The sequence below is a fragment of the Mesorhizobium sp. CA14 genome (genome assembly GCF_020165195.1).
Taxonomy (GTDB): domain Bacteria; phylum Pseudomonadota; class Alphaproteobacteria; order Rhizobiales; family Rhizobiaceae; genus Mesorhizobium.
Genome location: NZ_JAIUHR010000003.1, coordinates 339,575 through 394,548 on the forward strand (window position 1 = coordinate 339,575; position 54,974 = coordinate 394,548).

56 protein-coding genes, 1 tRNA gene and 1 pseudogene (1 of these 58 cut by a window edge) are annotated in these 54,974 nt (G+C 62.6%); 29 read left to right on the top strand and 29 right to left on the bottom strand.

Annotated elements, in window-relative coordinates; all coding sequences use genetic code 11:
- Together LB565_RS05955 and LB565_RS05960 are read left to right on the top strand one after the other, a co-directional pair.
- Window positions 1-1,196, top strand: the 3' portion of a protein-coding gene (locus LB565_RS05955; protein WP_224582224.1) for an O-acetylhomoserine aminocarboxypropyltransferase. It extends 85 nt beyond the left edge of the window; only the last 1,196 of its 1,281 coding nucleotides appear in the window; the start codon falls outside the window, past its left edge; its stop codon occupies window positions 1,194-1,196.
- Between the two features lies 1 nt (window position 1,197).
- The gene (locus tag LB565_RS05960; RefSeq protein WP_224582225.1) at window positions 1,198-1,542 is read left to right on the top strand and encodes a cupin domain-containing protein; all 345 of its coding nucleotides are present in this window, start codon (window positions 1,198-1,200) and stop codon (window positions 1,540-1,542) included.
- A gap of 221 nt (window positions 1,543-1,763) precedes the next feature.
- On the opposite strand, the gene LB565_RS05965 is transcribed toward LB565_RS05960, so the two are convergent.
- Both LB565_RS05965 and LB565_RS05970 read right to left on the bottom strand, forming a co-directional pair.
- The gene (locus LB565_RS05965) at window positions 1,764-3,011 is read right to left on the bottom strand and encodes a cytochrome P450 (RefSeq protein WP_224582226.1); all 1,248 of its coding nucleotides are present in this window, start codon (window positions 3,009-3,011) and stop codon (window positions 1,764-1,766) included.
- A gap of 145 nt (window positions 3,012-3,156) precedes the next feature.
- Window positions 3,157-3,885, bottom strand: a complete 729-nt coding sequence (locus LB565_RS05970) for a hypothetical protein (RefSeq protein ID WP_224582227.1) — start codon at window positions 3,883-3,885, stop codon at window positions 3,157-3,159.
- 122 nt (window positions 3,886-4,007) lie between these two features.
- Between LB565_RS05970 and LB565_RS05975 the strand changes: the two genes are divergently transcribed.
- The gene (locus LB565_RS05975) at window positions 4,008-4,340 is read left to right on the top strand and encodes a DUF6949 family protein (protein WP_411970609.1); all 333 of its coding nucleotides are present in this window, start codon (window positions 4,008-4,010) and stop codon (window positions 4,338-4,340) included.
- Between the two features lie 19 nt (window positions 4,341-4,359).
- On the top strand, window positions 4,360-4,887 hold the full coding sequence (locus LB565_RS05980; RefSeq protein ID WP_224582229.1) for a gamma carbonic anhydrase family protein: 528 nt from the start codon (window positions 4,360-4,362) through the stop codon (window positions 4,885-4,887).
- Window positions 4,888-4,912: 25 nt separating this feature from the next.
- Here the strand turns inward: LB565_RS05980 and LB565_RS05985 are convergent, their stop codons facing one another.
- From LB565_RS05985 to LB565_RS06000, 4 genes are all read right to left on the bottom strand, one after another.
- Window positions 4,913-5,464 carry an ankyrin repeat domain-containing protein gene (locus LB565_RS05985; protein ID WP_224582230.1) on the bottom strand — a complete coding sequence of 184 codons (552 nt, stop codon included), beginning with the start codon at window positions 5,462-5,464 and terminating at the stop codon, window positions 4,913-4,915.
- A 261-nt stretch (window positions 5,465-5,725) separates the two neighbouring features.
- The gene (locus tag LB565_RS05990) at window positions 5,726-6,331 is read right to left on the bottom strand and encodes a transglutaminase-like cysteine peptidase (RefSeq protein WP_224582231.1); all 606 of its coding nucleotides are present in this window, start codon (window positions 6,329-6,331) and stop codon (window positions 5,726-5,728) included.
- Window positions 6,332-6,581: 250 nt separating this feature from the next.
- Entirely contained in the window at window positions 6,582-7,199 is a 618-nt protein-coding gene (locus tag LB565_RS05995; RefSeq protein WP_224582232.1) for a PilZ domain-containing protein, read from the bottom strand.
- Between the two features lie 173 nt (window positions 7,200-7,372).
- Window positions 7,373-8,011, bottom strand: a complete 639-nt coding sequence (locus LB565_RS06000; RefSeq protein WP_041008630.1) for a PAS domain-containing protein — start codon at window positions 8,009-8,011, stop codon at window positions 7,373-7,375.
- Between the two features lie 425 nt (window positions 8,012-8,436).
- Between LB565_RS06000 and LB565_RS06005 the strand changes: the two genes are divergently transcribed.
- Both LB565_RS06005 and LB565_RS06010 read left to right on the top strand, forming a co-directional pair.
- Entirely contained in the window at window positions 8,437-9,174 is a 738-nt protein-coding gene (locus LB565_RS06005) for a rhomboid family intramembrane serine protease (protein ID WP_224582283.1), read from the top strand.
- Window positions 9,175-9,408: 234 nt separating this feature from the next.
- Window positions 9,409-9,840, top strand: coding sequence for a CBS domain-containing protein (locus LB565_RS06010; RefSeq protein ID WP_095767888.1), 432 nt, complete (start codon window positions 9,409-9,411; stop codon window positions 9,838-9,840).
- 56 nt (window positions 9,841-9,896) lie between these two features.
- Here LB565_RS06010 and LB565_RS06015 read toward each other — a convergent pair.
- Window positions 9,897-10,151: pseudogene (locus tag LB565_RS06015) on the bottom strand (YjhX family toxin); the annotation flags it as partial.
- A gap of 280 nt (window positions 10,152-10,431) precedes the next feature.
- Here LB565_RS06015 and gatB point away from each other — a divergent pair.
- From gatB to LB565_RS06030, 3 genes are all read left to right on the top strand, one after another.
- Window positions 10,432-11,934 carry an Asp-tRNA(Asn)/Glu-tRNA(Gln) amidotransferase subunit GatB gene (gene gatB / locus LB565_RS06020; RefSeq protein ID WP_224582233.1) on the top strand — a complete coding sequence of 501 codons (1,503 nt, stop codon included), beginning with the start codon at window positions 10,432-10,434 and terminating at the stop codon, window positions 11,932-11,934.
- Between the two features lie 2 nt (window positions 11,935-11,936).
- On the top strand, window positions 11,937-12,425 hold the full coding sequence (locus LB565_RS06025; RefSeq protein WP_224582234.1) for a GNAT family N-acetyltransferase: 489 nt from the start codon (window positions 11,937-11,939) through the stop codon (window positions 12,423-12,425).
- Between the two features lie 130 nt (window positions 12,426-12,555).
- Window positions 12,556-13,254 carry an AIM24 family protein gene (locus LB565_RS06030; protein WP_224582235.1) on the top strand — a complete coding sequence of 233 codons (699 nt, stop codon included), beginning with the start codon at window positions 12,556-12,558 and terminating at the stop codon, window positions 13,252-13,254.
- A gap of 29 nt (window positions 13,255-13,283) precedes the next feature.
- Here the strand turns inward: LB565_RS06030 and panC are convergent, their stop codons facing one another.
- The gene (panC, locus tag LB565_RS06035; RefSeq protein ID WP_224582236.1) at window positions 13,284-14,135 is read right to left on the bottom strand and encodes a pantoate--beta-alanine ligase; all 852 of its coding nucleotides are present in this window, start codon (window positions 14,133-14,135) and stop codon (window positions 13,284-13,286) included.
- Window positions 14,132-14,971 carry a 3-methyl-2-oxobutanoate hydroxymethyltransferase gene (gene panB / locus LB565_RS06040; protein WP_224582237.1) on the bottom strand — a complete coding sequence of 280 codons (840 nt, stop codon included), beginning with the start codon at window positions 14,969-14,971 and terminating at the stop codon, window positions 14,132-14,134. Before panB ends, panC begins: the two co-directional genes overlap by 4 nt.
- A gap of 213 nt (window positions 14,972-15,184) precedes the next feature.
- On the opposite strand from panB, the gene LB565_RS06045 reads away from it, so the two are divergent.
- The 3 genes from LB565_RS06045 (at window position 15,185) to LB565_RS06055 (ending at window position 16,795) form a co-directional block, all read left to right on the top strand.
- The gene (locus tag LB565_RS06045; protein WP_140678429.1) at window positions 15,185-15,583 is read left to right on the top strand and encodes an NADH:ubiquinone oxidoreductase subunit NDUFA12; all 399 of its coding nucleotides are present in this window, start codon (window positions 15,185-15,187) and stop codon (window positions 15,581-15,583) included.
- Between the two features lie 179 nt (window positions 15,584-15,762).
- The gene (locus LB565_RS06050; protein WP_411970610.1) at window positions 15,763-16,341 is read left to right on the top strand and encodes a DUF2155 domain-containing protein; all 579 of its coding nucleotides are present in this window, start codon (window positions 15,763-15,765) and stop codon (window positions 16,339-16,341) included.
- Between the two features lie 61 nt (window positions 16,342-16,402).
- Entirely contained in the window at window positions 16,403-16,795 is a 393-nt protein-coding gene (locus tag LB565_RS06055; RefSeq protein ID WP_224582238.1) for a hypothetical protein, read from the top strand.
- On the opposite strand, the gene aat is transcribed toward LB565_RS06055, so the two are convergent.
- The 6 genes from aat to LB565_RS06085 all read right to left on the bottom strand — a co-directional run bounded on the left by aat (window position 16,786) and on the right by LB565_RS06085 (window position 22,132).
- Window positions 16,786-17,403, bottom strand: coding sequence for a leucyl/phenylalanyl-tRNA--protein transferase (gene aat, locus LB565_RS06060; RefSeq protein ID WP_224582239.1), 618 nt, complete (start codon window positions 17,401-17,403; stop codon window positions 16,786-16,788). The two genes, LB565_RS06055 and aat, sit on opposite strands and share 10 nt — an antisense overlap.
- 12 nt (window positions 17,404-17,415) lie before the next feature.
- Complete coding sequence (accC, locus tag LB565_RS06065; protein WP_140755702.1) at window positions 17,416-18,759, bottom strand: acetyl-CoA carboxylase biotin carboxylase subunit; 1,344 nt, start codon at window positions 18,757-18,759, stop codon at window positions 17,416-17,418.
- A gap of 19 nt (window positions 18,760-18,778) precedes the next feature.
- Entirely contained in the window at window positions 18,779-19,240 is a 462-nt protein-coding gene (gene accB / locus LB565_RS06070; protein WP_140755704.1) for an acetyl-CoA carboxylase biotin carboxyl carrier protein, read from the bottom strand.
- Between the two features lie 26 nt (window positions 19,241-19,266).
- Window positions 19,267-19,701, bottom strand: a complete 435-nt coding sequence (gene aroQ, locus LB565_RS06075) for a type II 3-dehydroquinate dehydratase (RefSeq protein WP_224582240.1) — start codon at window positions 19,699-19,701, stop codon at window positions 19,267-19,269.
- A 131-nt stretch (window positions 19,702-19,832) separates the two neighbouring features.
- Window positions 19,833-20,660 carry a DsbA family protein gene (locus tag LB565_RS06080; protein ID WP_224582241.1) on the bottom strand — a complete coding sequence of 276 codons (828 nt, stop codon included), beginning with the start codon at window positions 20,658-20,660 and terminating at the stop codon, window positions 19,833-19,835.
- A gap of 59 nt (window positions 20,661-20,719) precedes the next feature.
- A complete protein-coding gene (locus LB565_RS06085) occupies window positions 20,720-22,132 on the bottom strand; it encodes a M48 family metalloprotease (protein WP_224582242.1) in 1,413 nt (470 codons plus the stop codon).
- 184 nt (window positions 22,133-22,316) lie between these two features.
- On the opposite strand from LB565_RS06085, the gene LB565_RS06090 reads away from it, so the two are divergent.
- Both LB565_RS06090 and LB565_RS06095 read left to right on the top strand, forming a co-directional pair.
- Window positions 22,317-23,465, top strand: a complete 1,149-nt coding sequence (locus LB565_RS06090; protein WP_224582243.1) for a pyridoxal phosphate-dependent aminotransferase — start codon at window positions 22,317-22,319, stop codon at window positions 23,463-23,465.
- A gap of 5 nt (window positions 23,466-23,470) precedes the next feature.
- Complete coding sequence (locus tag LB565_RS06095) at window positions 23,471-24,400, top strand: glutaminase (RefSeq protein ID WP_224582244.1); 930 nt, start codon at window positions 23,471-23,473, stop codon at window positions 24,398-24,400.
- A 102-nt stretch (window positions 24,401-24,502) separates the two neighbouring features.
- Here the strand turns inward: LB565_RS06095 and LB565_RS06100 are convergent, their stop codons facing one another.
- Window positions 24,503-27,469 (bottom strand): ribonuclease E/G, encoded by a 2,967-nt coding sequence (locus LB565_RS06100; RefSeq protein ID WP_224582245.1) that lies wholly within the window; start codon window positions 27,467-27,469, stop codon window positions 24,503-24,505.
- A gap of 645 nt (window positions 27,470-28,114) precedes the next feature.
- Here LB565_RS06100 and LB565_RS06105 point away from each other — a divergent pair.
- The 8 genes from LB565_RS06105 (at window position 28,115) to LB565_RS06140 (ending at window position 36,723) form a co-directional block, all read left to right on the top strand.
- On the top strand, window positions 28,115-29,368 hold the full coding sequence (locus LB565_RS06105; protein ID WP_224582246.1) for an N-acetylmuramoyl-L-alanine amidase: 1,254 nt from the start codon (window positions 28,115-28,117) through the stop codon (window positions 29,366-29,368).
- Between the two features lie 231 nt (window positions 29,369-29,599).
- Window positions 29,600-32,056, top strand: a complete 2,457-nt coding sequence (locus LB565_RS06110; protein ID WP_224582247.1) for a penicillin-binding protein 1A — start codon at window positions 29,600-29,602, stop codon at window positions 32,054-32,056.
- Between the two features lie 128 nt (window positions 32,057-32,184).
- A protein-coding gene (gene prfB / locus LB565_RS06115; RefSeq protein WP_224582285.1) for a peptide chain release factor 2 occupies window positions 32,185-33,316 on the top strand; the annotation gives its coding sequence in 2 pieces (ribosomal slippage) (window positions 32,185-32,250 and window positions 32,252-33,316; 1,131 coding nt in all).
- Window positions 33,317-33,347: 31 nt separating this feature from the next.
- Window positions 33,348-33,752, top strand: coding sequence for a GFA family protein (locus LB565_RS06120; protein ID WP_224582248.1), 405 nt, complete (start codon window positions 33,348-33,350; stop codon window positions 33,750-33,752).
- Window positions 33,753-34,050: 298 nt separating this feature from the next.
- The gene (locus tag LB565_RS06125) at window positions 34,051-34,428 is read left to right on the top strand and encodes a hypothetical protein (RefSeq protein ID WP_224582249.1); all 378 of its coding nucleotides are present in this window, start codon (window positions 34,051-34,053) and stop codon (window positions 34,426-34,428) included.
- A gap of 278 nt (window positions 34,429-34,706) precedes the next feature.
- Entirely contained in the window at window positions 34,707-35,075 is a 369-nt protein-coding gene (locus tag LB565_RS06130; RefSeq protein ID WP_224582250.1) for a GFA family protein, read from the top strand.
- Window positions 35,076-35,211: 136 nt separating this feature from the next.
- Window positions 35,212-35,862 carry an OmpA family protein gene (locus LB565_RS06135; RefSeq protein ID WP_040983098.1) on the top strand — a complete coding sequence of 217 codons (651 nt, stop codon included), beginning with the start codon at window positions 35,212-35,214 and terminating at the stop codon, window positions 35,860-35,862.
- Between the two features lie 252 nt (window positions 35,863-36,114).
- Window positions 36,115-36,723, top strand: coding sequence for a hypothetical protein (locus LB565_RS06140; protein ID WP_224582251.1), 609 nt, complete (start codon window positions 36,115-36,117; stop codon window positions 36,721-36,723).
- 79 nt (window positions 36,724-36,802) lie between these two features.
- Here LB565_RS06140 and LB565_RS06145 read toward each other — a convergent pair whose 3' ends face one another.
- Together LB565_RS06145 and LB565_RS06150 are read right to left on the bottom strand one after the other, a co-directional pair.
- Window positions 36,803-38,344 carry a DEAD/DEAH box helicase gene (locus tag LB565_RS06145; RefSeq protein WP_224582252.1) on the bottom strand — a complete coding sequence of 514 codons (1,542 nt, stop codon included), beginning with the start codon at window positions 38,342-38,344 and terminating at the stop codon, window positions 36,803-36,805.
- A gap of 293 nt (window positions 38,345-38,637) precedes the next feature.
- Entirely contained in the window at window positions 38,638-39,411 is a 774-nt protein-coding gene (locus LB565_RS06150; protein ID WP_224582253.1) for an NAD kinase, read from the bottom strand.
- A gap of 749 nt (window positions 39,412-40,160) precedes the next feature.
- Between LB565_RS06150 and LB565_RS06155 the strand changes: the two genes are divergently transcribed.
- The gene (locus tag LB565_RS06155) at window positions 40,161-41,147 is read left to right on the top strand and encodes an NAD-dependent epimerase/dehydratase family protein (RefSeq protein WP_224582286.1); all 987 of its coding nucleotides are present in this window, start codon (window positions 40,161-40,163) and stop codon (window positions 41,145-41,147) included.
- Window positions 41,148-41,254: 107 nt separating this feature from the next.
- Here LB565_RS06155 and glf read toward each other — a convergent pair whose 3' ends face one another.
- On the bottom strand, window positions 41,255-42,436 hold the full coding sequence (gene glf, locus LB565_RS06160) for a UDP-galactopyranose mutase (protein WP_224582254.1): 1,182 nt from the start codon (window positions 42,434-42,436) through the stop codon (window positions 41,255-41,257).
- Window positions 42,430-43,371 (bottom strand): hypothetical protein, encoded by a 942-nt coding sequence (locus LB565_RS06165; RefSeq protein ID WP_224582255.1) that lies wholly within the window; start codon window positions 43,369-43,371, stop codon window positions 42,430-42,432. The genes glf and LB565_RS06165 overlap by 7 nt, the downstream gene beginning before the upstream one ends.
- A 162-nt stretch (window positions 43,372-43,533) precedes the next feature.
- Between LB565_RS06165 and LB565_RS06170 the strand changes: the two genes are divergently transcribed.
- Window positions 43,534-44,463: a hypothetical protein gene (locus tag LB565_RS06170; RefSeq protein WP_224582256.1), complete on the top strand. Its 930-nt coding sequence runs from the start codon at window positions 43,534-43,536 to the stop codon at window positions 44,461-44,463.
- A 69-nt stretch (window positions 44,464-44,532) separates the two neighbouring features.
- Here LB565_RS06170 and LB565_RS06175 read toward each other — a convergent pair whose 3' ends face one another.
- Genes LB565_RS06175 through LB565_RS06195 form a run of 5 tightly spaced genes read right to left on the bottom strand, consistent with a single transcriptional unit; the run spans window position 44,533 to window position 49,074 of the window.
- Window positions 44,533-45,288: an MBL fold metallo-hydrolase gene (locus LB565_RS06175; RefSeq protein WP_224582257.1), complete on the bottom strand. Its 756-nt coding sequence runs from the start codon at window positions 45,286-45,288 to the stop codon at window positions 44,533-44,535.
- 3 nt (window positions 45,289-45,291) lie between these two features.
- Window positions 45,292-46,356 (bottom strand): ABC transporter ATP-binding protein, encoded by a 1,065-nt coding sequence (locus LB565_RS06180; protein WP_224582258.1) that lies wholly within the window; start codon window positions 46,354-46,356, stop codon window positions 45,292-45,294.
- Window positions 46,353-47,135: an ABC transporter permease gene (locus tag LB565_RS06185; RefSeq protein WP_224582259.1), complete on the bottom strand. Its 783-nt coding sequence runs from the start codon at window positions 47,133-47,135 to the stop codon at window positions 46,353-46,355. Before LB565_RS06185 ends, LB565_RS06180 begins: the two co-directional genes overlap by 4 nt.
- A 2-nt stretch (window positions 47,136-47,137) precedes the next feature.
- Window positions 47,138-47,983: an ABC transporter permease gene (locus LB565_RS06190; protein WP_224582260.1), complete on the bottom strand. Its 846-nt coding sequence runs from the start codon at window positions 47,981-47,983 to the stop codon at window positions 47,138-47,140.
- An 8-nt stretch (window positions 47,984-47,991) separates the two neighbouring features.
- Complete coding sequence (locus LB565_RS06195) at window positions 47,992-49,074, bottom strand: spermidine/putrescine ABC transporter substrate-binding protein (protein ID WP_224582261.1); 1,083 nt, start codon at window positions 49,072-49,074, stop codon at window positions 47,992-47,994.
- A gap of 93 nt (window positions 49,075-49,167) precedes the next feature.
- Between LB565_RS06195 and LB565_RS06200 the strand changes: the two genes are divergently transcribed.
- Window positions 49,168-49,782, top strand: a complete 615-nt coding sequence (locus LB565_RS06200) for a TetR/AcrR family transcriptional regulator (protein ID WP_224582262.1) — start codon at window positions 49,168-49,170, stop codon at window positions 49,780-49,782.
- A gap of 25 nt (window positions 49,783-49,807) precedes the next feature.
- Here LB565_RS06200 and LB565_RS29945 read toward each other — a convergent pair whose 3' ends face one another.
- Both LB565_RS29945 and LB565_RS06210 read right to left on the bottom strand, forming a co-directional pair.
- Entirely contained in the window at window positions 49,808-50,161 is a 354-nt protein-coding gene (locus LB565_RS29945) for a DUF2905 domain-containing protein (protein ID WP_318012123.1), read from the bottom strand.
- A 22-nt stretch (window positions 50,162-50,183) separates the two neighbouring features.
- Window positions 50,184-50,259: transfer RNA gene (locus tag LB565_RS06210), tRNA-Thr, on the bottom strand.
- A 150-nt stretch (window positions 50,260-50,409) separates the two neighbouring features.
- Between LB565_RS06210 and LB565_RS06215 the strand changes: the two genes are divergently transcribed.
- Together LB565_RS06215 and LB565_RS06220 are read left to right on the top strand one after the other, a co-directional pair.
- Window positions 50,410-50,577, top strand: coding sequence for a hypothetical protein (locus LB565_RS06215; RefSeq protein WP_224582263.1), 168 nt, complete (start codon window positions 50,410-50,412; stop codon window positions 50,575-50,577).
- Window positions 50,578-50,802: 225 nt separating this feature from the next.
- Window positions 50,803-51,114, top strand: a complete 312-nt coding sequence (locus tag LB565_RS06220) for a BA14K family protein (RefSeq protein WP_095767586.1) — start codon at window positions 50,803-50,805, stop codon at window positions 51,112-51,114.
- Window positions 51,115-51,224: 110 nt separating this feature from the next.
- Here LB565_RS06220 and LB565_RS06225 read toward each other — a convergent pair whose 3' ends face one another.
- On the bottom strand, window positions 51,225-51,593 hold the full coding sequence (locus tag LB565_RS06225; RefSeq protein ID WP_224582264.1) for a hypothetical protein: 369 nt from the start codon (window positions 51,591-51,593) through the stop codon (window positions 51,225-51,227).
- 204 nt (window positions 51,594-51,797) lie between these two features.
- Between LB565_RS06225 and LB565_RS06230 the strand changes: the two genes are divergently transcribed.
- A complete protein-coding gene (locus LB565_RS06230) occupies window positions 51,798-52,157 on the top strand; it encodes a hypothetical protein (protein WP_140539301.1) in 360 nt (119 codons plus the stop codon).
- Here the strand turns inward: LB565_RS06230 and bhcR are convergent.
- Window positions 52,154-52,975: an HTH-type transcriptional regulator BhcR gene (gene bhcR / locus LB565_RS06235; protein ID WP_224582265.1), complete on the bottom strand. Its 822-nt coding sequence runs from the start codon at window positions 52,973-52,975 to the stop codon at window positions 52,154-52,156. The two genes, LB565_RS06230 and bhcR, sit on opposite strands and share 4 nt — an antisense overlap.
- Before the next feature lie 203 nt (window positions 52,976-53,178).
- Between bhcR and gcl the strand changes: the two genes are divergently transcribed.
- Complete coding sequence (gcl, locus tag LB565_RS06240; protein WP_224582266.1) at window positions 53,179-54,960, top strand: glyoxylate carboligase; 1,782 nt, start codon at window positions 53,179-53,181, stop codon at window positions 54,958-54,960.
- Window positions 54,961-54,974 lie beyond the last annotated feature (14 nt).

The window sequence follows — 54,974 nt, forward strand, 5'->3', positions numbered from 1 at the left end:
TCTATCAGACCACGTCCTATGTCTTCGACGATGCCGACCATGCCGCCTCGCTGTTCGGGCTGAAGGCCTTCGGCAACATCTACACCCGCATCATGAACCCGACGCAGGCGGTGCTCGAGGAGCGCCTTGCCGCGCTGGAAGGCGGTACCGCCGCGCTTGCCGTCGCCTCCGGCCATGCAGCCCAGGTGCTGGTCTTCCACAATCTGATGCAGCCCGGCGATAATTTCATCGCCGCCAACAAGCTCTATGGCGGATCAATCAACCAGTTCGGCCATGCCTTCAAGAATTTCGGCTGGGAGGTGCGCTGGGCTGATCCGATCGATCCCTCAGCATTCGAGAGCCAGATCGACGACAGGACCAAGGCGATCTTCATCGAAAGTCTTGCCAATCCCGGCGGCGTCTTCGTCGACATCGAGAAGATCGGCGACATCGCCCGCAAGCACGGCCTGCCGCTGATCGTCGACAACACGTTGGCCTCGCCCTATCTGGTGCGGCCGATCGAGCACGGCGCCGACATCGTTGTGCATTCGCTGACCAAGTTCATCGGCGGCCACGGCAATTCGATCGGCGGCGGCATCATCGACGGCGGCACCTTCGACTGGTCGAAGTCGGGCAAATATCCGATGCTGTCGGAGCCCCGTCCCGAATATGGCGGTCTCGTCCTCCACGAAACCTTCGGCAACTTCGCCTTCGCGATTGCCGCGCGCGTGCTTGGCCTGCGCGACATCGGCGCCGCGATCTCGCCCTTCAACGCCTTCCTGCTTTTGACCGGCCTGGAAACGCTGCCGCTCAGGATGCAGCGCCACTGCGACAACGCGGCGAGCGTCGCGGGCTGGCTCTCCAATCATCCCAAGGTTGCCTGGGTGAATTATCCCGGCCTTCCCGGCGACAAGAACAATGCGCTGCAGAAGAAATATTCGCCGCAGGGCGCGGGCGCGGTCTTCACCTTCGGCCTCAAGGGCGGCTACGAGGCCGGCGTCAAATTCGTCGAGGCGCTGGAACTCTTCTCGCACCTCGCCAATGTCGGCGACACCAAATCGCTGGTCATCCATCCGGCCTCGACTACGCACCGCCAGCTTTCCGACGAGCAGAAGGTCAAGGCCGGCGCCGGGCCGGATACGGTGCGGCTGTCGATCGGCATCGAGGACGTCAACGATATCGTCGCCGATCTCGAACAGGCGCTCGGCAAGGTCTGATATGTCGGCCTTTGTTGCGGTCAATGTCGAAAGCGTCGAACCGGAGGCCGGCGCGCCGGCCCCGGATCGCGTGCTGTCGGGCGATCCGAAATTCCGCAACTGGAACGTCGAGGAGCGTGACGGTGGCCTCTATGCCGGCATCTGGGAAGCGACACCGGGCAAATGGCGCATCGTCTATGACGAATGGGAATTCTGCCACATCCTCTCCGGCGTCTCGGTGATCGCCGAGGACGGCGGCGAGGCGCGCACCGTGCGGGCCGGCGACAGTTTCGTGCTGCGCCCAGGGTTCAAGGGCACCTGGGAAGTGCTCGAGACGACGCGCAAGGAATATGTGATCAAGCTTTGAAGTGCCTCCGCTTCCTGAGGCGCTTATCGTTTCGTCCACGGGAGAAGCAAGGAGCGTAGCGACGCAGCGCAGACCCGAGGATCCATTCCGTGATGTCGAGGCATTGCCGCGATCTAGAATTCTGCTCCGTTTGCACCTTTCGCCCAGGTCACGGCATAAATCCTTGGGTCTTCGTTCCGCTCCGCGTCACTACGCCCAAGGATGACGAAGTTCGTGAGGCCTCAAAACGCCAGAGCCAACTTCTCCAGTCCATGAAAATGATAGCTGTCGCGGAAGCGCGGCGTCTCCGCCAGGCGCAAATTAGGTAGCCGATCGAACAGCGTCTTCAGCGATACCTGCAACTCCAGCCTGGCCAGCGGCGCGCCGATGCAGAAATGGATGCCGGCGCCGAAGGAGACGTTCTTCTGGTCCGTTCGGGCCGGGCTGAAGGTGTCGGGCTCGGCAAAGGCCAAGGGATCGTGATTGGCCATGCCGAGCAGCAGCGCCACCATCTCCCCGGGCTTGACCAGGATACCCGGCGAAACCTCCATCTCCTCATAGGCATAGCGCAGAAACATATGCAGCGGCGCGTCGAAGCGCAGGCATTCCTCGACGGTCGCGACGTTTTTCTCAGGCGTTGCGAAGAAACGCCGCGGGTCGCCGCCTTGCGCAAGGATCGAGCGCACCGCATTGCCGGTCTGGTGCACGGTCGCCTCATGGCCGGCATTGAGGAGCAGGATCGCCGAGGATACCAGCTCGTCTTCCGAGAGCTTCTGGCCGTTGTCCTGGGCCTCGATCAAGAGCGACAGCAGATCGTCGCCCGGCCTCTTGCGCCGCTCGGCAACGTAACCGCGCAGGAAATCGGAAAAGTCGCACGCGGCGCGGTTCGCCGTTTCTTCGGTCTCGCGCGTGCGGCCATGCATGTACATGGCGACCATCCGGTGCGACCAGTCGAGCAGTTGCGGCCCCATCTCGACCGGCACACCGAGCATCTCGGCGATGATGGTGATCGGCAAGGGCGAGGCGTAGGCGGGCAGAAGGTCGACGCCGTTTGGCTCGAAGCGGTCGACCAGCTCGTTGGCCAGAGCTTCGATGCGTGGCCTGAGCCGCTCGACCTGGCGTGAGACAAAGGCGCGATTGACCAGCGTTCTGAGCCGCGTATGCACCGGCGGCTCGAGCTCCAGCATGGAATTGGCCTCGATGGCGTCGAAGGCCGCGAGGTGCGAGCGGTCGTCGCCGACGCCCCGGCTGTCAGGAATCCCCGCCGGATTCTGGCGGCCGAAACGGCGGTCGCGCAGCAGCCGGTTGACGTCGTCGAAGCCGCCAAAGCACCAGAAGCCGTAGTCTTCCCAGAAGAACGCGTTGGCAGTGCCGTGTAGGAAGGCGTAGGTCTCATAAGGATTCTGCACAAAGGCTGGCTCGTGCGGGTCGAGACGCAGGCGGCGGCTGGCGGGGTCGAAGGCGAGATAGGAAGGCTTCAGATCGGTCATGCCTGACCATTAGCGCGCCTTGTCGGCCCGATGCCAGATTGTATGTTGGCGCCCGTGAAATCGAACCGTTGAGCCAGATTGCCGGTTTGAAGCGCTGGCTGCGCACCGAAATGATCTAGTTGGATATTCGGCTAGCCGCCAAGCGTCAGTGCCCAGTCTTCAGAATACTCGCCACCTTGGATGCAATCGCCGCGTCGAGCGCCGGCCAGTTCGCGAGCAGCTCGCGCGGAAACCGGTAGGTGAGGCTGAGATCGTCGCCAACCTGGATGTCGCGCTCGCAGGGCGCCAGCGATTGCTCCGCGCTCGGACCGCTCAAGCAGCGGGCGACGAAGGGATCCTTGCCGGGACGTTCGGCGACGGCCAGCACCTCGTTGAGATAGCCTGATTTTTCCGTAAAGGCGTAAACCGTCGTTCCGGCCGGACCTGGCGTGCCCGGTTTTTCGATCAGAGCGCTGTAGATCGGCGCGAAGCGGCCGCTCATGTCGCGCGACATCATCCGCGGTTCGAACGACAGGAAGATGATCTTCCTGGTCGTCGTACGGTTGAAGTCGTCGCGCGCGGCCGCGCTGTAGCCGTCCATCTCGGGATAGCGCAGATAGAGATCGAGCCGCGAGGCGATGCCGTCGCGCCTGGCCTGGTCGAAGCGGATGAAGTTTGCCGGCACGCTGATGAGATTGTTGCCCATGACAATCTGGCGCACCGTCGTGTCATCCGTATAGCCGGCCATGGCGATTGACCGTCCAAGCCATTTGCCGCCGACGCTGATCGCCACCGAAAGCAGCGCCAGTGCCGCGAAGATGTAGAAGACCCGCTTCATCAGGGTCGAATCGACGACCTCGAAGTCCGGGCTCTCGGCAGCGGTTGCGTCTCTCATTCGCTCTTCCCCGATCCGTCCACCTGTCCTTCGGCGGCACAGCCGGCGCGGCATAGCTCTTGCAGCGCGTTGGCACGACTGTGCGTTTTCATGGTAAACGGTTGGTAAACGTGGATCCCGTTGTGCTTGTTCTTTACGCGTTTGCGGTTGGCGTCACGGCTTGCGGACTGGCCGGATCGGCCATGGAACTGCTATCCGGCCGGCGCCTGGCCTTTGCCGAACCCTATGTTTCGCCGGTCCATATCCTGCGCTCGCTCGCGGCAACGGCCTGCGCCGGGCCGTTCATGCTCACCAACGAGGCCTTGGCCGCCCGGCGCGAAGGGCGCATCGGCACGATGGCGCTGTTGTCTTGCGGCTGCACGGCCATCGCCTGGGCGCTGGCGCTCGGCGTCGTGCTCATCGCCATTGCATCCTGGACGACCGAGAACTTAGGGTCCTTCGAATTCGCTGGTTGAGACGATTCGGAGACGAACAATGCCGGTTTATGCGATCGATGGGAAAGCGCCTGAGTTCGAGGATGCCGATACGAACTGGATTGCGCCGGACGCCACGCTGATCGGCAATATCCGGATCGGCCGCAATGCCGGCTTCTGGTTCGGCGTTGCCATCCGCGGTGATGGCGAGCCCATCACGATCGGCGCCGATACCAATGTGCAGGAGCATACGATCATGCACACCGATCCGGGCTTTCCGCTGACCATCGGCCAAGGCTGCACGATCGGCCACAGGGCGCTGCTGCATGGCTGTACGATCGGCGACAACAGCCTGATCGGCATGGGCGCCATCGTGCTGAACGGCGCCAGGATCGGCAACAACTCGCTGGTCGGCGCCGGCGCGCTGGTCACGGAAAACAAGATTTTCCCGGACAATTCGCTGATCGTCGGCTCGCCCGCCAAGGTGATAAGAACGCTGGACGAAGCGGCGATCGAGCGGCTGCGTGTCTCGGCCGCCCACTATGTGGCCAACGCAAAACGCTTCATGGCCAAGCTGAAGGCAGTATGACGGCGGCGGGCCGCGCTACGCAACGTCATACGCGTCGGTTGTTCAGCGCCTCGCGCAACAGAAAGACGCCGGCTTCGAAGCCGGCCTGCTCGGCGCCTTCCAGGGCCGTCTCATAGTCGTCGATGCGGGTCCTCAGTGAGGGGTCCGCGCCTGACAGGAGCAGGAGACGGATCGCCTCGGCGTCGCGCCGGCACACTGCATAGTGCAGCGGCGTCCAATCGTTCACGCCGCGCATGTCCGGGTCGGCACCGTGCTCGAGCAGGATATGGATGACGTCCAGCCGGTCCGGCCTTTGTGTCGACAACGCTGCGATGACCGAGGGAAAGCCGGCAGGATCCTCGTAATTCGGGTTCGACCCTGCATCGAGAAGCGCGGCGATGAAGGCGGCCGGACTCCAGTAGATCGCGTATTCCAGCGGATGTCCAAGGCCGAGCTCGAACGGCATCCTCTCGTCGAACCAGCGCTCCGAGCCGCCCAGCGCTTTGCCAAGCCCTTCGAAGTCACCCGCCTTGAAGGCGTCGTCGATAGTCTTGAAAAGCCGGTGTCGGGCGCCGCGATCCTCAGGGACTTCCAGCATCGCCTTCATCCGCAACGAACGAGCTATACTGCTCCCATCCGCCTCGGCGCGGAAGGGTGTGTCGACCATGGTGTCTCGGCAATGTGGCGCCGATCGGTTGCAACCGGTGTGGTGGCGACCCGAAATGGTGGAGCCGGCCCGGGGACAGGGGCCGGCTCCTAAAACCCGGTCGTTGGGGACGGGGAGGGTGGGGACTCGACCGGGCTTTCTCCCTGGGCACGCCGCCGCGTCACCGCAGCGTACCCGATCGCTTTTAGCGCCTTAGCGGACGCTGGCGACCGCGTCCTCGCGGCCATCGTTGATCGTCACCCAAACGCCCGAATTCTCGGTCGATTGACGCTTGAGGTAAGTGTAGACCGTGTCGTTCCAGGCGAGCACTTTCGGCTCGAGATTGTCGAGGATGAATTCGCCGAGGCTGGTGCGCACCGTCAGCACCGCATGGCCCTCGCCATTCGGCTGGCGCACCACCGTCATCAGCAGATCGCCGGCCGGGACGCCGGCGGCCATCAGCTCGCGGCGCTTCTCCAGTCCATAGTCCTCGCAGTCGCCGTAGCCGTTGTCGGGATAGGCCCAGTATTCCTCCACACCGTAGATCTCCATATCGGTGCGCGGCTTGACGCGGGTGTTGACCGAATTGTTGACGTTGACGATCGTCGCCCACAGCTTGCGCGTCAGCTCGACCGGCGGAACTTTCGGCGTCCGCTGGTTGCATTCGGCCGGAATGCGCTGGCAGAAATCGTAGTGGCCGACGGGCTGGGTGGTGCGGCCACCCGTGTGCATGAAAGCCGGTCCTGCGCTTGCCGTGCCCCACGCGGAAAGCTGCATCGCTATTGCCAAGAGCAACAGCTTGCCCCTCGTCATTTTCATTGTGGTAGTCTCCCCGTTTGAGAAGACTGTGCCACCATGGGATTTATTTGACGCAAAAACGCGAAGTAGACATTGAGTAAAACGCCGATAGAATAAACATAAAATTTGAACTATCGCGATTTTGAATTATTCGGATTTTCCGGGCTTCGTTAGGACTTCACGGCGCTCGACAGCTGCGTCCGGCAGCCCAAAAAGGCAACAAAGAACCGGCCGCCAAGAGCCGGTTCGCTTCGCTGCTGGTGAGCTTAGGTCAGGACCGCGGCGCGTTGAATTCCTGGTCGAGCGTTTCCGGACGCTGGATGACCGCGAACTCGATGGCGACGCCGTCCTCGAAATGGCGCACCACCTGGCCGCGCATCGTGCCGAGCATGACCTGGACGCCGAGGGCCGGCTTGACGTCGATCTCGATCGCAGCGCCCGAGAGCGACAGGTCGATGATGCGACACTGATACTGGCGCCCGTCGGTAAGCTGCAGAACGCTCATCGGATTGCGCGGCGCCACGCGCTCGTGGCGGCGGTCCTCGGGGAGGTCGAGCTCATGCTTGTTGGCAAGCCAGGTAAGTTGCGCGGCAAGCTTGTCCTTCTTGCGTTCCGAGGCGATCACGGTCATGGCAAAACCGTCCTGCGACGTGCGCGTCACGATGCCTTCGACGCGGCCGATATGGTCGATATAGGCGATGACCTTCTCTCCCGGCTTGCCGATACGGTCCGTGCGCAACGCCACGTTGCCGGGCGACATATCGATCACCTGGCATGGATGTTCGGTGCGGTCTTCCAGCATGAAACGTCCGTAAATCTTGACGCGGACACGCTGGAAATTGCGCCGCTCAGCTCGTGACGGCGCATATTCTACCGCCGCTGACCTCATGACTGCCTGCATCCCGTTGGCATTCCGCGCGACGATGCGGGGAATTTCGCCCGAAAAGCTACAGCAATGCAGGTTAACAAACGGGAAAGTCGGCCGCAAAAGCCTGGGTCTAGCAGCCCCCGGGATGCGCAAAAATTAACCTCGAGGGAAGCGCAAATCCCGCCCGGCCAGGCTCATTCGTGACGCCCGCCGTCGAGGACGACGAGATGGCGGATGCGGCGCACGCGGCCGAGCGCCGAAATGGTCTCCGGAGGATCGAATTCGGCCGGAACGAGCGAGGGGACGTCGATCGCCGGACGGTTCTTCAGGAACATCGGCTCCTTGTCGGGGTCAATCACCCGGATGGTGTCGATGAGCGCATCGGCGATCGGATCGGCGCCAAGCCAAAACGGCTTGTCGGCGGTGCTGATGATGCCGAGGCAGCGCTGGTTTTCGGCGCCCCCATCCAGCGGCAGCGACAGGAGCTCGAATTTGTTGGAGCGGCCGTTCCGGCTGAATCCCTCATAGGTCATGAGCAGGACCGACTTCTGATCGAAAACGCCTTGCATCAGCCGCGACATCAGCCGCTGGTCCTTCTCGCGCCAGAGCGAAGGGAAGGAGAAGCCTTTGAGCTCCCGGCCGTAATAGGCGCAGAGCCTTGTCCCGGCCAGCCGGAACACCGCTTCGCCACGCGTATCGCGCTCGAGGATGAAGGTGTCGGCCAGAAGCGACTTGATGTCCGCCGGTTCCACCTCCGATCGCTTCGGGGCGAGGCGGCCATCGCGCAGCTGGTTCCAATATTGGAACAGCGCGATCGATCCTTTTTCGTTCATGTCCATCCTGCTCCGCACAACCTGTCTTTTGATGTCCCATCGGCGAACAGACAGGGCGCCCTCCGATGACCTTCATGCGGTGCGGAGCAGGATGCGTGCCAGTATCGTTAACGTTTGTTCACGCCTCGGGGTCGTTAAGGTTAACAAGTGGTTTACATTGCGTGCCGCCGAGGCCTGTGACACACCAAAACCACTCCAAAACGGTCGTTCTCGCAGCGATCGGCAGCACTTCAGTCACGAGTTTATGGGGAGCAGGGGGCTCGACCGGCCGTTCAGGGAACTCCTGGACGGCCTTCTTTTTGATTCGTCCCTGTTCTGATTCGCGCTTTTTCTGCGCGCCGCTGTGGCGAATAGCCGTTTGTGATTCGAAAGGGCGTGATCTACATGCTCGTCGAAAATCCCGAGTCCCGGACCTGCAAGGGTGCATGAGCGAGCCCGTAAGCCCCACGGAAAACGAACCGCCGCCGGAAGAGGCTTCCGGGCCGCCGCGCCGCGAACCCGTCTTCAACCTGCCGCCCGCAGTCCTGGCGGTGATCGGCATCTGTGTGGCTGTCCACCTGGTGCGTGTCTATCTGCTGACCGACGACCAGGATTTTGCCCTGCTCGTCCGAGCGGCCTTCGTCCCCATTCGCTATTCCGGCCGATACGACCTTGATTTTTATACCTTTTCCAGTCCGTTCACCTATGCCTTCCTGCATGGCGGCGTGGCGCATCTGTTGATCAACATGATCTGGCTTGCCGCTTTTGGTTCGCCTTTGGCCAATCGATTCGGCACGCTGCGCTTTGCGTTGTTCTTCGCTGTAACGAGCCTCGCTTCGGTGGCGCTCTTCTGGGCGCTGCATCCGCTTGGCGAAGTGCCGTTGGTTGGTGCGTCGGGCGCGATCTCCGGCATGATGGGTGCGTCGGCGCGCTATGGTTTTCGCGTCGACCGTTCATCCGGCAGGGCGGCCTTCGCCGGCGAGCCCTTGCCGATCGCGGCGGTATTGCGTTCGCGTGGCGTCATGACCTTTCTGGGAGTCTGGATGGTCATAAATCTCGCCACGGGCCTGCTCGGCTTCGCGCCGGGAATAGAAGGCCAGATCGCCTGGGAAGCACATATCGGCGGCTTCGTTGCCGGCTTTTTCGGACTGCGTTTCTTCGACCGCCCGCTCCTTGCCGCCTAGAGCATGATCCCGAAAAGTGGGAACCGGTTTTCGGAGAAGATCATGCTCCAACAAAGAGATAGGTCAGGATGGCGATTCAACGCGACGCCATCCTGATCTAGTCCTTAGGCGCACTTGAAATGCAACCAATGACGGCGCACGATGTTGCCTAAGCACCCAGTGTCTTCCTAAGGGCGCCGGGGCTCAGAAGCCGGTTGGGGAGGGGAGCCGGCGTCAAAGGCTGAGGAGGACGCCATGACGGTTAAGGCAATTCTTGAAAGCAAGGGCCATGACGTGTTCACGCTCGGGCCTAATGAGAAACTCAGCGAGGCCATTCGCATGCTGGCCGAGCACAGGATCGGCGCGCTCGTCATCACCAATGGCGACCGCAAGATCGTCGGCATTCTCTCGGAGCGCGATATCGTCAGGGTCGTGGCCAAGGAGGGCGCCGCCGCGCTCGACATCCCCGTGCGCTCGGCAATGACTCCGAAGGTCAAGATCTGCAACGAAAACCACACCGTCAACGAGGTGATGGAGATCATGACGAGAGGCCGCTTCCGCCATCTGCCGGTGGAGAAAAACGGCCTGCTCGACGGCATTGTCTCCATCGGCGACGTGGTCAAGCGCCGCATCGAGGATGTCGAGCGCGAGGCCGAGGAGATCAGGGCCTACATCGCCACGGCCTAGCAGGCATGGCGAGGAAACCGCCGGCTGTTTCCAGCCGGCGGCTGTGGCACGTTCCATCGGTTGTCGAGCTCGGCGCGGACGAGTTGGAGCCCGCGTCGGGTAATGCGGTAAGGACCGCCATTCGTCGAGGAAACCGCTTTCTTGCGCCTCAGCTTCCGAAAGAGATCCAGGTCGAAGCCCGGATAGCGCCAGCCATCGCGGGTCAGGCACTGGACCGAGGCGATCTTCCTGCTCTCGTTCTTTTCGATTTCGATGCGCCCGCCCTGCGCGAGCAAGTGCAGGATGCGCTGCTCGTTACGCGATATGTCCATTGGAGAATTCCCGGGAAAACAACAAAAGCCGCCGCCGCAAGACATCGCGGCTCGGGGTTTCAGGTTTTTCTGCCCTGCCTCGCTTAGGAGGTCAGGGCTTCACCGGGACTGAGCGTAAGTGGACATCCACTCTCCATTGGAGGGCGTCCTATAGGCGAAGGTGGCGGAAAAGGCCAGCGTTCCGGCTTTGCGCTTGTCTCGCGGGGCTGTTTGCACTAGCGAAGTTGCGCACCGAAATATGCGTTCTGCATATCGCGAATTCTAAGTACGCAGGCCATCCATGAGCATCATCGACACCCGCACCCCCGACGCAAAACGTCTGATCCCCGGCGCCACCGGCGACTGGGAGATCGTCATCGGGCTCGAAGTGCATGCGCAAGTGATCTCGGAGGCCAAGCTCTTCTCTGGCGCGTCGACCTCCTTCGGCGCGGCGCCCAATGCCAATGTCAGCCTTGTCGACGCGGCGATGCCCGGCATGCTGCCGGTCATCAACGAGGAATGCGTCAAGCAGGCGATCCGCACCGGACTTGGTCTGAAGGCCGCGATCAATCACAAGTCGGTCTTCGACCGGAAGAACTATTTCTATCCGGACCTGCCGCAGGGCTACCAGATCTCGCAGTACAAGCAGCCGATCGTCGGCGAAGGCAAGGTGATTGTCTCCGTCGGCCCCGACCGCCAGGGCGAGTTCGAGGATATCGAGGTTGGCATCGAGCGCCTGCATCTGGAACAGGATGCCGGCAAGTCGATGCACGACCAGCACCCGACCATGTCCTATGTCGATCTCAACCGCTCCGGCGTGGCTCTGATGGAGATTGTCTCCAAGCCCGATATCCGCTCGGCCGACGAAGCCAAGGCCTATGTCACCAAGCTGCGCTCGATCATGCGTTATCTCGGCACTTGCGATGGCAACATGGACGAAGGCTCGCTGCGCGCCGACGTCAACGTCTCGGTCCGCCGTCCGGGTGGCGAGTTTGGCACGCGCTGCGAGATTAAGAACATGAACTCCATCCGCTTCATCGGCCAGGCCATCGAATACGAGGCGCGCCGGCAGATCGCCATTCTGGAAGACGGCGGCAAGATCGATCAGGAGACGCGACTGTTCGATCCGGCCAAGGGCGAGACGCGTTCGATGCGCTCCAAGGAAGAAGCGCATGACTATCGCTATTTCCCGGATCCCGACCTTCTGCCGCTGGAGTTCGACCAGGCCTATGTCGACGCGCTCGCCAAGGACCTGCCGGAACTGCCCGACGACAAGAAGGCGCGGCTGGTCGATGTGCTCGGCCTTTCGGCCTATGACGCCTCGGTGCTGGTTTCGGAAAAGCCGATCGCCGACTATTTCGAAAAGGTGGCGGCAGGCCGCGACGGCAAGCTCGCCGCCAACTGGGTGATCAACGACCTCCTGGGTCAACTCAACAAAGCCGGCAAGGATATTGAAAATGCTCCGGTTTCGCCCGAACAGCTCGGCGCTGTTCTCGACCTGATCAAGGAAGGTACGATCTCCGGCAAGATCGCCAAGGACCTGTTCGAGATCGTCTGGAACGAGGGCGGCGATCCGCGCCAGCTCGTCGAGAACCGCGGCATGAAGCAGGTCACCGACACCGGCGCCATCGAGAAGGCGGTCGACGAGGTCATCGCCGCCAACCCGGACAAGGCCGAGCAGGCGCGCGCCAAGCCGACCATGGCTGGCTGGTTCGTCGGCCAGGTGATGAAGGCGACCGGCGGCAAGGCCAACCCGCAGGTGGTCAACGACCTGGTCAAGGCCAAGCTCGGCATCGAGGGCTAGCGATGTTCGTGCGCACGGCGAGCGAACGCGATCTCGCAGCCGTCCGCGCGTTAATGGTCGAGACTTGGCATGCCACTTACGACGCCATCTATGGAGCCAAGCGGGTAACTGAAATCACGGATGACTGGCATTCGATCGCCTCGCTCAAGGCGCGGCTGACGCGCCCGAATTCCGAATTCCTGGTCGCTGACGACGGCAAGCGGCTCGGCGGCATGGCGTTCGCCGCCGCCACCACCGACCCGAAGATCGTCCTTTTGAACCAGCTCTATGTGCATCCGACCTGCCAGCGGCAGGGGATCGGCCAATTGCTGCTCGATGAAGTCGAAGCCAGTTTTCCGGAGATGGATACGCTGCGCCTCGAAGTCGAGGAAGCAAATGCCGTGGCGATCGCCTTCTACGAGGCGAACGGGTTCCGCCCGGCAGGCAGGACCGCCGATTGCGGCGGCAATTCGGGACTGCCCGCCCTCATCATGGAGAAGCGGCTCCGCTAGGTCGGCGGCGAGCCCCCATTCATCGCGCGGTTTTGATTTGATCGCGCCGACCCGCGTGGTCAAGGCTGCGCATCGCCGGTGTCCCGCTCTCCACTAGGCAGAGGCGTCGCCGGCAAAATGGGGGATTGCCATGCCGAGCTTGCCGGAACTGATGCCGACCGAGGTGTCGGATGAGACTTTTGGCGGCGTGACCTATCACGTCGCCGGCGAACTGGTGCCGGTGCTGTCGGTCGATGTGACCAACATGCCGGTCTATTTCGAGCACCACATCCTGCTCTGGAAGAACACCACCATCACCATCGGCCTGAAATCGCTGAAGGGCGCGCTGAAGCGGATGATCGCCGGCATGCAGATATTCGTCACCGAGGCGTCCGGGCCGGGAATCATCGCCTTCAGCCGTGATGGCCCCGGCCATATCGTGCCGATCCATCTTCGGCGCGGCGAGGAGATCCAGGTGCGCGAGCACCAGTTCCTCGCCGCGACCGCCAGCGTCGACTACTCTTTCGAGCGCGTGCGCGGGCTGGGAACGATGCTGTTTGGCCAGAGCGGCTTCTTCATCGACCGCTTCCGCGGCGAGACAGGTGACGGCATCGTCTGGCTGCATGGCTACGGCAATGTCTTCGAGAAGGTGCTGGCGCACGGCGAGACCATCGACATCGAGCCGGGCGGCTGGCTGTTCAAGGACGCTTCGGTGAAGATGGATACGAGGATCGACCGGCTTTCCAGCGGCTTCTTCGGCGCCGCCATGAATTTCGTCGTCAATCGCTTCACCGGGCCGGGCCGCGTCGGCATCCAGTCGATGTATCTGCATATGCCGTCGGAAGAGTAGGCGGCGAGCCTCATCGAACGATTGTCCGATCAGGCGACGGGAATTTCCACATTGTCGATCAGCCGGGTCGTGCCGAGCCAAGCCGCGGCGAGCAGGCGGCCGTCCCGGCCCCGCTGCCAGGGTCCGAGCGTGACGCTCGCGCGGGCGGCGACATAGTCGACCTTTTGGAAGCCGGCTGAGACGAGCGCCTTTGCGGCATCTTCGGTGCCGCCGGCCTCATCCGTGCCGGCTGAAAGCGCCGCAGCCGTGCGGCGCAGGATAACGTTGAGCTTGCGCGCGATTTCGAGCTCGGTCGCGCCGAGATAGGCATTGCGCGATGACATGGCGAGGCCATGAATGTCACGCACGGTCGGCGCGCCGACGATCTCAACCGGCAGGTCGAGGTCGCGGGAGAGCTGCCTGACGACGCAAAGCTGCTGGTAGTCCTTCTCGCCGAACACCGCGCAATCGGGCGCCGCCTGCAGGAAGAGCTTGGCCACAACGGTCGCGACGCCGTCGAAGAAGCTCGGCCTGAAGTCGGTTTCCAGGCCGCGGGAGGGGCCACCTACAGAGATCTTGGTGGCGAAGCCGGCAGGATACATTTCGCTCACGCCTGGCGTGAAGGCGAGATGCGCGCCGGCGTCCTGCAACCGGTCGAGATCGTGCGCCAGCTGGCGCGGATATTTATCGAGATCTTCCGTCGGCGCGAACTGCGCCGGATTGACGAAGATCGAGACGACGCAGCGCTCTGCCCGTTCGAGCGCGATCCTGACCAGCGAGATATGGCCGTCATGCAGCGCGCCCATGGTCGGCACCATGGCGACCTTGAGGCCGGCCTGCCGCCACTCCCGGATATGCGCCCGAAGGGCGGTGACGCTGTCGACGACGGTTGGCGCGTTCATGTCTTGTCCTTGCCGGAAGCCGTCGTGAAGACGTGTTCGGGGCCGGGGAAAGCGCGGCTGCGCACCTCGGCGGCGTAGCGCGCCGCCGCATCCGCCATCACGCCGCGCAAGTCGGCGTATTCCTTGACGAATTTCGGCACGCGGTCGACAGTCATGCCGACCATGTCGTCGATCACCAAGATCTGGCCGTCGCAGTCGGCGCTGGCGCCGATGCCGATGGTCGGTATGGAAATGTGACGGGTAAGCTTCGCGGCCACGACCTCCATCGTGCCCTCGATGACGACCGAGAATGCGCCGGCTTCTTCTACCGCCTCGGCATCGCTGAGCAGGGCAGCGATATTGTCCTCCGTCCGGCCCTTGATCCTGTAGCCGCCGTCCTTCTCCACCGATTGCGGCTGCAGGCCGATATGGCCCATGACCGGTATTCCTTCGGCAACGATCGCCGCGATCCGGGAAGCCGTGTCGACACCGCCTTCGAGCTTCACGGCCTGGCATCCCGTTTCCTCGACAATGCGCTTCGCCGCCGCCGCGGCCTGCGCCGGCGAGGCCTCGTAGCTGCCCGCCGGCATGTCGACCACCACGCAGGCCCTGGCCGAGCCGCGCATGACGGCCTGGCCGTGCGCGATCATCATCTCCAGCGAGGCGCCGAGCGTGGTCGCGTGGCCATGCAGCACCATGGCGACGCTGTCGCCGACCAGGAGCAGGTCGACATGCGGATCGAGCAGGCGGGCGACAGGATAGGTGTAGGCGGTGAGGCAGACGATCGGCACGCCACCCTTGCGGCGGCGAATGTCTTCGGCGCTGATCCGGCTGTCGGCGGACGGATCCCGGCTCAATCGTCACCTCCCTAAGGCGCCCCCGAAACGGGCCGGCCCGAGCTTTAGAAAGACGGGCAACGCTTGGCAAGCCGCGTTGCCGCCGGCAGGGCAACTGCATCGATTTAGCGCATGGAGCATTTCCATTCGGGGTGTGGCAAAACCCTTGCCTTCGCGGTGACGTGACGCCATAAGCAGGGGAAAGGCGCAGCCGCTGCCGCCGTGAGGATGTGGATGAAAACTTTCCTGCTGCAGTTTTTCACCTGGTGGAACAGCCAGACGCTCGGCACCCGCTTCCACACCTGGCGCTTCGGCAAGAGGGTCGGCGAGGACGAAGCCGGCAACGTCTACTATGAAGGCGGCATCGATTCGGAAGGCCGCACCCGCCGCTGGGTCATCTATCGCGACTATTCGGAAGCCTCGAAGATCCCGCCGGGCTGGCATGGCTGGATCCATCATCGCGTCGATACACCTCCATCGAGCGAGAGCTACAAGGCTCGCGAGTGGCAGAAGGAGCATCGGCCGAACCTGACCGGAACGCCCGGCGCCTATCGTCCGCAGGGTTCCATCCTGACCAACCAGCATCGCCCGCAGGTGACCGGCGACTACGACGCCTGGACGCCCGGATCGTAATCCACGTCCCAGACGCCGCTTCGGTCCTTTGTCGCCACAATTGGCGTTTAGCTGCTTGCTGATCGCGCAGCCTCGACTAGCCTTGGGCGTTGAAGAATCACCCGGGCACAACCACCGGTATTTGCATGAGCTCTCCTAAGCAATTCCAGGAAAAGTGCGCAGCGGTTTTCCGTCCGGAATTGCGTTCCCGAATTCTAAGCCACACCTCAAAGGCGCTGATCGCGGCGACGTCCATTCTGCTTGCCTCGACGGCAGCTTTCGCAGCCGCACAGGCGCCGGCCCCTGCGCCTGCTGCCTCCGACCGCATCACCAATCCGGTGGCCGAGTTCGCCGGCATCGACAAGATCACCGGCCGCATCATCACCTTCGATGTCTATATCGACGAGACCGTGCAGTTCGGCGCTTTGCAGGTGACGCCTCGCGTCTGCTATTCGCGGCCGGATACGGAGCAGCCGAAGACCGATTCCTTCGTCGAGGTCGACGAGATCACGCTCGATCGTAAGATCCGCCGCATCTTCACCGGCTGGATGTTTGCCGAAAGCCCGGGTCTCAACGCCGTCGAGCACGCCGTCTATGACGTCTGGCTCAAGGGCTGCAAGCAAAAGTCGGACGTGCCGCCGCCGACCGCGGCCAAGGCCGACACGGCCAAGCCCAAGAGCCAGGCCGCCAAGCCCAAGGCTGCGGCGCAACCGGCCGACGCCGGGTCCGAGCCGGCTGACGCGGCCCCGGAGCCGGACGACACGACCGACACCAACTGATCTCGGAACCTGGCCGCCTTTGAGCCGTTGCAAATCTGCGACAGGCGAGGAGGGTTCCGCGATGACCGCTACGAAGCCGATTACCGCCAACAAGCAGGAGCTTCTCGACATCGAGAAGGGCTTTTGGTCGGGCGATTCCGCCTATTATGAAGCCAATGCCGACGTGGAGTGCCTGGTGGCGTTCCCGCAGATGGCGCAGGCGATGACCAACGCCGATCTCGCAAAGACCGCGGCCAAGCCTAACAGATGGCGCGACCTCGACATCAAGCTGAAGGGCATGGTCGAGCCGGGCAGCGATATCGTCATGCTCACTTACGAAGCGCGCGCCACGCGCGAAAATGGCGAGCCCTATGCGGCACTCGCCAGCACCGGCTACGTCCATCGCGCCGACGGCTGGAAGATGATGTTCCATTCGCAAACGCCGATCGAGGCGGCAGAACAAACTCAAGGATAAAAGACGGCCTCGCCTCTCAGCGCCTCGGCGAGCATTTTCTCATACTGGCCGCGCGGCACGTCGACAGCGCCGAAGCGCTTCAAATGGTCGGTCGTGAACTGCGTGTCGAGCAGCGCGAAGCCGCGCGCCTTCAGCCGCTCGACGAGATAGTAGAGACAGGTCTTCGACGCATCGGTCTCTCTGGCGAACATGCTCTCGCCGAAGAACACGCGTCCGAGCGAAACGCCATAGAGGCCGCCGACCAGCCGGTCCTCGCGCCAAGCCTCGACCGAATGGCAGTGGCCCAGGCGATAGAGCTCGACATAGGCTTCGCGGATCGGCGCGTTGATCCAGGTCGAGCGGCGCTCCTCGCGCCTTTCGGCGCAGCCGTCGATCGTCGCTTCGAAATCGAAGTCGTAGCGGATCTCGAACGGATGTTTGCGGATCGTCTTCTTCAAGCTGCGCGGTATGTGGAACCCGTCCAGCGGAATGATGCCGCGCGTTTCCGGCCGCACCCAGAACACTTCCGGGTCGTTGGCGCTCTCGGCCATCGGGAAGACGCCGGAAGCGTAAGCCCGAAGCAGCAGGTCGGTCGGAATGCGATAGCCTGGCGCGTAGGGGCGGGTCATCGCATCCCCGTGCTATTCACCCTTGGCCAGATATTTTTCCAGCCAGTGGATGTCGTAGTCGCCATTGGCGATGTCGGGATTGCCGACAAGGTCGCGAAACAGCGGCAGCGTCGTCTTGATACCATCGACGACGAATTCATCGAGCGCGCGGCGCAGCCGCATCATGCATTCGACGCGGTTGCGTCCGTGCACGATCAGCTTGCCGATCAGGCTGTCGTAATAGGGCGGGATTTTGTAGCCGGAATAGACGCCGGAATCGACGCGGATGCCGAGGCCGCCGGGCGTATGGAAATGCGTGATCGTGCCGGGCGAGGGCGTGAAGGTGCGCGGGTCCTCGGCATTGATGCGGCACTCGATGGCATGGCCGTTGAACTTGATATCTTCCTGCCTGACCGACAGTCCGCCGCCCGAGGCGACGCGGATCTGCTCGTGCACGAGGTCGATGCCGGTGATCGCTTCGGTCACCGGATGCTCGACCTGCAGGCGCGTGTTCATCTCGATGAAATAGAACTCGCCATTCTCGTAGAGGAACTCGATCGTGCCAGCGCCCGAATAGCCGAGATCGGCGATCGCCTTGGCGCAGATATCGCCGATGCGCGAGCGTTCCTCCGCATTGAGCGCCGGCGAGTTGGCTTCCTCCCACACCTTCTGGTGGCGCCGCTGCAGCGAGCAGTCGCGCTCGCCGAAATGCACGCCGCGACCAGCGCCATCGCCGAACACCTGCACCTCGATGTGGCGCGGCTTCTGCAGATATTTCTCGATATAGACCGCGTCGTCGCCGAAGGCGGCGCCCGCTTCCGACTTTGCCGTCTGCAGCGCCACTTCGAGGTCCGCTTCGGTATGCGCCACCTTCATCCCGCGGCCGCCACCGCCGGCGGAGGCCTTGATGATCACCGGATAGCCGATCTCGGCGGCGACGCGCTTGGCCTCCTTGTCTTCGCTGATCGCGCCGTCGGATCCGGGCACGACGGGAATGCCAAGACGCTTTGCCGTGCGCTTGGCCTCGATCTTGTCGCCCATGATGCGGATATGATCGCCCGACGGGCCGATGAAGGTGATGTTGTGGGCGGCGAGGATGTCGGCGAACTTGGCGTTCTCCGACAGGAAACCGTAGCCCGGATGCACCGCGTCCGCTCCGGTGATCTCGCAGGCGGCGACGATCTGGTGGATGTTGAGATAGCTTTCGCGCGAGGGCGGCGGGCCGATGCACACGCTCTCGTCGGCAAGCCGCACATGCATGGCGTCGGAATCCGCGGTCGAATGGACGACCACCGTCTGGATGCCGAGCTCCTTGCAGGCGCGCAGCACCCGGAGCGCGATTTCGCCGCGATTGGCGATGAGGATCTTCTGGAACATCTCTTGGTTGTTCCCGGCTCTACTCAAGAACCACCAGCGGCATTCCGTATTCGACCGGCTGGGCGTCCTCGATGAGGATCGCCGTCACCGTGCCGGCGCGCGGCGAGGGGATCTGGTTCATCGTCTTCATCGCTTCGATGATGAGCAGCGTCTGGCCTTCCTTCACCTTCTGGCCGATCTCGACGAACGGCTTGGCGTCGGGCGAGGGCGCCAGATAGGCCGTGCCGACCATCGGCGAGGGCACAGCGTTCTTCGACGGATCGGCAGGCGCTGCGGCGGCTGGCTGAGCGGCTGCGGCCGCCGGGGCCGCGGCGAGCGCCGGCAGCGGCGCCGCAACCGCGTGGACGGCCTGCGACTGGCGCGAGACACGCACCTTGAGGTCGCCGAGCTCGACCTCGATCTCGGTCAGATTGGTGTCGTTCAGAATGCCCGCCAGGTCGCGGATCAGCTGCTGGTCAACACCGTTCTTTTTTATCGACATTTTCGAGCCTTCTGTTTGGGGGCCGGTCACAGGCGTGCCGCCAGTGCCTGCAGCGCGAGCGTGTAGCCGACCGGCCCGAACCCGCAGATCATGCCGACAGCGACCGGCGCGACCATGGAGACGTGGCGGAAGGGCTCCCGCGCGTGGATGTTGGAAAGATGGACCTCCGCGACGGGCAGCGGCGCAATGGAGCGGATGGCGTCGTGGATGGCGATCGAGGTGTGGCTGTAGGCGCCGGGATTGATGACGATACCTGCGGCCTTGTCGCCGGCTTCCTGGATCCAGTCGACCAGATCGCCCTCATGATTGGACTGGCGAAAATCGATCTCGAGCCCGAGCGCGGCGCCGGCTGCCTTGCAGTCCTCGGCGATCGCCGCAAGCGTCTTGCCGCCATAGATCCCCGGCTCGCGTTTGCCGAGCGCGTTGAGATTGGGACCGTTGAGGACGAAAATCGTTTTCAATATGGCGACCTTGTTCTACGCCGGCCCCGAGCCGGCGCACTGGCCTCTATAATGGGCATAGCCGCCCGCGAAAAGAGCGCAAGTGCGTTCTTGCGCTGTCCACAGCGGCCGGCTTTCGCATCCGCAAGCGCTTACAGCGCGCTCTTGGCCTCTTCGATCTTTTCCGCCAGAACCTGCTGGCCGAGTGCTCCGAAGACCACCTCGTTGCCGACGACATAGGACGGCGTGCCGGTGATCGACAGTTTCGTCGCAAGGTCATAGGTGCGCGACAGCGTTTCGGCGATGCGCGGATCCTTCATCTTCTCGCGCAACGCCGCCTCGTCGGCGCCGAGCGAAAGCGCCACCTTGATGGCGGTTGCTTCGGTGGCGCGGCCCTGGCCGCCGAGCAGCGCGGTGTGGAATTCGCCGTATTTCTCCGGATGCATCAGGTGGAACGCCATGGAGACGACGCTGGCCTTCTGCGAATCCGGGCTTAGGATCGGGAACTCCTTGAGCACGAAGCGCAGGTCCGGGTCGGACTTGGTCAGCGCCTTCATGTCCTCGATGGCGCGTTTGCAGAAGCCGCAATTGTAGTCGTAGAACTCTACGATCGTGACCTTGCCCTTCGGGTTGCCGACGACGCCGTCGAAAGTGGAGTTGAAGATCTCGTCCTTGGAATTCTTGATGACGCCGAGTGCCGCGAGCCGCTGCTCTTCCTTCTGCTTGGCCTCGAGCGCGTCCTGCACCTCGAGCAGAACCTCGGGGTTCTTCAAGAGGTAGTCGCGGATGATGCCCTCGACCTCCTTGCGATCGATCTTGGTATCGGCGGAGGCCTTGGTGTCGGTGGCGGACGTGACCTGCACGATTTGCCCGGTGTCGGCCTTCGCGGCCTGCGGATTTCCCGCCATGAAGCCGAAGGCCAGCATGCCGAGCGCCACCGCCAGACCGCCGGCACTGCCGAGCAGGATTGCCTTGTTCATGATTGTCTATCCTTTTGCCTTTCCCGGTGCGCCTTGGTCGCGGCCAACGCCCGGGAGGTTCATTTGAGTTTGTTCGATGGCGTGTAGTTTATAATATCCTGAGCGCGGACCCAGCGGGGTTCGCCGCGCTTCAATTTCTGTTGAGCGCGCATGGCGAAGATCTTCGCGTTCTTGTAGTCGCCCGAATAGTAGTGGCCCTCGGCGGTGGCGAGATCCGCGGCCGGAAAGTCGCCGAGTTCGCCATAGGCCTGCGCCAGGAAGCGATAAGCATCGGAATTCTCTCTGTCCCGCCCGACGCCGTTGTTGAGCTGGACGACCGCCTTCTTGAGCGAATCGGGTGTACCGACCGCCATCAGCGCCTGGCCGAGCGAGACCAACAGCAGGCCGGAGCGCGCGGGGTCGAGGCTGGCCGCCTTGGCATAGGCGTCCGCCGCGTCCTTCGGCTTGTTGATCTTCATGAGGATGTCGCCGCGCAACTCCTGGAAATAGGGGTTCTTCGGCTGCTCCTTGATCAGCGCCGCCGTCTTGTTCAGCGCCGCGCCCGGATTGCCGTAGAGATAGGTCTGCTGCGCGTCGCCGTAGCGGGCGGCGAGGCTGGTCGGGTTCTTGCGCATCAGCCGCGCGACGGCTGCCTGGCCCTGCATATAGGCGGCGATCTTGATGCGCATCATGTCGTGCCGCTGCTGCAACGCCGGCGGGTCGATCGTGTTGACGAAAGGGCTCTGCTTGACGAGCGCTTCGAGGTTGGCGATGCGCTCCTGCGGCATCGGGTGGCTGATCCGGTAGGGGTCGACCTGGGTGCCGGCGAGCGACAGCGCGCTCTGGAAGCGGCCGAAGGTTTTCAGCATGCCCATGCCGGATTGGCCGGTGGCGTTGAGATAGGTGATCGCCGAACGGTCCGCGGTGATCTCTTCGGTGCGCTGGTAGGCGAGGATCGAGCGCTGCGCCATCTCGCCGCCGCCGGCGGCGACGCCCATGCCGGCGCCGGCAAGGCCTCGGCTGTTGGTGGTGGCGCCGGCCACCATGGCGCCGGCGCCGAGCAGCGTGGCGATGATGGCCATGGTCTTGGCGCGGTCAAGCTGGTCGCGCAATTTCTGCTGATGCCCACCGGCGATGTGCCCGGCCTCGTGCGCGATGACGCCGATGATCTCGTTTGGTGTTTCGGCAGTCACCAGCGCGCCGGTGTTGATGAATAGGCGCCGTCCGGTGACGAAGGCGTTGAAACTCTGGTCGTTGACCAGGACGATGTCGATGCCGTCATTGGCGAGCCCCGCCGCCTTGAAGATCGGCCGGGCATAGTCGCGCACCAGCGCCTCGATCTCGGCGTCGCGCACCACCGGCACGCCTTGCGCGAAGGCGCTGACCGAGTTCGACACGGCAACGGCGGCGGCAAGCATAAGCGTCGCGAAACCGCGCGCGGTTCGGCTGAGGGAGGTCGAGTTGCCAATCGATGGTCGGGGTCGGCTCAACATAGGTCCACTGGTAGACGAGCGGGCGAAAGATGAAAAGTCGGCGCCGGCAACTTCCTGCGCGCTTGTGATCCCCACATCAATCGGGCATTTGTGCGGCGCTGCCCTTTAACTAGGGCAGTTCAGGAGCAAGTCAGCGAAGGTCTGCGTCCCGAGTCGCCGAACAACGGCAATTGGAAGAGGTCAAATGGTCGTTTCGCTTTCGCGCCGGGGGGAAGTCGAGCCCTTCCACGCCATGGACATCCTGGCCGAAGCCAACCGGCTGAAGGCCACTGGCGTGCCTGTCGTGTCGATGGCCGTCGGTCAGCCGTCTGATCCGGCGCCGGTCGGTGTCCGCGAGGCGGCGGCCGCGGCGCTCAGACATGGTCGCATCGGCTATACCGACGCCTTGGGCCTGGCCGACCTGCGCAAGGCGATAGCGGCGCATTACGGCGAGCATTACGGTATTGACGTCGCGCCGTCGCGCATTGCCGTCACGACCGGCTCGTCGGCCGCCTTCAACCTCGCTTTCCTCACCATGTTCGATCCGGGCGACCGCGTCGCCATCGCCGCGCCCGGCTATCCTGCCTACCGCAACATCATGGCCGCGCTTGGCATCGAGATCGTCGAGATCGAGCTCGGCACGGATGCCTACCTTCACGCCGAGCATCTGAAGGCCGCGCATCGCAAGAAGCCGCTTAAGGGCGTGCTGTTCGCCAGCCCCGCCAATCCAACCGGCGCGGTCATACCGGCGGACGAGCTCGTTGCGCTGGTCAAGACGGCCGAAGAACTCGGCATCGCCGTGATCTCGGACGAGATCTATCACCGGCTGGCCTATGCGGGACCCGATGTGACCGCACTGGCGCATGGCGCCGGCGTCACCGTGATCAATTCCTTCTCGAAATATTATTGCATGACCGGCTGGCGCATCGGCTGGATGGTGTTGCCGGAAGAACTGGTGCGGCCGGTCGAGCGTGTCGCCCAGAGCCTCTACATCTCGCCGCCGGAACTGTCGCAGATCGCGGCCATCGAGGCCTTCAAGGCGACGGAGGAGCTCGAAAAGGTGAAGGCGCGTTACGCCTGGAACCGCGACCTTCTGATGACGCGTCTGCCCGAACTCGGCTTTACGCTCGCCGCACCGATGGACGGCGCCTTCTATGCGTTCTGCGATGTCACCCGCCACACCAATGACAGCATGGCCTTTGCCCGCAAGATGCTGGCCGAAGCGCATGTCGCGGCGACGCCCGGCCGCGATTTCGACCCGGTGCAGGGCCATCGCACCATGCGCTTTTCCTATGCCGGCAGCCATGACGACATGGTCGAGGCGCTGGCGCGCATCGAACGCTGGCTGAAATAGAAGCCATGCCGGAGCTCGACCAAGCACTGGCCGAAGTCGCGGCCGAAATGGCGGCGCGCGCCGATCGCGGCGAGGTGGCGACCTACATCCCCCAGCTCGGCAAGGTCGATCCGACGAAATTCGGTATCGCCGCCGTGACCAATGACGGCCGCGTCATTCTCGCCGGCGACGCCGACCAGCCTTTTTCGATCCAGAGCGTCTCGAAAGTCTTCACGCTCACTCTGGCGCTGGGCAAGGTCGGCGATGCGCTCTGGCATCGCGTCGGCCGCGAGCCGTCCGGCAATCCGTTCAACTCGATCGTCCAGCTCGAGCACGAGAACGGCATCCCGCGCAATCCGTTCATCAATGCCGGCGCCATCGTCGTTTCCGACGTCCTGCTCGCCGGCCATCAGCCGCGCGAGGCGATCGGCGAAATCCTGCGCTTCATCCAGTTTCTCGCCGATGACGAGGCGATCATCATTGACCGCGAAGTGGCGGCATCCGAGCGAGCCACCGGCTATCGTAACTTCGCCCTGGCCAACTACATGAAATCCTTTGGCAATCTGCACCACGAGCCGGAGCTGGCGCTGGGTGTCTATTTCCACCATTGTGCCATTGCCATGAGCTGCCGCCAGCTCGCCATGGCCGGCCGCTTTCTGGCCAATGGCGGCAGGAACCCGGCGACGGGCCATTCTGTCGTGTCGGTCGAGCGGGCACGCCGCATCGGCGCGCTGATGCTGACCTGCGGCCATTATGACGGTTCCGGCGATTTTGCCTTTCGTGTCGGCATACCCGGTAAAAGCGGTGTCGACGGCGGCATTCTCGGCATCGTGCCAGGGATAGCTTCGCTGGCAGTGTGGTCGCCCGGCCTCAACGAGAACGGCAATTCCAAGCTCGGCTCCATCGCGCTGGAGAAGCTCGCCAGGATGATGAACTGGTCGATCTTCGCCCCGTAAAGCAACCATGCAGCGGTTTTCCGTCCTGCGCGGAAACGAAAAATCCCGCGCCAGATAGGCGCGGGATTATTTTTAAAAGATCAGTCTAACGAGCTGAAGGGCTTAGAAAAAACCCTTGCGCTGCCACCAGCCGGCGCGCTTCGGCTTGTCTTCGGCCTTGGCCTCGTCAGACACGTTCGAAGACACGACGGGAACAACCGGTGCGTCGACTGACTGTGGCTTGCGCCGCGTCGGATGGGCATTGGTGGCAGGCTCCGCCTCGGTGGTCGCGGGAGCAGCAGCCGCCGGCTCCGGCTCGGGCTCGACAGCCGCGGGCGCGACCTGGGCCTCGGCCACAGGCTCCGATACCGTCTCGGCCACGGTTTCCTCGGCTGCCTTCTTGGCTCTCGAACGGCGCGGCTTCTTCGGTTTTTCAGCCACCTCGGCGTCGTCATTGGCTGCCTCGGGAGCGGCAGGCTCGGGCGCGGCTGCCACGACCGGTTCACCGGCGGTTTCCTCACCCTCCGCCGCTTCGTCCTCGGTGTCGCCGACAGTCTCGCCGGCAACCGCCTCCGAAGCCTCGTCCTCGCGGCGATTGCGTTTGCCGCCGCGCTTGCCGCGCCGGCGCTTCTTGCCGGCGCCTTCATCGCTTGCCGCCGCCACGGCTTCGCCGCCGGCGGTCACTTCCTGGGCTGCCTCGTCCGTTGCCGCATTGCCGGCATCGCCGGCTTCCTCCGGCGCCGGAGCGGCAATGGCTTCACCATTGTGCTCGCGATCGCGGTCCCTGCCGCCGCGCCGCCGCCGGCGTTTGCGGCGCCTGCGGCCTTCGCCGTCCTCGGAGTGCTGCTGGTGCTGGCCCTGCTGCTGCGGGTGGCGCGGCTGTTCGGCCTTCGCCGAAACCTCTTCTTCCTCTTCCTCGACGACGATCTCGTCCTCGGGCTCTTCCGGCTCGACATAGGCCGGCAGGCTGCGCACCTCGACGAAGCCTTCCGGCTTTTCGGCAACGGCGCCGCGGAAGATCGCGTAGTGCTGGGTGCCGAGCGTCTCGTCAGCCTCGATCGTGATGGTCAGGCCGAAGCGGGCTTCGAGCTCCACCAGATTGGCGCGCTTGTGGTTGAGCACGTAGAGCGCGGTCGCGGCCGGCGTGCGCACGATGATGTGGCTGCGCGAATCCTTGAGCAGGAATTCCTCGATCGCCCGCACCACCATAAGCGCCACGGAGGAATCGGAGCGCACATGGCCGGTGCCGCCGCAGTGCGGGCAGGGCTTCATGGTCGATTCCAGCACGCTGGCGCGGATGCGCTGGCGCGACATTTCCATCAGGCCGAAATGCGAGATGCGGCCGACCTGGATACGGGCGCGGTCGTTCTTGAGGTGATCCTTCAGCCGCTTCTCGACGGAGCGGTTGTTGCGGTTCTCCTCCATGTCGATGAAGTCGATGACGATGAGGCCGGCAAGGTCGCGCAGTCTGAGCTGGCGCGCGACTTCCTCGGCGGCCTCCAGATTGGTGTGGAGCGCGGTCTCCTCGATCGAATGCTCCTTGGTGGAGCGGCCGGAGTTGACGTCGATCGAAACCAGCGCCTCGGTCTGGTTGATGATGATGTAGCCGCCGCTCTTCAACGTCACCTGCGGCTGAAGCATGCGGTCGAGCTGCGCCTCGATGCCGTTGCGCACGAAGATCGGCGTGGTGTCGCGGTAGGGCTGAACCACCTTGGCGTGGCTCGGCATCAGCATGCGCATGAAGTCCTTGGCCTCGCGATAGCCGTCCTCGCCGGAGACCAGGATCTCGTCGATATCCTTGTTGTAGAGGTCGCGCACCGAGCGCTTGATCAGGCTGCCTTCCTCATAGACCAGGGCAGGGGCCGTGGATTGCAGCGTAAGGTTGCGGACATTCTCCCAAAGCCGCATCAGATATTCGTAGTCGCGCTTGATCTCGGCCTTAGTGCGACTTTCGCCGGCGGTGCGCAGGATGACGCCCATGCCTTGCGGCACTTCGAGGTCGGCCACGACCTCCTTCAGGCGCTTGCGGTCCTGCGCGTTGGTGATCTTGCGCGAGATGCCGCCGCCGCGCGCCGTGTTCGGCATCAGCACCGAATAGCGGCCGGCAAGCGAGAGATACGTGGTGAGCGCCGCGCCCTTGTTGCCGCGCTCTTCCTTGACCACCTGCACCAAAAGAATCTGGCGGCGCTTGATGACTTCCTGGATTTTGTACTGGCGACGCACCGGCTTGCGGCGGTTGCGGATCTCCTCGAGCGCGTCTTCGGCTCCGACCGATTCGACCTCGTGCTCGTCCGAATGCGAGGAAGAGACCTCCTCCAGCATGCCGCGATCATTGTCGCTGGCGGCGGCTTCGCCGCTCTGCTCGGGCTGATCCGTCTGCCGGACCGCTTCGGAGATCACGTCGGCGTCGACGCTCGCGGCAATCGAGGTCGAGCCGCCTTCGGACGGCTTGCCGTCCTCGTCATCGGCGGCCGCTACGGCGTCGCCGCCAGTCTCGGCGGCAGTTTCTTGAGACGTTTCCGACGCGGCCTCGACCGCCTCGAAGGCTGTTTCGACATTTTCAGCCTGGGCATCGGCGGTCTCGCCGCCAACATTCTCGCCGGCAACCTCGGCAGCGGTGTCGTGGGCCTCTACGGTTTCAGCCTGGCTTTCCCCGTTCTCCGGGGAAGCCGCGATTTCAACATCGTGCTTGTGCTCGCCGCGCTCGCGGTTCTTGCCGCCGCGGCGCCTGTTGCGGCGGCCGCCGCGATCGCGCGCCTGCTCTTCGCCGCTCTCGGCTTCCTCGTCGTCTTCGTCCTCGGCTTCCTGCGCTTCGGCGCGCAGCAGAGCCTGACGGTCGGCGACCGGGATCTGGTAATAATCGGGATGAATTTCACTGAAGGCGAGAAAACCGTGACGGTTGCCGCCATACTCGACAAAGGCTGCCTGGAGGGAAGGTTCGACCCGGGTTACGCGGGCGAGGTAGATGTTTCCTTTGAGCTGCTTCTTGTCCTGGGATTCAAAGTCGAATTCTTCGATGCGGTTACCGCGAACGACGACAACGCGTGTTTCCTCCGGGTGGGAGGCGTCTATCAGCATCTTGTTGGGCATTATTTTGTTTCCTGCCGGCAGCCGACGGCCGCAGCCGGCGTGGCAATGCCCGCCGCTGTGCGCCTGTATCTGTGTGCATGCCGGATAATTGAATGTCCGCTAGCCGCCGCTTGAGCGCGATGGCGGTGCCGCCCGCAGCCACTATGGCGCGGTTCGATGCGGACCTTTCCATGATTGCGCTTGAAGCCATCGGCACCAGCAGAACCTTTTGAACCAAAGCCCGGGCTCAGCCGGACCAGCTTGTTTGCTCACGAAGAGCCGGCGCGGGGCAAACCCGGCCGTTTTCCTCACGCAAGCGATTCCCCCGCCACGGGAGCACGCCTGCGAAAATCGTCGCGACCACCTGAGCCTGGAAGGATAACGGAGCCGCCTTTGCATCCGACCTTTGGCAGGAAACTGCTGAGGCGAGCGGTTCCAGGATTGCAGTGATCCAATGTCGCTTTTATGATTTGGCGGCATGGAAGGCAACCCCGATTTCGGATGCCGGCAAAAAGCGCTTCCGCAGGGGAAGGTGCCTTCCATCGCGTCTATGAAAGGCTTGGTTAACCTTCTCTGAATACCAATCGTTAATTGAATTGGTGGCCTGACAGGCACTCTGCGGGAAGGCTGGGCGCAATGCGTCGAACCGGGAGCGACGGATAAGAGATGGGACCGGCGGGCACCGCGGACAAGAGGGGTAGGATCGCCGGGTGTTTCCTGCGCTTGGCCTGGACTGCCTTGCTGCTGACCGTCCTGTCCTGTTTCGCCGCCGCGCACGCCGACACCCTGCTTGGCGCGACCGGCTACAAGATGGCCGGCGACGCCACAAAGATGCGCATAGTCGTGAATTTCGACCGCGAGCCGGACGTCAAATGGTTCCTGCTGCGCGGCCCCAATCGCCTGGTCATCGACCTGCCGCGCACACGATTCGCCCTCGACGCCAAGGATGTAAAGCCGCGCGGGCTTGTGCGGGCCGTCCGCTACGGCGATCAGGGGCACGGTTCGCGCCTGATCCTCACCGGCAAGGGACCTTTCGCCGTCGACAAGCTCGACGTGCTCAAGAATGACGATGGCAGCGGCTATCGCATCGCCATCGACATGTCGGCCGCCTCGGAACGCGAGTTCGACGCGGCGCTCGCCAACCAGTCGCTGACAACCGGTTCGACGGTTTCCACCGAAAAGGGCGAGCGGGTCGGCACCGGACCGATCTCGGCGCCCGGCCATCGCTTCACGGTGGTTATCGATCCGGGCCATGGCGGCGTCGATGGTGGCGCAGAAAGCTCGGCCGGCACGGTCGAGAAGGACGTCACGCTCGCCTTTGCCAAGGAACTGCGCGACAAGCTGGCGGCGGTCGGCAAATACGATGTCTACATGACACGCGACAACGACCTGTACCTGGCGCTGGACGAACGCGTGCGCATCGCGCGCCAGCACGAGGCCGATCTTTTGATCTCCATCCATGCCGACACGATCGCCGTCAAAGGGCTTCGCGGCGCCACGGTCTACACGCTCTCGGACAAGGCCTCCGATCCGGAGGCGCAGGCGCTCGCCGATCGCGAGAATCTCTCCGACCAGTTCGCCGGAATGAAGATCGAGGACGACAACAAAGAAGTCACCGATATCCTGATCGATCTGATCCGCCGCGAAACCCATAGTTTCTCGATGAGTTTCGCCCATACGCTCGTCGGTCAGTTGTCGACCAGCGTCGGCCTCATCAACAATCCGCAGCGTTCGGCCGGCTTCAGAGTGCTCAAGGCCCCCGACGTGCCGTCCGTCCTGGTCGAGCTCGGTTATCTTTCCAACGTCAAGGACGAGGCGCAGCTGCTCAACGCCGACTGGCGCGGCAAGGCGGCGCAAAGCATAACCAACGCGGTTGGCCTGTTTGCCGCCGCCAAGGCCGGTACCGCGACGGGCGGCTGAGCCTGCCGCATCCGCCCGCAACCGCCGGATGTCTGCAACCACAAGCAGCGTTGCATGACAACAACACCAGGCGTTATTATTCGGCAACCGAGTCCTCAAATTTCGCGCTGCCGTATTTTGTCCACATGGCCGCGACATGGGTTTTTCGATTGCGGATTGGGACCGCCCCGGGAAGCTTGCGCGACTGTCGGCTTCGTTTAGGAAATTCCCGAACCTCGGACTGGAGCGGGCATGATTCGTCTCATCGGCTATTTCTTTGGCATCGGCACGACGCTGGCGCTGCTGGTGGCGGCCGGTCTTGCCATCTATGTCAGCCATCTGACCAAGGACCTGCCCGACTACGAGGTTTTGGCCAAATACGAACCGCCGGTGACGACGCGTATCCACGCCTCCGACGGTTCGCTGATGGCCGAATATGCGCGCGAACGGCGTCTCTATCTGCCGATCCAGGCCATCCCTGACCGCGTCAAGGCCGCCTTCATGTCGGCCGAGGACAAGAATTTTTACAACCATCCCGGCATCGACATCACCGGCCTCGGCCGCGCGATTGTCGTCAACCTGCAGAACTTCGGCTCAGGCAGGCGCCAGGTCGGCGCCTCGACGATCACCCAGCAGGTGGCGAAGAACTTCCTGCTCACCGCCGACCAGACCTATGAGCGCAAGATCAAGGAGATGATCCTGGCCTTCCGCATCGAGCAGGCCTATTCGAAAGACCGCATCCTCGAGCTCTACCTCAACGAAATTTTCTTCGGCTTCGGCGCCTACGGCGTTGCGGGTGCTGCGCTTACCTATTTCGACAAGTCGGTCAACGAGTTGACAGTCGCGGAAGCCGCCTATCTCGCCTCGTTGCCGAAGGGCCCGAACAACTATCATCCCTTCAAGCACGCCGACCGCGCCCTGGAACGCCGCAACTGGGTCATCGACCAGATGGTCGCGAACGGCTACGTCACCCGTGAGGAGGGCGACAAGGCCAAGGCCGAACCGCTCGGCGTGACGCCGCGCCGCAACGGCTCATACCTGTTCGCCGGCGAGTACTTCACCGAGGAGGTCCGCCGCCAGATCATCGCGCGCTACGGCGAGAACGCGCTTTACGAGGGCGGCCTGTCGGTGCGCACGACGCTCGATCCGAAAATCCAGCTCATCGCGCGCAAGGCGATGCAGAACGGCCTGCTCAAATACGACATGCTGCGCGGCTATCGCGGTCCGGTGAAGCATATCGACATCTCCGGCGACTGGGGCGTGCCGCTCGGCAATGTAAAGGGTCTCGAGGACGTGCCGGAATGGACGCTGGCCGTCGTGCTCGACAGTTCGGCGACTGGTCTCGCCATCGGCCTTCAGCCGGCGCGACAGGCTTCCGGCGACCTCGTCAACGACCGTGTCCAGGGTACCGTCAGCAAGGAGGACATGGGCTTCGCCATGCGCCACTTCGTCAACGGCAAGTCCGTCAGGGCGAAGTCCCCGGCGGAGGTGCTGGAGCCCGGCGACGTGATCTACGTGCAGAAGAACGAAGGCTCCGACAACACCTACATGCTGCGCCAGGTGCCGGAGGTGGAGGGCGGCCTCGTCGCCATGGATCCGCATACCGGCCGCGTGCTCGCCATGGTCGGTGGCTTCTCCTACGCGCAGTCCGAGTTCAACCGCGCAACCCAGGCGATGCGCCAGCCCGGCTCCTCGTTCAAGCCGATCGTCTATTCGGCTGCGCTCGACAATGGCTACACCCCCGCCTCGGTGATCATGGACGGCCCCATCACCATCCAGAGCGGCAACACCACCTGGACGCCGAAGAACTATGACGGCACGGTCGCGGGCCCGGCCACCCTGCGCTCCGGCATCGAGAAGTCGCGCAACCTGATGACCGTGCGGCTTGCCAACGACATGGGCATGAAGCTGGTCGTGGAATATGCCGAGCGCTTCGGCGTCTACGATCATCTGGCGCCCTATCTGCCGATGGCGCTGGGCTCCGGCGAGACGACCGTCATGCGCATGGTGTCGGCCTATTCGATCATGGCCAATGGCGGCAAATCGATCAAACCCTCGCTCATCGACCGCATCCAGGACCGTTACGGCAAGACGGTGTTCAAGCAGGACGAGCGCGGCTGCGAAGGCTGTAACGCCACCGAATGGAAGGACCAGCCCGAGCCTGAGCTGGTCGACAATTCCGAACAGGTGCTCGACCCGATGACCGCCTACCAGATCACCTCGATGATGGAAGGCGTGGTGCAGCGCGGCACCGGCGCCACCATCGGTGAACTGGGCCGCCACATCGCCGGCAAGACCGGCACGACCAATGACGAGAAGGACGCCTGGTTCATCGGCTACACGCCCAACCTCGTCGTCGGCCTTTATATGGGCTACGACACGCCGCGCGGCCTCGGCCATGGCGCCACCGGCGGTGGTCTCGCTGCGCCGATCTTCAAGGACTTCATGCGCGTCGCGCTCGACGGCAAGCCGAACACCGACTTCCAGGTCCCGGACGGCATGAAGCTGATCGCCATCAACCGCAAGACCGGCATGCGCGCCGCCGAAGGCGATCCCAACACCATCGTCGAGGCGTTCAAGCCCGGCACCGGACCGGCCGACAGCTATTGGGTGATCGGCATGGGTGCAGACGGCTCGAACGGCTCGGGCGGAGCGCTGTCGCCCCAGGCCAACCAGGCCATCCAGGATGGCGGCGGCGGCCTCTACTGACCTCGCGCATTTCTGAAATGGGCCGGCGAGAAACCGCCGGCCCATTTCGCTTTACAGGCGGCGATGCCGTGCCTATGTATCGCGCCTATTCCGAAAAGACCGAAAAGAACAGGACCGAACGAAACGCCATGCGCGCGGAAACGCAAAACATTGTCGACGAGATCAGGCAGGCGATAACCCTGCTGAGGAGGCATCTTTGACTGGGATCAGGCTGTAAAGCGGCTTGATTACCTGAATTCGCGCGCCGAGGATTCCAGCCTCTGGAATGATCCGACAGAAGCGCAGAAGCTGATGCGGGAGCGCCAGGAACTCGAGGACGGTATCGCTGCCGTCAAGGGAATGACACAGGCGCTGGAAGACAATATCGGCCTGATCGAGCTCGGCGAGGAAGAGGGCGACGAGGGTATTATCGCCGAGGCGGAGGCAGCGCTGCGTTCGATGCAGGGCGAGGCCAAGGCTCGCCAGGTCGAGACGCTGCTCTCCGGCGAAGCCGACGCCAACGACACCTATCTCGAAATCCATGCCGGCGCCGGCGGCACCGAGAGCCAGGACTGGGCCTCGATGCTCCTGCGCATGTACACGCGCTGGGCCGAGCGCCGCCGTTTCAAGGTCGAGGTGCTGGAAGTCCATGACGGCGAAGAGGCGGGCATCAAGTCCGCCACCGTGCTGATCAAGGGCCACAACGCCTATGGCTGGCTGAAGACGGAGTCCGGCGTCCATCGCCTAGTGCGCATTTCGCCTTACGACAGCAACGCGCGGCGCCACACATCCTTCGCCAGCGTCTGGGTCTATCCGGTCATCGATGACTCGATCGAGATCAATGTTTCCGAATCCGATGTGCGCATCGATACTTATCGTTCATCGGGTTCGGGCGGCCAGCACGTCAACACCACCGACTCGGCGGTGCGCATCACCCATCTGGCGACCGGCATCGCGGTCGCCTGTCAGGCCGAGCGCTCGCAGCACAAGAACCGTGCCAAGGCCTGGGAAATGCTGCGCTCGCGCCTCTACGAGGAAGAGCTGAAGAAGCGCGAGGCGGTCGCCAACGCCACGGAAGCGTCGAAGAGCGACATCGGCTGGGGCCACCAGATCCGCTCTTACGTGCTGCAGCCCTATCAGCTCGTGAAGGACCTGCGCACTGGCGTCGAAAGCACCTCGCCGTCGAGCGTGCTCGATGGCGACCTCGACGAGTTCATGGAAGCCTCGCTCTCGCATCGCATCGAGGGCGGTGCCGGCGAAGCGGTGGCGGACCTCGACTAGGATTCCCGGCACTGCACGACGGAGGAAGCTGGTGACGCGCAAACTTGCCGGGAAATGCTTCTGCGGCGCCGTCCATTATGAAGTGGCGGACGAATTCGTTTACGCCGCCAATTGCCACTGCTCCAACTGCCGGCGCACGACCGGATCGGCGTTCAAACCCTTCGCCGGCATCGAGCGCGGCAAGTTTCGTCTCACCGCCGGCGACGACAGGCTGCTGATCTTCGGCGACGAGAGCGGCCATGACGCCCATTGCGGCCGATGTGGTTCGCTCGTCTATTCATTGGTGCGTGATGGCGCCTACGTCCATGTCGCCATGGGGACGTTGATGGACGATCCAGGCATTCGCCCGAGCGCACATATCTTCGTCGGTTCAAAGGCGCCGTGGTTCACGATTACAGACGATCTGCCGCAATATCGTGAACATGCCGACGGCTGAAGGCCGGAACCTCCGTCAGCGGAACTTCGTTCTTAGGCACCCTGGGCGCAGGCCTGTCGTCTGGTTCTTGCCAGCCAAGTCTGCGCACCTTTCCGTCGCCGAAGCTTGAAGCCCGGCGCGCCGCGACGGCGCGTCCACTTCTTGCGCTGGCTATGGAATCAGCTCAGCATTCGGGCTGTGGGATAGAAGCATTTATGGCCGGACGCGGCATAACTGCGACTGACGATCCGGCCACTGGGAAGAACACGTTCCGGGAACGGGCAAGCGAAAACGCTTGATGCTCGAAAGGAACGTTTCGATGTCTGCTGCCATATCAAGATCGGCCAAAGCCGTTCGACCGGCCGGCCGACTTTTGTTCTCCCTCTTCGCTGTTGGAGCCATCTCGGTGCTGGCGCCGCCGGCCACCGCGCACGACGCCCTACCCACGGCGGCCATGCCGCAAGGCTGGAAATACCCCTTTGCCTGCTGCGCCAATTTCGACTGCAAGGAAGTGCCGCAGTCGTCCATCAGCGAGCGGCCTGAAGGCTATGTCATAAAGGGCACAGGCGAGGTGGTGGCCTATAGCGACAAGCGGATCAAGAATTCGCCCGACGGCGAGTACCACTGGTGCGCGCATCAGGCCGGGCTCGACGCCGGCAAGACCATCTGCCTGTTCGTGCCGCCGCCCTCTTATTAGGAGCAATTCCGAGAAAAGTGTGAGCGGTTAAGTTCGGCGCCTTCGCCGTAACCTTCCGTCCGGAATTGCATAAAAACAGAGAGATAGTGCGTTCCACCGTTTCCGTGAAAGCGGTGGAACGCACCAGCCTTCGCGAGCCAAATGCGAGGTGCGGGAAAGCTTCGAGCGCCGGCACGTCTGCCGAAGCTGCTGACAGACAGTTGTCAGGACCGCTTCTTTATGTTGCCCTGCTGCCAGGGGAATCCGGCTTGGCGGCGGACAACGGGAGAGGTGAGTTCATGACCATCAGGGCAAGCTGCCACTGCAAGGCGACAACCTTCGAGGTTGCCGAGGCGCCGCGGACGGTGACGCAATGCACATGCTCGTTCTGCTCGAAGCGCGGGTCGCTATGGGCCTATTATGTGCCGTCGCAATTCAAGCTCACAAGCCCGCCGGAGAACGTCTCGTTCTATCGCTGGGGCTCGAAGACCGTGAAGCATGGTTTCTGCGCCAATTGCGGTTGCGGTACCTTCACTGAAACGCCTGACTGGTCGACCGGGAAGCCGGATTTCGACAATCCGAAGATCAGCGTCAACTCGCGCCTGTTCGACGATTTCGACCTGGACAAGGTCGAGGTGGTTGTCATCGACGGCAAGAATTTGTGGTAGAGGCGATGCGGGAACGGCGACCGGGCTTTGCGGCCGCATTGCCGTTCCGTTTTTCGCCGCATTTCATGCTACAAGGCTGCGGAAGGGCTGATTTGGCGTGGCCGCGAGGGCCGCGAATTGGAGAGGGACCAATCTTATGAAGAAGACCGTGCTCGTCGTCGTGGCGACGGCTGTGCTGGTGAGTGCCTGCACCACCACCGATCCGTATACCGGCGACCAGAAGATTTCCAACACGGCGGCCGGTGCCGGCCTTGGCGCGCTGGCAGGCGCCAGCCTTGGTCTGCTCGCCGGCGGCAATGACCGCCGCAATGCCTTGATCGGCGCCGGCATCGGCGCTCTCGCCGGCGGCGCGATCGGCGCGACCATGGACCAGAACGAGGCCGAGCTCCGCCGTCAGTTGCAGGGCACCGGCGTCAGCGTCACCCGCAGCGGCGACCAGATCATCCTCAACATGCCGTCCGACATCACCTTCAATGTCGACCAGGACGCGGTGAAGCCGGGCTTCTATCCGGTGCTGAACTCGGTCGCTCTGGTGCTGAAGAAGTTCCGCCAGACCACAGTGGACGTCTTCGGCCATACCGATTCGACCGGCGGCGACCAGCACAATTTCGACCTGTCGCAGCGGCGCGCGCTTGCCGTCGCCAATTATCTTGCCGGCCAGGGCGTCGATCAGCGCCGCTTCGCCGTTACCGGATTCGGCAAGACGCGCCCGATCGCATCCAACGCGACAGCCCAAGGCCGCGAACAGAACCGGCGCGTCGAAATCCAGCTGTCGCCGCTCACCTGAGAGAAACCCCGATAGCGTAATCTATCAAAGCAGAACGGCCCCGCACGGGGCCGTTTTCGTTGGGCGAGTCCAAAGGCAGATCGGCTGAAGGATATAAGCTTATTCTAATTTTCTAATTGATGCTTTTCCAGAACCAGGGAAAGGACTACCATCCTGCTGTTCAAGAGGGGATGGGGTGGTCAACCGGCCGCGCAATCAGCATCTGCCGCCCCGGTCTTGCACGGCCAGATCAAGGGAATCTGGGAGGAATGCATGACAAGAACAGCTCGCCTTGGGCGCTGCGGCGTCCTCGCTATGACTGGCCTTTTGGGCGCATGGCTTGGAGCCGCCTCGGCGCAGGCCGAGGATGCCAACAAGGCCGACATCGAAGCTCTGAAGAAATCGCTCGCCAAATATGAGGACTACACTGCCGCCGTTCGCGATCTCTATCTGTCGACTGTCGGCTGCGTCCATTACGCCGGCGAGAAGACAGCCGGCGCGATGTATTATCCGAAGGGCGCCATGGGCATCCATTTCGTCAACGTCCCGAGCGTCGGCAAGCCGCTCGACCCGATGAAGCCCAATGTCCTGATCTACGAGCCGACCAAGAAAGGTTTGAAGCTGGTCGGCGTGGAATGGCTGGTGCCGCTTGCGCCGGACACCAAGGAGGTGCCGACGCTGTTCGGCCAGAAATTCATGGGGCCGATGGAAGGGCATTATCCGCTCATTCCGAGGGAGTTCGTCCACTACGACCTGCATGCCTGGCTGTTCAGGGACAACCCGAACGGCATGTTCAGCCCGACGAACCCGAACGTGAACTGCACCAAGGCCGATTTTCCGATGCTGGAAAAGCCGACCAAGATGATGCCGGGACCGATGTAGGGCAGGGCGAGCGAAGGACAGCAAAAAGAAACGGCCCCGCTCGGGGCCGTTTTCATGTCCGCGTCGACCGGGCTGGAACTCAGACTTTCGCGACGATCCGCATGAAGGCCGGCACGTCGTCGCCGAAGCCGACGGTTGCGTCGTCTTCCTCCTGACGGTGGCGGGCGGGGCGGTCGCGCTGCGGCCGGGTATCGGCGCGCTGCTCGTGACGGTTTCCCGAGCCCTTGCGGTCGTTCTCGGAACGGATAGCGTCCTTTCGGGCGCGTCGTTCGGCAATGTCTGCCACTTCAGCGACAGGCTGCTCCTCGCGCGCGACATCGGGCGTCTCCTCGCGCTTGGTGTGACGCTCCTTCTTGGGCTCGCGCCGGTCCTTGCGGCCCTCGTCCTTGCGGCCGGCCCTACGCGGTGCGCCGCGGCCACGGCGCGGCTGCTCCTCGCCCTCGCTTTCGGTCACGGTCGACAGGTCGCCGTCATGCCATTCGATCTTCGTGCCGATAAGCCTCTCGATGGCATCTACATATTTGGTGTCCGAGCGGGTGGCAATGGTGAAGGATTTGCCGGAACGTCCGGCCCGGCCGGTGCGGCCGATGCGGTGGACATAGTCCTCGGCATGGATCGGCACGTCGTAGTTGAAGACGTGGCTGACGTCGGGAATGTCGAGACCGCGCGCGGCGACGTCGGAGGCAACGAGGTAGCGCAGCTTGCCGTCGCGGAAATTGGCAAGCATCTGCATGCGGGCGCGCTGGTCCATATCGCCATGCAGGGCGCCTGCATCGAAATCATGTTTCAGCAGCGAGCGGAAGAGCTCCGACACCTCGACCTTGCGGTTGCAGAAGATGATGGCGTTCTTCAGGTCGGCGTCTTCGGCCTTGATCAGGTTGCGCAGCGTCTCGCGCTTCTCCCACGGCTTCGTGCCGGACTTCACCAGCCGCTGGACGATGTTGGTCGCAGCCGACGCCGCCTTCGAGACTTCGACGCGCACCGGCGCGTGCAGGAATTTTTCGGTGAGCTTCGTGATCTCCGGCGGCATGGTCGCCGAAAAGAACAGCGTCTGGCGCGTGAACGGGATCATCTCGCAGATGCGCTCGATATCGGGAATGAAACCCATGTCGAGCATGCGGTCGGCTTCGTCGATGACGAGGATTTCGACGCCGTTGAGCAAGAGCTTGCCGCGCTCGCGGTGGTCGAGCAGGCGGCCGGGCGTGGCGATCAGCACATCGGCGCCGCGCTCGAGCTTCTTGTCCTGCTCGTCGAAGGAGACGCCGCCGATCAGAAGCGCGATGTTGAGCTTGTGGTTCTTGCCGTACTTGACGAAGTTCTCCTCGACCTGAGCGGCGAGTTCGCGCGTCGGTTCGAGGATCAGCGTGCGCGGCATGCGGGCACGGGCGCGGCCCTTTTCCAGGCGCGTCAGCATCGGCAGCACGAAGGAAGCGGTCTTGCCGGTGCCGGTCTGGGCAATGCCCAGTACGTCCTTGCCGAGCAGCGCGTGCGGGATGGCGCCGGCCTGGATCGGAGTCGGCTCGGTGTAGCCGGCATCGGTGACTGCGGAGAGGACCTTGGGCGAAAGGCCTAGATCTGTGAACGTCAACGCTTCTTGAGCGATCGTGGTGTCTGATGACAAGTGTTTGATGTCTTTGGCTGGTTCGGGAAATCGCAACGGTGCCCGTCACGGCAGGCGCCACGCGCCTGCAAGATTGGCCTGCAGTTAGGCGCAAGTCCGCGATTTGTCAACAGAAACAGCCGGGAATCCGGCAATTGTGAAGTCGTAACCTTAATTGCGATGCTTAAAGCGCGCCGCATCGAAACGGATTGAGGCTATGCGCTTCAGATCTTTGCTTGATGCATGTCGTACTCCTAAACGGCTGCGCTCTTTTGGGCGACATGCATTGATCGAACCAACATCGTTGCGGCGGCTCAGTAGCGGAACTGCTCGGCCAGGATACGTTCGTTCCAGGAATGGTTGGGATCGAACAGCAAAGTTGCCGTCGCCGTCGGCGATTCCCGCACGGTGACGGAAGCCACGGCCTTGACCTCGGTGTGGTCGGCGGCGGCATTCACCGGGCGCTTTTCGGCTTCCAGTATGTCGAAGCGCACCGTCGCCTTGTTGGACAGCAGCGCGCCGCGCCAGCGGCGCGGCCGGAAGGGACTGACCGGCGTCAGCGCCAGCAGCGGCGCATCGAGCGGCAGGATCGGTCCATGCGCAGACAGATTGTAGGCGGTGGAGCCGGCGGGCGTCGCGATCATCACGCCGTCGCAGTTCAGCTCCTCCAGCCGCACCTGGCCGTCGACGGTGATGCGGATCTTCGCCGTCTGGTAGGATTGGCGCCACAAAGCCACCTCGTTGATGGCCGGTGCCGAAACGGACTCGCCGTCATGGGTTACAGCGACCATTTCGAGCGGGCGGATCGTCTCGGCAACGGCGTTGGCGATGCGTTCCTCGAGCCCGCCGGCGCGATATTCGTTCATCAGGAAGCCGATGGTGCCACGGTTCATGCCGTAGACCTTCTTGCCCGTGCTCATCGTCTCGCGCAGCGTCTGCAGAAGAAAGCCGTCGCCACCGAGCGCGATGATGATCTCGGCCTCGGCGACAGGCACCCGCCCATAGCGCGCCGACAGACTTTCCAGCGCGGCGCGGGCGTCGTCGGTGTCGGAAGAGACGAAGGCGAAACGGCTGGCGGCTTTGCTCATGGCTCCCGGAGGGCGACCATCTGCGGGGCCGCGCCGGCGACGGCGTAGCATGCGCCGCCCACATCTGTGAAGGGTGCTGCGCGGGCTGGCGGGTCACGCCGTATAATCGCGCTTCGTGACAGGCGCGACATGAATGTGATGGCCGCTATGGTTAAGAGGGGGCTTAAACACTCGTAAAGCCGGATCGATCATGTTAGCCGACAGTGGATGGGTTGGCGGGGGCTGGCCAGTCGAGAGACCTGTCTATTGCCGGTAACGCGTCTGATCATAGTCTTCCTGATGATGGGAAGTTTCGCGCTGATGTTCGCTGAACTCGTGCGTCATTCGGAAGAGATGAGCCAGCGGCCGCAGCCGACGACTTCCCGTTGCGGCGACGCCACGGGAACGCCTTGCCCGCAAAGGGCGCTTTAAGGCATTCCGCAAAACGTGCGAAGCGGTTTCCGTTCGTAATTGCATCAGCGCCAAGAGCTGAGCGGTTTGCCGTTCCCATGAAACGCATTAGTCCGCGCGGGGATGACATTCACCAGACATGCGGCATCAACGGCACGCGGTCGCGATGACTGCGGCTAACTCCATCTTTCGTGAAATCGCGTGGGAAGTTCCATCTGGCTCGGTTCCGCACGCATTTGCCAGATCTGCGGGGTAGCGAAAACGCGCTCGCTGGATTGCCTAGCAATTCGCCAGGCTCTATGGGTCTTTTCGATTCAACCTCGGGGCGAGCGCGCTCCGATAACAAAATCGGCGTGATGATGCATGGAATAAGTCGTAAGGATCGTCGCGCGGTGTTGGTCGCCGGAGGCAGTGGCTTCATAGGCTCGCATCTGGCCGATCGTCTCTTGCAGCGCACGGATCTCGATTGCCTTGTGGTGGTTGACAACTTATGGACCGGCTCGCGCCAGAACCTTGCGCATGTTAACGATCCGCGATTGAGCATCGAGATCGGGGATGCAGAGGTCTTCACGACCTCGCAACGGTTCGACGAGATTATTCACCTCGCGTCGCCCGCTTCGCCGTGCTGGTACATGAGCGATCCGGCTCGCACCATCCGTGCCAATGTCGGCGGTGCTTTCAACCTTCTGCGTTTGCTCAAGCCCGGCGGCCGCTTCTGTTTTTCATCCACGTCGGAGGTATATGGGGATCCGCAGATCTCCCCACAGCCGGAGAGTTACCGAGGCTCGGTGGACTGTACGGGCCCCAGGTCCTCCTATGATGAAAGCAAGCGTTGCACGGAAGCGCTGTTGTTCGAGACCCAACGCACGCAAGGTCTCGACGTGAGAGTGGTGCGGCTCTTCAACGTATACGGACCCCGCACACGTATAGATGACGGGCGTGCGATTTCGAACTTCATAAGCCAGGCGCTGACGACTGGAGTACTGACAGTCTATGGTGATGGCCTGCAATCGCGCAGTTGGGGTTATGTCGATGACATCGTCGACGGATTGGAGCGTTTCTTCTGGCGCGACAACATTTCACATCGTGGCCCGCTCAATATCGGCAACAATTGCGAGGTTTCGGTCTTGGATATCGCGAAATTCGTCTGCTCGCTGGTTCCCGGCAGCTCGATCGTCCATCATGAACCGGTTCCTCAAGATCCGACAAATCGTTGCCCTGACTTGAGATTGGCCAAGCGTATTCTTCCAGGTTGGGAAGCCGTTACAGACTATCAGGACGGTATTCGACGGACCTTTGAGTGGTTCCGCAGCCAGATTGCCACCCCTGCCGCGGCCTTAGCCTAGATATCGCCATCCTGATCCAACGCTTTGTTGGAGCATGATCTTCTCCGAAAACCGGTTCCCACTTTTCGGGGTCGCGCTTTAGTTGTTAAGAGTTTGGCCGACTTCGCTCATGAAGGCCGGCCCCTCATCGACACCGTCTCCGATCGACCTTCGAGATACGGCACGAAGACGGTCTCGAATGCCTTGAGCGCGGCGCCGATTGCCTGGTGCATGTCGAGATAGCGGTATGTTCCGAGCCGGCCGCCAAAATGAGTGTTTTGTTCGCGACGTGCGCGCGCCAGGTAGCGCTCGTAGATACGTTGGTCGGCGCGGGTGTCGATAGGATAGTAAGGTTCGTCGCTGCGACGAGCAAAACGCGAGAATTCGCGACCGATCAGCGTCCTGTCGCCTTCAAATTCACGCTCCGGGTTGAAATGCCTGAACTCGACGATGCGCGTGTAAGGCACGGCTTCGTCGGCGAAATGCATGATCCCTGTGCCTTGATAGTCCGGCGTGTCCATATGTTCGAACTCGATGTCGATTGTCCGCCATCCGAGATCTCCTTCGGCGTAGTCGAAATATCGGTCGATGGCGCCCGTGTAGGCGATGGGAATATTTTTGGGTAGCGATCCCTTGATCTGGAAGAAATCGACGCCGAGCCTGGTCTCGATCAGCGGGTGCGCAAGCATCTTCTGGAAGATTGCCGTATAGCCTTCGAGCGGCTGTCCCTGATATCGATCATTGAAATAGCCGTCCTCGAATGTGTAGCGCACTGGCAAACGCGCGATGATCTGCGGCGGAAGCTCGCGCGGGTCGGTCTGCCACTGCTTGGCGGTGTAGCCTCTGATGAGCGCCTCGTAGAGCGGACGCCCGATAAGGGAGATGGCTTTCTCCTCGAGATTGGCCGGTTGCCGGTCGCCGAGTTCGGACGATTGCTCGGCAATCAGCGCTCGCGCTTGATCAGGGCTGAGCCGTTTGCCGAAGAACTGGCAGATCGTCGCCAGGTTGATGGGCAAGGAATAGATCTGATCGCGATATGACGAAAACGCACGGTGCCGATAGGAGTTGAATTGCGTGAAGGCGTGCAGATAGTCCCAGACCTCTTTGTTGGATGTATGGAACAGGTGAGGCCCGTAGCGATGGATCTCGACGCCGGTGGCAGCGTCGGGCTCGGTGTAGGCGTTGCCGCCTATGTGTGCGCGTCGATCGATCACCAGCACACGGCGGCCCAGCCTGGTTGCAACACGCTCGGCAAGCGTTGCGCCGTAGAATCCCGCCCCTACGACAAGAAGATCGGCGCCGTTCAACATGTCATTGCCCCGTCGGCACTCCGAACCGGAGGCGGATCGAGCACGATGGCCGAGAGTTCGGTCGCCTTGAAATGCTGGCGGCGAACATGCCGCCACAGCGTTTTCTTCAGTCGATACACCTGTCTAAATGCATTTAGCCGTCGGACGTAATGCAGCACCATGCGCAGGCCTATGGCAGTCTTCGATCGCCAAAGGCGCCCTGTTCTGTCCACGGCCTCATAGGAGATCGGATAGAATTCATCTAGGCCAAATCTGGCCTTCAACTGCGCGTATTCCGCCTCGGGTGTAAGGCCCTTTTCCAACATCGTTCGAGCAAGCGCGCTTCCGACAGGGCGCGTGTGACGAATCGATAAACCATCGAACACGGCGGACTTGCGTCGGTTGTCCGGCCCCAGGCGCGTCCAGACCGAATCAAGGCCGAAGCCGCTCATCGAATGTTCGAAGAGCGGCAGCACCTTGACCAGCACGTCGGCTCTGATGCAGGGAGCCATAATCTCGATCTTATCCACGAAGCGGAACTCGAAGCTGTCGCAACGCATGAACGGCAGATGCGAAAAATAGCTGTCGAGCGTCAGAGAGGGTTGGCCGACATCGAGGTCGAGCCGGCGCATATTCGCAAATATAGCTTCGATCGTTCTTCGATCTGCTTCGAGATCATCGTCCGGAAGCCAGAAATACTGATAGCGCTGGAGCAGGTCCGGCTGCTCACTGAACAGCGCGAAAAGGCCGTCAAACTTGCCGCCTTTCCGGTCCACTCGTCTTTCGTAAGGCAAGCCGAAGGCCGATGGATCGGATCCGTAGTAACTGACGATCAGGTCGAAGTCACATCCAGGCTCGTCCGCGCCCCAACCACGATGTAGGGAATGGTCGCCGGCTCTGACGATCACGAGATTGCGGTGGCTGGTCGGCTGCGGAGATCTGCTGGTGGAGTTCATGCTTCGGTGGGCTGCTTTGCTGTCTCGCGGCACTTACACCAAAGTTGCTCGCTCCAGAAGGTTTGAATGCATGGCACGCTTGCCGCGAGATCGGCGCCCGGTTATCGACTGACGGATAGTTCGGCATTTGCGCAAAACGTCCCGTGTCAGGAATGGCTCTCCATGAAGCTGATCGTCGTTACCCCGGCCGGACGTGAGAAATATCTTGGCGTGCTTAGTCACCATGTCCTGAAGAGTTCTCGTGTGCACGAATGGCATCTGTGGGACAACTGCCGCAACGAGCAGGATCGCGCCTATCTCAGGCAATTGGCGAGCGCCGATTCGCGGATAAAAATCAAGACGTTATCCGGGGCCAATGGAAAAAACGACGCCATCGGACGTTTTTTCCGTTTCTGCGATGATCCGGATGCTTTCTATCTGAGGCTGGACGATGACATCGTGTTTCTCGAGGACGGTTTTTTCGAAAAGTACATGGAACGGGTGCTGACCGAGCGAGGTTCGGCCCTGTGGTATGCCCCGCTCATCATCAACAACGCCATCTGCAACACATTCATCAAATACCTCTCTGCGGTTCAGATCGAAGGGCCGCTGACATGCCAGGCGATGTGCCCATTTTCGTGGTCTCATCCAACGTTCCCGCTCGCGATGCATCCGGTGCTGATCGAAGCGGCGCGCACCGGCCGGTTGGGCGATTTCCGGGTGCCCGACCGCGAAGTCAAGGCGTCGCGTTTTTCCATCAACGCGATCGGCTTTTTCGGGTCGGAGATCGTTGAACTGGGCGACCTTTTTCACCCGCTGGGAGACGAAGAAGAGTGGTTTTCCGCCGTCCTGCCCGTCAAGCTCGGACGGCCAGGCAAGGTTTTCGGCGATCTGATCGCGGCGCACTTTTCCTTCTACCCGCAGGAGAAGGCGCTTCTGGGCACTACGATTCTTGAGGATTATTACCATCTCGCCGGGCTGCCGGCGCCTGTCTACAAGAAGACGGTGGTGCGGTTGAAGGATCGGCTGAGGCCATGGAAGAAGTACCGCAATGGAACGCCGCCGAAATATACGATCACGCTCCCGAAAGATCGGGCTGATCCAAAACGGTGACACGGCAGCGTCGAAAGATGCTTGTTCCCATTGGGAAGGCTGGGCCGTGTCGTCCGCCGTGGGTGTTCCTCACCTCTGCAAGTGGCACCCGGCCTTGCGCTTGCCCGCAACATATTCGTCGATGAGTTGCCGGTAGCGCACTTTGCCGAAACTCGGAAAATGACCGCCATGCACGACCGAGACGTCAAGCTCGCGCATGGCAAGCAGCGTCTCGACATAATCGCCGATGTCTGAGTGGTAGACATCGTCGATCAGCGGCCCGTCATAGACGATGTCGCCTGACAGCAGGATGCCGGTCCTTTTCTCGTAAAGCGCGATGCCGCCAGGCGAGTGGCCCGGCGTGTGGATGGCCTCGAAGGCGCGATCGCCGAGATCGATCACGTCGCCATGCTCGAGCAGCCGGCCGGCCGGCGCGGGCAGGATGCGGTAGCGTGCCGTGTCCCAGCCTTCCGGCTCGCCATCGAACATCTCCTCATTGGCGTAGCGGTCCGCCACCGTCCATTCGTTGCGCGGATCGGCCAGAATTGCCGCTTCGGCCGAATGCACGCAGCGCTCCGGGAATTCGTGGTGGCAGCCGATATGGTCGAAATGCGTGTGGCTGGCGACGCAGGTAAGCTTGCGCTCGCTCACCAGCGGCACATGGCGTTTCAGGCTGAAATGGCCGAGGCCGGTGTCGAACAACAGATCGCGGTCGCGCCCGCGCACATGCCAGATGTTGCAGCGGAAGAACGGTTTTATCCACGGCTCATGGATGAGCGTGATGTCGTCGCTCATGCGGATGGTCTCGTACCAGTCCGGAGCCTCGATGACCGGAAGCGTGCCCATGGATCAGTCCGCTAATAAGATGATGTCTTGAGCCTGGCATGAAACCGGGATCGTGTCGCCTGCCTGAATGGCAGCGGAAGCGGGCGCCTTCGCGATAAATTGCAGTGCAGGATCCAGCGCCGATGTGGCCAGCACGCGCTTGAAACTGCCCTGGAAGACGACATCGCCGACCTTGGCCATGCCCAGCGTGACATCGCTCTTCGCTTCGCCAAGAGCCAGGTGCTCGGGTCGGATGGCGAGCGCGACCGTGGCGCCGGCAGGCGATGCACCGGGCAGTGAAATCGGCCCGACCGCCGTCATGGCCGTGACGATCCCGTTCTTCGCTTCAGTGACGGCGCCGGCAAGAATCGTGCTCTCGCCCATGAAGGTGGCGGAAAAGCGCGTCGCCGGCCGCGCATAGACCCGCTCGGGCGGGCCTTCGTCCTCGATGCGGCCGTCATTCATCACCACGCAATGGTCGGCCAGCGCCATCGCTTCTTCCTGGTCGTGCGTGACGTGGATGAAGGCGGTGCCGACGCGCTTCTGGATCGCCTTCAACTCGTCCTGCATCTGCCGGCGCAGCTTGAGATCGAGCGCACCAAGCGGCTCGTCGAGCAAAAGCACCGCCGGCTCGATGACCAGCGCGCGGGCCAGCGCCACGCGCTGGCGCTGGCCGCCCGAAAGCTGATGCGGCTTCTTGTCGAAGGCGGCCGCCAGCCCGACGAGGGCAAGCGCCTCGCGCGCCTTGGCCGCCCGGGTCGCGCCGTCGACGCCCTGCATGCGCAGCCCGAAGCCGACATTGCCGCCGACACTCATATGCGGAAACAGCGCATAATCCTGGAAGACGGTGGTCGTCGGGCGCTTCGCCGGCGGCACCGTGGTGCAATCCGCGCCGCGGATGAACACCTTGCCTTTGCTGGGCATGACGAAACCGCCAAGGATCGAAAGCAGCGTCGTCTTTCCGGAGCCTGAGGGTCCGAGCAGGATCGTGTAGCTGCCTGGTTCGATGGCGAGCGAGACGTTCTTCAGCACCGCTAGCTGGCCGAAGCGGTGCGAGACATTGCGGATGTCGACCAAAGGCGCGCTCATGCCGGCTTTCTGCGCAACAGCGTCAATTCGAAAAACACCACTAAGACGATGGAGACGGCAAAGACCAGCGAGCCGACGGCATTGGTCTTGGGATTGAGGCCGGAGCGCAGCAGGTTCCAGATCTCCACGGGCAGCGTCGTCTGGAAGCGGGTGAGCAGGAAGGAGATGACGAACTCGTCCCAGGAGAAGGTCATCGACAGGAAGAAGCCGGCGAAGATCGCCGGCGCCATGACCGGCACGGTGATCATGAGCAGCACCTTCCACTCGGCAGCGCCGAGGTCCCGAGCGGCGCGCTCGATGTTGATCTGGTGATCGCCCATCTGGCTGTAGATGATGGCGAAGCAGAGCGGCAGGTTGATCACGACATGGCCGATGCCGGCGGCCAAAAGCGACTTCGGCACGCCGGCCCAGTTGAACAGCACCAAAAGCCCCATGCCGATGATGAGATAGCTGACGGTGAGCGGCAGCGTGATCAGCCCGCGCAGGATGGCCGAGCCCGGCAGCACGAAGCGCGCAAACCCCCAGGCGGAGAGGAAGCCGAGCGTGACGGAGGCAAGCGAGGAGAGCACCGCCACGAGCAGCGAGTTGGCCAGCGCCGAGGTGAGCCGCGCATCCGACAGCACCGCCTGGTACCAGCGCAGCGACGGGCCGGTGAAGGGCGGGATCGGGAAGGACGTGGCTTGCAGCGAGAACAGCACCAGCACGATCACCGGCAGGAAGATGAAGCCGTAGATCGCGATGGCGTAAACCCAGGCGGCGAGGCGAACGGCGGCGCGCATCGTCAGGCCCGCTCGATCTTCAGCCAGCGCGCGCAGGCGAGATAGGCGATCGTGACGACGGCCATCAGGATAATCGACAGCGCGGAAGCCAGCGGGAAATCGCCGCGGCGGCCGATCTGCGTCATGACGAGCTGCGGCATGACCAACTCGTTGTTGCCGCCGAGGATCTGCGGCGTGATGTAGTCGCCGATGCAGAGCACGAAGGTAAGGAAGGCGCCGACCATGATGCCCGGCAAGGTCAGCGGCAGCACCACATGCAGGAAGGTGCGCACCGGCCCGGCGCCGAGATCGGCGGCAGCCTTGCGATAGCTCGGGCTGAGCTGCTTCAAATTGGCGAAGATCGTCAGCGTCAGAAGCATCACGAAGAAATGCACGAAGCCGGTGACGGTGGCGAAACGCGTATTGGCAAGCTGCAGCGGCTCCCCGATCAGACCGATGCCGGTCAGCGCCCGGTTGATGACGCCGTTTTGCGCCAAAACCAGCAGCCAGGAATAGGAGCGCACGACATAGGAGGTCCAGAACGGCAGCACGGCCAGCATCAGCGCCAGCCGCTGCCAGCGTTCCGGCACTTGTTCCGCGAGAATCCAGGCAAAGGGATAGGCAAGCAGGATCGAGATGACGGTGACGATCGCCGTCACCTCCAGCGAGTTCACCATCGCCCGCCAATAGGACGGATCGGTGAAGAACTGGCTGTAATTGGCTAAAGTGAAGCCGCCGCCTTCATGCGCCGTGAGGCTGGAAAACCCCATGGCGATGAAGGGCAGCACGAAGAACGCACATGTCCAAGCCAGCGCCGGCGTGACCAGCGCCCAGGGCAGGGCACGCGAATTGTTTCTCGCGAACGCCATCGGACGGTTTACTGCGCCTGCAGCATCTCGGTCCACATATCCTGCATCTTCTTGTCGAGATCGGCGTTCGGCGCCGGATAGGCCTGGGCGCGGGCGAGGAAGCCGGGCTGCTCGTCGAAGCGCAGGATCTTCTTCTGATCGTCGGTGAGCGCCGCCTTGGTGTTGGACGGCATGCCCCAATAGCAGGAAGAGGTGGCAAGCCGCGCCTGGCCCTCGGGGCTCAGGATGTATTGGATGAATTTCAGCGCCATGTCCTTGTTCTTGGAATCCTTGAACATGGCGAGCGACTGCGACCACAGCACAGCACCCTCCTTCGGGATTGAGAAGTCGAGCGCGGGGTTCTCCTTGGCGAGCCCCGCCGTGACCCATTCGCCGCCGCCGACCAATATGTCGACCTCGCCGGTGGCGAGCGCCGTCTGGCTGGCCGTGACCTCGCCGACCAGCTTGGCATTGGCCTTCATCTTAAGCAGCTCGGCCTTCAGCGCCGGCAGGTCGGCCTCGGTGAGCTCGGCGGTCTTCTTGCCGATGGCCAGAGCGGCCATGCCGATCACCGGCAGGTAATAGTCGTAGATCGCAACCTTGCCCTTGTATTTGTCGCTGGTGAGCGAGGCCAGCGACTGCATGTCGGCCGGGTCGACCTTGGTCTTGTTGAAGCCGATGGTGTTGTAGCCGAACTTTTCGGTGATGCCGTAGCGCTTGCCGTCGACAATGGTCGACTTGTCCATCTTCACTTCGGGGAAGAGGTCGGCGAAGGGCAGCTTATCCTCGGGCAGCGGCTCGAACAGGCCTTTCTCGACGCCGCGGGGCACGTCGATGGAATCGATCACCATCACGTCCCAGTCGCCGGGCTGCGACTGGTCGACGATGGCCAGCCCCGCGCCGGTGCCTTCGAACTCCTTGACGTTGACCTTGACGTTGTTGGCTTCCTCAAAGGGCTGCAGCAGCGCCGGATCGGAATGATCGCACCAGATCAGCGCGTTGAGATCGGCAGCCCGGGCGCCGCCCGCCGCGATAAGCAGCGCCGCAGCCGCGCAAGCGGCTGAAAGGTGAGATTTCAGGGTGGAAAGCGGAGTCCGGGCGTTGACGGTCATCAAGTGTTCTCCCTGCCTTGCTGGCTTGTTGGAAGAAAAGTTGAACCAATTCTAAAATTGAGTCAATTATGATTTTGTGGCAGAGAGGCCGATATGAGCGGATTGCGCGAACGGCAGAAGGCGGACCGGCACAGGCGCATCATCGATGCGGCGACGGAGCTTTTCCGCGAGGCCGGCTATGAAGGCGCCAAGATCGAGGCGATCGCCGCGCAAGCCGAAGTCTCGATCGGCACCATCTACAATTACTACCAGAACAAGGGCGACATCCTCGGCGCCATCGTCTCGATGGAAGTCAACGAGGTGCTGAATGCCGGGCGAGGGGTGGTCGCCAGCCCGCCCGCCAATGTCGGCGATGCGCTGGACACACTGATCGGCATCTATATCGAGCACTCGCTGAATTATCTGAGCAAGGAGATGTGGCGCCAGGCGATGGCGATCTCGACGCAATTGCCCGACAGCCCCTTCGGCCAGGCCTACACCGCCCTCGACCGGGAATTGACCAAGCAGATCAGCGCGCTGATAGTCCGCCTGCAGGAACTCGGCCTTGTGCGCCCGGACATCGACGGACCAGCAGTGGGCGAGCTGATCTTCAACAACATGAACATGATGTTCATCGAGTTCGTGAAGCGCGATGAGGCGAAGATACCGGAATTGCGCGCGGCGATACGGCGGCAGAATAGGGTGCTGGTGGCGGCGATCGGGGTGTGAGTGCGAAAACGCTGCCGCCGAAATGCTAACGGTTGATCAGCCATAGGATCGCCGAGACCACGACGCTGACCAGTATTCCCGTGGTGATGGGAATGTAGAGCCTGAAGTTCTCGCGCTCGATCACGATATCACCAGGCAACCTGCCAAGGCCGATCCGGGCCACCCAGGGCCACAGCAGACCTATGGCAACCAAACTGAGACCAACGATGATCAGTGTTCGCGACATGGCGGCATCCTGCCGGAATAGCATCCTGCCGGAAATATAGAGCGACGGATCCTGCTGGCGGGGCTGCTTCCCCGCATCTGCGTCACGCCACCAGCGATCATAACAGGCGTGCTCAGCCGCGTGCGCTCGCGAACAGCGGTTGTTCGAAGGCATTGCGGGCGTCTCCGCTACAGGATGGTGCCCCCGGCAGGGATCGAACCCGCGACCTTCGGTTTACAAAACCGCTGCTCTACCAGCTGAGCTACAAGGGCACGGCGCTCCGGTAGCACATTTCGTGCGCCAGTAAAGACAAAACTCTGTTTTGGGTTGCCAATGGATGCCGCGGCTTGGCCGGCATGCTGAAAAGCGGAGCGCCGCTTCCTACATCTCCTCAACGTGCAATCGCATCGAACGGGTGCCGCATGATCAGATTTGTCATCATCCTGCCGCTCATCGTCGTGACCTGGCTTCTGCTGGTGAAGGCCATCAGGGATCTGAAGAAGGCCAATATCGACTGGACCGGTGTCGCCACCTTCGTCGGTTTCATCGTGTTGGCCTTCTGGCTGAGGCACATCACGGGGATGGGATGAAGTGAGCGAGTAGCGAGTAGCGAATAGTGAATAGCGAATAGCGAATAGCGAATAGGGGATTTGCATTTAGCATATCCCCGCTTTCCCTGCTCGCTATTCGCTACTCCCTATTCGCTCAATCCCGCCGAAAAAAATCGCAAAAATACTTCGAACCTTTTTCGAGGCCACGACGACCCATGATCAAGAGGCGGATGGTTCGCCTCTCCACCGAAACAGGAGATCGTCATGTTCAAGCGCACCATCGTTTCCGGCCTCATCGCCACCACCGTCGCCGCCGGCTCGCTCGTCGGCACCGTCCAGCCTTCTGCCGCCCACGACCATCATCACCGCCGCGAGCTCGGCATCGGCATCGCCGCCGGCGTCGGCGGTTTCGTTCTCGGCAGCCTGCTTGCCCAGCAGCAGCCCCGCAGCGTCTATGTCGAAGATGACGGCTACGACTCGATCCATGTCCGCCGCTGCTACGCCCGCTACGCCAGCTACGACGAGCGCACCGACACTTATATGAGCTACGACGGCCCGCGCTATTGCAGGCTCTAGGAGGGAGCTGAATCAACGACCTAAAAAAGGGGCTGCACGCAGCCCCTTTCTTGCGTTTGAGCCTACGCATCCGCCTGATTCGAAGCGGACGGGGTTCCGCCTCCAGCAATTCAGGAACTGGGCTTCAGCTCCGGCAGTGCCAATCCCGCCGCCTTGCAGGCGCTGTTGACTGAAGCGTCATTTATCGCGACGAGCTCGAAGCTGTTTCCGCCATCGGGATAGATCTGGCCGGTGAAGGCCTCGCTGCGGCCGGGAGAGCCCCTATCGTCGACATAGCCGCACACCATGATCTCGTGGCGGCCGTTCAAACTGCGTTCTCCGGCGAGCATAGTCCCGAATTTGGCAGCGATGGGATTCTTCAAATGCTGGCGAACGCCGGCCGTGATGATCTCCTCCAGAGCCAGCGAGATCGGAACGGGATCGACCAGCGGGTTGCTGCTGGGGCTGCCGATAGGCTCGACCGGCGGTGCCGCCGCCATGCATCCGCAAAGTGAAGCGGCGGATAGAAGGTAGACTGTTTTCCGCATCGGTGCCCTTTCGCATGCATCCCGGCGCCCCGGCAAGACGGTCAGCCCGGCGTCCGGCCTGGCTGTGGTCGGTCGGTTCCTGCTGGGCAACCAACGATGTACAGCGATTTTGCAAGTGTTTAATCTGGCTTTGACGCCAATCGCGGGGAGGCTCGCTTGGACAATCAGGATCCCAAGGAAGAACGGGTCGAACCGGTTTTCCGCAACGGCACCATCACCATCGTCGGCATCCTGCTGGCGTTCTCCCTAGGCTTCATCACCCATTGGGCGGCCAACCCGATCCCATGGCAGACCTATCATCTGATTGCCGTCCTGCCGATCCTGGTCGGCATCGCGCTGCAGATGCGGGCGCTTGCCATTCTGCTCGATGTCAAATCCCTGAAGCGAAGCATTCATGACCGCGCCTGTCGGATCTTCATCGCCGGCCTCATCTTGGCGGCCTGTGGCGTCGGGCTGGCGATCCTGCTCGATTTCTTCGACATATCGGCAAAGAGCGCATTGCCGGGCGCGTCTTAATAGGCTTTCACGCCGCCGATCATCTTCGTCACCTCGACCGCGGCGTCGCGCACCAGCGGACCGATCTCGGCCAGCCGCTCGGGCGTGACCCGCACCGTCGGTCCGGACACCGAAACGCCGCCGAGCGGCTCGCCGAACTCATTGAAGATGGCGGCGGCCACGCAGCGCATGCCGGGGTGGCGCTCCTCGTCGTCGACCGACCAGCCGCGATGCTTGATAACGGCCAGATCATGGGCCAGCGCCGAGATATCGGAAAGCGTCTTGTCGGTGTAGCGCTGCAGGCCCGCCTTGCGCAGGATAGCAGCGACCCGGTCGGGCTCGAGATGCGCCAGCACCGCCTTGCCGATGCCGGAAGCATGAAAGGGGCTGCGGGTCCCCGGCCGGAAGAAGGCGCGGATCGCCTGGTGCGTCTCGACCTGGCTGACGAAGACGACGCAATCGTCCTCGGCAACGCCGAGATTGGCGGTCTCGCCGGTCTTTTCCATCAATTCCTGCATGACGATGCGGGCCCGATCGACCAGCTTGCGCCGACGCAGGAAGGCAGCGCCCATGCGGTAGGTCTCGACGCCGACGGACCAGAGCTGGTCGGTCGTATCGAATTCGACCATGCCGTGGTTCTCCAGCGTCGTCAGCATGCGATAGGCGGTGGAGGCGGCGATGCCGCTTTGCGCCGCGATTTCACTCAGCGACAAGCCGCTGGCCTCGGCGACGATCGCCAGGATCCGCAGCGCTCGGTCGAGCGACTGCACCGAGACCGCTTCGGACGGGCCATTGAAGGCACGCGGCCTGCCGCGCTGGCGTTTTTCCGTCGTTTCCATAGGCGGCATTCTCGCCGGTTTTGACCGGGATGCAATGAAAAAGTTTTTCAGCCTTTGCTGCGACGGATTTTCTGGAAAACGAAAAGCGAAGCAAAATCAGGGAATAACAGCCATTTTCTAGAAATGAAAAAATATTCTGAAAAAATTGAAAAATCGAAGGCTCGCTGTCATTGTCAAGCCAACCAACGAAATGGAGGCTTATCATGGCCAGGATGCGCGCTGTCGATGCGGCGGTTCTCGTTCTCGAAAAGGAAGGTATCACCAATGCCTTCGGCGTGCCTGGCGCGGCGATCAATCCGCTCTATTCGGCGCTGAAGGCGCGCGGCACCATCCGCCATGTGCTGGCACGCCATGTCGAAGGCGCCTCGCATATGGCCGAAGGTTATACGCGGGCCAAGGCCGGCAATATCGGACTCTGCATCGGCACTTCCGGTCCGGCCGGCACCGACATGATCACCGGCCTCTATTCGGCCTCGGCGGATTCTATTCCGATCCTCTGCATCACCGGGCAGGCGCCGCGCGCGCGCCTCAACAAGGAGGATTTCCAGGCCATCGACATCGCTTCGATCGCGGCACCGGTCGCCAAATGGGCGGTCACCGTCATGGAGCCCTATCTGGTGCCGATGACGCTGCAGAAGGCCTTCCATCTGATGCGCTCCTCGCGGCCCGGACCTGTGCTGGTCGACCTGCCGCTCGACGTTCAGCTTGCCGAGATCGAATTCGACATCGACGCCTATGAGCCGCTTGCCCCCTTCAAGCCGGCGATGACGCGCGCCCAGGCCGAGAAGGCGCTGGCGATGCTCAACGAAGCGGAAAAGCCGCTGATCGTCGCCGGCGGCGGCATCATCAACGCCGATGCCTCCGATCTTTTGATCGAATTCGCCGAAGTCACCGGCGTGCCGGTCATCCCGACTTTGATGGGCTGGGGGGCGATCCCCGACGACCACCGGCTGATGGCTGGGATGTGCGGACTGCAGACCTCGCACCGCTACGGCAATGCGACGATGCTGGCCGCCGATTTCGTCTTCGGCATCGGCAACCGCTGGGCCAACCGCCACACCGGTTCGATCGACGTCTACACCAAGGGGAAAAAATTCATCCATGTCGACATCGAGCCGACGCAGATCGGCCGCGTCTTTGCGCCGGATCTCGGCTTCGTCTCGGATGCGGGTGCCGCGCTGAAGATCCTGCTCGACGTTGCCACGGAATGGCGCACCGCCGGCAAGCTGCGCGACTGGTCGGGCTGGGCAAAAGAATGCCAGCAGCGCAAGAAGACAATGAAGCGCAAGACGCATTTCGAGCAGGTGCCGCTGAAGCCGCAGCGCGTCTATGAGGAGATGAACAAGGCGTTTGCCCGCGACACCACCTATGTCACAACGATCGGCCTGTCGCAGATCGCCGGCGCGCAGTTCCTGCATGTCTACAAGCCGCGCAACTGGATCAATTGCGGCCAGGCCGGCCCGCTCGGCTGGACGCTGCCGGCCGCACTCGGCGTGCGCGCCGCCGATCCGGATCGCGATATCGTCGCGCTTTCCGGCGACTATGATTTTCAGTTCATGATCGAGGAACTGGCGGTCGGCGCTCAGCACAAGCTGCCTTACATCCACGTCGTCGTGAACAACGCCTATCTCGGCCTCATCCGCCAGGCGCAGCGTGGTTTTTCGATGGACTATGAGGTGAGCCTCGCCTTCGAGAACGTCAACCGTGCAGGCGATCCGGAGGCCGGCTACGGCGTCGATCATGTCGCGGTCGCCGAGGCGATGGGCTGCAAGGCGGTCCGCGTGAAGAAGCCAGAGGAATTCGCCGGCGCCTTCAAGGAGGCACAGCGGCTGATGAAGGAGCATCAGGTGCCGGTGGTGCTGGAATTCATCCTCGAGCGCGTCACCAATATTTCCATGGGCACGGAAATCGACAAGATCACCGAGTTCGAGGAGCTTGCCGAACGCAACGAGGATGCGCCGACGGCCATCATGATGTTGGACTAGGCGACCTGGGGCAG

What these genes read in the sequence shown, in the direction of transcription:
- LB565_RS05960 (WP_224582225.1), top strand. Translation starts at nt 1,198, where the DNA reads ATGTCGGCCTTTGTTGCGGTCAATGTCGAAAGCGTCGAACCGGAGGCC.
- LB565_RS05965 (WP_224582226.1), bottom strand. Translation starts at nt 3,011, where the DNA reads ATGACCGATCTGAAGCCTTCCTATCTCGCCTTCGACCCCGCCAGCCGC.
- LB565_RS05970 (WP_224582227.1), bottom strand. Translation starts at nt 3,885, where the DNA reads ATGAGAGACGCAACCGCTGCCGAGAGCCCGGACTTCGAGGTCGTCGAT.
- LB565_RS05980 (WP_224582229.1), top strand. Translation starts at nt 4,360, where the DNA reads ATGCCGGTTTATGCGATCGATGGGAAAGCGCCTGAGTTCGAGGATGCC.
- LB565_RS05985 (WP_224582230.1), bottom strand. Translation starts at nt 5,464, where the DNA reads ATGCTGGAAGTCCCTGAGGATCGCGGCGCCCGACACCGGCTTTTCAAG.
- LB565_RS05990 (WP_224582231.1), bottom strand. Translation starts at nt 6,331, where the DNA reads ATGAAAATGACGAGGGGCAAGCTGTTGCTCTTGGCAATAGCGATGCAG.
- LB565_RS05995 (WP_224582232.1), bottom strand. Translation starts at nt 7,199, where the DNA reads ATGAGGTCAGCGGCGGTAGAATATGCGCCGTCACGAGCTGAGCGGCGC.
- LB565_RS06000 (WP_041008630.1), bottom strand. Translation starts at nt 8,011, where the DNA reads ATGAACGAAAAAGGATCGATCGCGCTGTTCCAATATTGGAACCAGCTG.
- LB565_RS06005 (WP_224582283.1), top strand. Translation starts at nt 8,437, where the DNA reads ATGAGCGAGCCCGTAAGCCCCACGGAAAACGAACCGCCGCCGGAAGAG.
- LB565_RS06010 (WP_095767888.1), top strand. Translation starts at nt 9,409, where the DNA reads ATGACGGTTAAGGCAATTCTTGAAAGCAAGGGCCATGACGTGTTCACG.
- gatB (WP_224582233.1), top strand. Translation starts at nt 10,432, where the DNA reads ATGAGCATCATCGACACCCGCACCCCCGACGCAAAACGTCTGATCCCC.
- LB565_RS06025 (WP_224582234.1), top strand. Translation starts at nt 11,937, where the DNA reads ATGTTCGTGCGCACGGCGAGCGAACGCGATCTCGCAGCCGTCCGCGCG.
- LB565_RS06030 (WP_224582235.1), top strand. Translation starts at nt 12,556, where the DNA reads ATGCCGAGCTTGCCGGAACTGATGCCGACCGAGGTGTCGGATGAGACT.
- panC (WP_224582236.1), bottom strand. Translation starts at nt 14,135, where the DNA reads ATGAACGCGCCAACCGTCGTCGACAGCGTCACCGCCCTTCGGGCGCAT.
- LB565_RS06045 (WP_140678429.1), top strand. Translation starts at nt 15,185, where the DNA reads ATGAAAACTTTCCTGCTGCAGTTTTTCACCTGGTGGAACAGCCAGACG.
- LB565_RS06055 (WP_224582238.1), top strand. Translation starts at nt 16,403, where the DNA reads ATGACCGCTACGAAGCCGATTACCGCCAACAAGCAGGAGCTTCTCGAC.
- aat (WP_224582239.1), bottom strand. Translation starts at nt 17,403, where the DNA reads ATGACCCGCCCCTACGCGCCAGGCTATCGCATTCCGACCGACCTGCTG.
- accC (WP_140755702.1), bottom strand. Translation starts at nt 18,759, where the DNA reads ATGTTCCAGAAGATCCTCATCGCCAATCGCGGCGAAATCGCGCTCCGG.
- accB (WP_140755704.1), bottom strand. Translation starts at nt 19,240, where the DNA reads ATGTCGATAAAAAAGAACGGTGTTGACCAGCAGCTGATCCGCGACCTG.
- LB565_RS06080 (WP_224582241.1), bottom strand. Translation starts at nt 20,660, where the DNA reads ATGAACAAGGCAATCCTGCTCGGCAGTGCCGGCGGTCTGGCGGTGGCG.
- LB565_RS06085 (WP_224582242.1), bottom strand. Translation starts at nt 22,132, where the DNA reads ATGTTGAGCCGACCCCGACCATCGATTGGCAACTCGACCTCCCTCAGC.
- LB565_RS06090 (WP_224582243.1), top strand. Translation starts at nt 22,317, where the DNA reads ATGGTCGTTTCGCTTTCGCGCCGGGGGGAAGTCGAGCCCTTCCACGCC.
- LB565_RS06095 (WP_224582244.1), top strand. Translation starts at nt 23,471, where the DNA reads ATGCCGGAGCTCGACCAAGCACTGGCCGAAGTCGCGGCCGAAATGGCG.
- LB565_RS06100 (WP_224582245.1), bottom strand. Translation starts at nt 27,469, where the DNA reads ATGCCCAACAAGATGCTGATAGACGCCTCCCACCCGGAGGAAACACGC.
- LB565_RS06105 (WP_224582246.1), top strand. Translation starts at nt 28,115, where the DNA reads ATGGGACCGGCGGGCACCGCGGACAAGAGGGGTAGGATCGCCGGGTGT.
- LB565_RS06110 (WP_224582247.1), top strand. Translation starts at nt 29,600, where the DNA reads ATGATTCGTCTCATCGGCTATTTCTTTGGCATCGGCACGACGCTGGCG.
- LB565_RS06125 (WP_224582249.1), top strand. Translation starts at nt 34,051, where the DNA reads ATGTCTGCTGCCATATCAAGATCGGCCAAAGCCGTTCGACCGGCCGGC.
- LB565_RS06130 (WP_224582250.1), top strand. Translation starts at nt 34,707, where the DNA reads ATGACCATCAGGGCAAGCTGCCACTGCAAGGCGACAACCTTCGAGGTT.
- LB565_RS06135 (WP_040983098.1), top strand. Translation starts at nt 35,212, where the DNA reads ATGAAGAAGACCGTGCTCGTCGTCGTGGCGACGGCTGTGCTGGTGAGT.
- LB565_RS06140 (WP_224582251.1), top strand. Translation starts at nt 36,115, where the DNA reads ATGACAAGAACAGCTCGCCTTGGGCGCTGCGGCGTCCTCGCTATGACT.
- LB565_RS06150 (WP_224582253.1), bottom strand. Translation starts at nt 39,411, where the DNA reads ATGAGCAAAGCCGCCAGCCGTTTCGCCTTCGTCTCTTCCGACACCGAC.
- LB565_RS06155 (WP_224582286.1), top strand. Translation starts at nt 40,161, where the DNA reads ATGCATGGAATAAGTCGTAAGGATCGTCGCGCGGTGTTGGTCGCCGGA.
- glf (WP_224582254.1), bottom strand. Translation starts at nt 42,436, where the DNA reads ATGTTGAACGGCGCCGATCTTCTTGTCGTAGGGGCGGGATTCTACGGC.
- LB565_RS06165 (WP_224582255.1), bottom strand. Translation starts at nt 43,371, where the DNA reads ATGAACTCCACCAGCAGATCTCCGCAGCCGACCAGCCACCGCAATCTC.
- LB565_RS06170 (WP_224582256.1), top strand. Translation starts at nt 43,534, where the DNA reads ATGAAGCTGATCGTCGTTACCCCGGCCGGACGTGAGAAATATCTTGGC.
- LB565_RS06175 (WP_224582257.1), bottom strand. Translation starts at nt 45,288, where the DNA reads ATGGGCACGCTTCCGGTCATCGAGGCTCCGGACTGGTACGAGACCATC.
- LB565_RS06180 (WP_224582258.1), bottom strand. Translation starts at nt 46,356, where the DNA reads ATGAGCGCGCCTTTGGTCGACATCCGCAATGTCTCGCACCGCTTCGGC.
- LB565_RS06185 (WP_224582259.1), bottom strand. Translation starts at nt 47,135, where the DNA reads ATGCGCGCCGCCGTTCGCCTCGCCGCCTGGGTTTACGCCATCGCGATC.
- LB565_RS06190 (WP_224582260.1), bottom strand. Translation starts at nt 47,983, where the DNA reads ATGGCGTTCGCGAGAAACAATTCGCGTGCCCTGCCCTGGGCGCTGGTC.
- LB565_RS06195 (WP_224582261.1), bottom strand. Translation starts at nt 49,074, where the DNA reads ATGACCGTCAACGCCCGGACTCCGCTTTCCACCCTGAAATCTCACCTT.
- LB565_RS06200 (WP_224582262.1), top strand. Translation starts at nt 49,168, where the DNA reads ATGAGCGGATTGCGCGAACGGCAGAAGGCGGACCGGCACAGGCGCATC.
- LB565_RS29945 (WP_318012123.1), bottom strand. Translation starts at nt 50,161, where the DNA reads ATGCCTTCGAACAACCGCTGTTCGCGAGCGCACGCGGCTGAGCACGCC.
- LB565_RS06215 (WP_224582263.1), top strand. Translation starts at nt 50,410, where the DNA reads ATGATCAGATTTGTCATCATCCTGCCGCTCATCGTCGTGACCTGGCTT.
- LB565_RS06220 (WP_095767586.1), top strand. Translation starts at nt 50,803, where the DNA reads ATGTTCAAGCGCACCATCGTTTCCGGCCTCATCGCCACCACCGTCGCC.
- LB565_RS06225 (WP_224582264.1), bottom strand. Translation starts at nt 51,593, where the DNA reads ATGGCGGCGGCACCGCCGGTCGAGCCTATCGGCAGCCCCAGCAGCAAC.
- bhcR (WP_224582265.1), bottom strand. Translation starts at nt 52,975, where the DNA reads ATGGAAACGACGGAAAAACGCCAGCGCGGCAGGCCGCGTGCCTTCAAT.
- gcl (WP_224582266.1), top strand. Translation starts at nt 53,179, where the DNA reads ATGGCCAGGATGCGCGCTGTCGATGCGGCGGTTCTCGTTCTCGAAAAG.